Consider the following 57,671-nt stretch of genomic DNA (forward strand, 5'->3'; position numbering starts at 1 on the left):
CCCGGCTTTAAGTACTAGAATTCCGCAAATTGCCGTGACGAGCCGGAAAAATTTTTTAACCAAACAAGAAGTCGGCAAGCTGCTGGATAGTCTACGTGAACAGAGCCTGCGCAACTATTTGGTCGGACTTTCTCTCGTCATGCTTGGGCTACGGGTCTCAGAGCTTACACAAATTCGCTGGGGGGATTTCCACACCGATCCATTAGAGACATTGATCTGGCTAACGATTTCTTATGCAAAGCGAGGAAAGATCCGTGAGGTGAAAATCCCTCAGAAGCTGTGGAAAATGTACACCGAGCATGCCCAGAGCTTAACGGAGTGCAATGATCCAGATCCAGATCTTCTGCTGTTTCCGATTTCATCCCGGCAGATTCAGCGTATTATTCGGGAGGCAGGGGAACGATGCCATTTGAGCAAGAAGCCTACTCCGCACTGGCTGCGACATACGAATGCGACCTTGGCACTGCTGCAGGGAGCATCACTTCAACAGGTTCAAGAGAGCCTTGGACACTCGCATATTAATACAACTCAGCGATATTTACATACAGTAGAACAATTAAAAAAGCGGCACCCGATTTTGTCCAGGATTGCTTACAGGAGTTCATTTAAGTAGGAGAACTTTAATTACTGCAAAAGTACAGTCTTTTACCATCTATTATCGCCTGGATTAGAGAATTACTGCAAAAATACAGTTTTTTCTTACTAAAATGCTCACTTTGAGGGGAAAATAATTAAATTCCTGTATATTTGCAGGAATTTAATTAGAATTTGAGGGTTTTAACTCGAAAAGATGCATATTTGCAGTTTTTTAAATTATTCGTATGTAGTGCTACTGTCATGATCCCCAAAGAGATGATATTGCCCTGTCTAGTAGGTTATAAGAAGTGAATAACATGACATTTTCACAGGGTTCATCCGAGTATTTTCCAATTCTATCAAAAAATAAAGTTAAAATTTAATAAAATGAATCTTTTTTCCTACTAATGTGACTTTATTGCCGTGCAAACGTTGTTCTTTTGTCCTATAATGTTAAATAGTTACAATACAAACCTAACCAAGACTCGTTCTTTTTGTATACGTGATGTCGCATAATTAATATTGTACGACATTATTCCCATGGTGATCATTTTATATTCATATTGGGCTGAATTCGGTATATTTCTACTCTGATAGGATGGTAGTTTGTTGAGATTTGAAGAGGGGGAAGGGCTATAGGATAAGTGGTATCAATGTAGTATAACGGAGTTTCAGGCAGAATAAGTTAGGAGGATACACGTGGTCGTTTCAGCTGATCTTATAGAACAACTATATATAGATAAGCATTTAGATATGGCATCCTGGATCAAGTTATTATTGTACAAACATCCTGAGATTTATCATCACTCTGTAAGAGTGGCTATGCTGGCCGAGAAAATAGCAAAGCCGCTGAGATTGAGCAATGAAGATAAGGGGCAACTGGTTCGCGGTTGCTTTCTGCATGATATAGGGAAATCAATGATTCCCCGCGATATAGTTCTTCAGAAGGATTCGTTGTCAGAGAGCCAGCTTGAAATTATCAAGCTATACCCTATCATTGGAGCCGAGATGGTCGAGAGAAATCCAGGGTTTGGGCCGGAAATCATACAAATCGTCAAGTATAACCAAGAGAGATGGGATGGAAGTGGATATCCGGAGGGGCTTTATGGAGAAGAGATTCCGTATGCAGCTAGGATCTGCGCGGTGATCGATGCCTTTGACATGATGATGACAAGCCGTAAGGATATCAGGAAATACAAAGTCAGAGAGGCGAAGCTCGAGCTGTTGAAGTATCGCGGTACCAAGTTTGATCCTGATATCGTGAACGTCTTGACCAAATTGCCTGATCAGGTTTTAAATATTTTTTCGCTAAACTAGGTATTTAACTAAATTATTTGGACTAGAAATGGAGGATATACCACTGATGCAAGCAAGTCTGCAAATTTTCGAATACCCAGATGTAAGTGGCAAGGAACTGGACGAAGCCATAATGACAGGCAAGAGAGTTATTTCTATGCAAGTAGCACTATCTTTGGAGTGTGAGCAGCCTTTACTGCGTATTTGTATGATCGATGCTAAGCTCAGAGCCATTCATCAGGTGTTCGACAGCAATCCGAAGGTACCGATGTGGCTAGGCAAGGAAGAGAGTAGTGAAGTCTACCAGACATCCTGGCTTATTGCTGTAGATACGGAGCCGGAGTATGTTCAGCAATGGATCGCTCTGATGCAGGATGTCGATCAAGTTGAGATCAAAGAGTATATGTATCGATAAAAAACCAGCCGGTAGTGACGACAGTAGTCATTTCACAGCGGCTGGTTTTTTGTTGTGCATTTGTTCGTGCATTTGAGCGGTGATCTCGCGTTTAAGCTCCAGGAAACGGGGATCTTCAATTAATTGCTCCGAGCGAGGGCGGGCAAAAGGTACTTCGATCTTATGTAGCACCGATGCTGGTCTACTGGAAAATAAATAGATCGTATCCGACAGCATGAGCGCTTCCTCAATGCTATGTGTAATCATAAGCACGGTGCGCTGATTTTCTTCCCAAATATCAAGCAGCCAGCGCTGCATATCGCTTCGGGTCAGGGCATCAAGCGCGCTGAACGGTTCGTCCAGGCAGAGCACCTCCTGTGGAGCAAGTAGTCCACGTAAGAAGGAAGCACGCTGCTGCATGCCACCGGACAGCTTGTGCGGGTAAGCTTGTTCAAATTCGCCTAATCCGGCTTTGGCTAGCCAGGCCCTTGCTTCTTCGCGCGCCGCCTTCATTGGCATACCGGCGATTTCTCTAGCGAGAATAACATTGTCGAGCGTGCTGCGCCACGGAAAGAGGCCGGTTTCTGCGGAACATAACTAATATGACCCCGTTCGCCAGTAATATCTGCGCCATGCAGCAGCACTTTGCCCTCGTCTGGCTTGACTAGACCGCCGATAACGTGGAACAGCGTACTTTTACCGCAGCCGGAGGGGCCGATAATGGACACAAATTTCCCGGTCGGCACAGTCAAAGAGATCTGGTTCAGCACGGGAAGACTCTGCCTACGTTCGTGGAAGGCGAGAGAAGCCGTCTGGATTTCAAGGGCGGTCGAGGTAGGCATATTCTGGTTCATCTCTGTATTCATGTCGTAAGCCCCTTTCTATTTATCATCACCGGATGGATGGTAACGAATGAGCCATTTCTCGAGTAATGAAATAAGCAGGAACATCGCTAGGCTGATCGTAACGATGATTGCAATAGCGACGAATATTTTATCGGTGCGGAAGGATGACTTCTGGAGCATCATATAATATCCGATTCCTTTGTCGGCGCCGATCCATTCTGCAATGATCGCTCCCATGACGCTATAGGTGGCAGCAATCTTCGCCCCGGACATAATAGAAGGCAATGCATGTGGTACTTCCAGCTTGGTGAAGATATTCCACTTCGAAGCTCCAGCCATTCGCATGTAGTCCAGCATAACGCGGTCTGTACGGCTTAATCCGTCCATGGCCGCTACTGCGATAGGAAAGAAGCAGACCAATGTAATGACGATGATCTTGGGAAGAATCCCGAAGCCGAACCAGATCATCAGCAGTGGTGCCAAGGCGATGATTGGGACATTTTGGCTGAGAATAATCAGCGGGTAGAGGGCTTTTCTGAGAAAAGGGATATAATGCAGTACAAAAGCAACTAGAAGCCCAACAAACGTACCGATTGCGAAGCCTAGCAGCATAAGCTTGAGCGTAGCCTGTGTATGATCCCACAATCCGGCAGCACCGGCCGTCGCTTCATGAGCAATATCGACAGGGCTTGGCAGCATCCATTTTTCGATATGAAATAGAGACGTAGCTATCTGCCAGATAATGAGGAACAAGATGACCGCCACAAGGGGCGGCCATACACTGCTCCAGATGCGACGGAGCCTCATGGACGATACTTCTCTGTCAGCTTGTCCATGCTGGCGCCTTCCGGATTGTAGTAGATTTTTATCTGAGAGATCACATTTTTGCTACCGAATTCGATGACAGCTTCGTTCATTTCTTTGATTATGTCCAGCAGGTGGCTAAGTTCTCCCTCCATCGTCGTCTCCAGCGGGCTCACCTGATACTTCACACCGGAAGCTTGGATGACTTCAATTGCACGGTCGACGTAAGGAATCGAATCTTCCCCGTTTGGTGTCTTCGGAATAATCTGAATACTTACTAATGCATTAGCCATGTATGAACATCCTCTCTGATCACAGAATTATTGAGGTTGTTCAAAAAGTCCGTTTACTGAAAACAGGCCTTTTTGAACACGCACTTATAGAAATTGTGGCTTACATTTTTACGCCAATTCGTTATTGGTTTTCTGGCAGGAAATCATTCGTATAAGCGGCATCTGTATCAAGCGGCTTCTCGATTAGTTTCTTCTCATACATCCAGTCGGAATAATTTTGCCATACGGATTGTTTTTGTTCACCCCAACGGGCAGCATCGTCTTGGTATTTCGGGCTAAGCCATTTCTGGCTGGCGATAACGAGATCTTTATCGAGATCCGGAACCGCCTTCAGCAGAATGTCGGCAGCTTCTTCCGGATGCTGGATTGCATACTGATAGCCTTTGGAGGTAGCACGAAGGAAAGCCTTGATCAGTTCGGGATCGTCCTTGATCTGTTTCTCGTTGGTCGCAATGACCGGTGTGTAATAGTCCAGCTTATCCGAATAGTCCTTCACATAGAGCATATCAAGTGGTTCTCCACGCAGCTCAGCCTCGATGCCGGTCCAGGCGTAGAAGATCCAGGCGAAATCGATATCTCTCTTTACGGCAGTGAAGAAGTCGGCTTCACCCATATTGATAATTTTCACTTTGCTAACATCTCCGCCATCAATGTCCATGATCGACTTCATGACGGCCTCTTCGACCGGGGAGCCCCAGCCGCCGTAGGTCTTGCCTTCAAAGTCTTTAGGAGATTTGATGTTCCGATCCACAGGTGCGGCGAAGCCAGATGTATTATGCTGGATAACTGCAGCGATTGAGACGAGTGGCACACCTTGGGTACGGCCTTGTGTCACACTTTCTTGATAACTGATTCCAAAAGGTACTTCACCAGATGCAACCATCGCGTCCGCGCCACCAGAGCCCGGCAGCAGGATGTCTAGCTTCAGTCCTTCCTCTTCGTAGAAGCCTTTCGCCTGTGCAACGTAGAGGCCGGTATGGTTCGTATTCGGACTCCAGTCCAGTACGAATTTGACATCGCGGAGCTCTTTGGTCTGTCCGCCATTTGCCGCATTTCCGTTAGCGGCCGGTGTGTTGGCATTGTTCGCTTTGCCGCAGCCTGCGATGATGACAAGCAAGCAGGATAGGGCAAGCAGAACCCATTTTGATCGATGCAATGGTATTCCCTCCTTCAAAATGTCTAATCCGCTTTTACACTTCTAGTATTCCTGATATTTCCGAATGGAGCCGAAAATGAATAGGTTTAAATGTTCAGGATGCAAAAAAAGCGCCCGGATGGGACGCATAGGTGCATTAAAATATGAGCATAGCTTCATACCTGCATTTCTTCCTACGCTGGCATTACCCAGATCAGGTTAAAGGGTCAGTATCTTCTTGGGATACAATCTCAGCCAGCCAATTCCAGCCCCCTGAACTATTGAATTACGGATTACACTTGCCATTATAGTTCCCAGTTGCAGATATGTCCAGTTAGAAAATACAATACAGGCGTTTCGTGAAGCTACATAAGTTGAACTAATGATTGAACGGATGAAGGCAGCCGGGTGAAATGTTCTTACGATCGCTGTTGTTCGCGGATTTCTTGATTTTATAAATTCAAGCACAGTAGAAATCCGCTCACAAAGGCGAACGCTTCGCTTCTTCAGAATCATTTCACCCTCTTGCCTATTCCCTGCTCCTTTCTTTAGTTCAACTTATATAGGCAGATGGAGCTAAAACCAAGGGGAAGAAAGTAATTCTGCTCTGTTCACGACCCCTTGTTCTAGCTGCCAATCTTGTTTAAGATAGGGTTAATCGCTTTATGCTTCCGGATTTACCGGGTTCATATCAGTCTCGTTCGTAATGGCGCGATATTTCTTCAACATAAAGAGTCGCCAGCGTAAGATCATTCCGAATGCGAGAATGAAGAATAGTGAGCCCGTCTGAAGAATGGAAATATATTGCTCAATCACCTCATGCAGAGCCAGTCGGATGACAAGTAGGCCGATCAGAATGAAGGCGAATCCGCTGGATCTTTTGGCAAAAACTTGTCCGTCCCTCATCTCAAAATGAGTGGTGCGCATGAGTGGATAGGAGAACAGGAACCAGCCAGCGGCAAAAGCGATGATTCCGTAAAGGAAGGAAATCCGCATCTGCGGCTCCACGAACATGGCGAAGCCAGTTGCCATACCGAGCGGTGGAATAATTATTTTCTTAATCGTCACCGGGCGATTACTGGCCTTAAGTCTGACGATGATGACAGATACGGCCATCAGGATCATAACAGCTGTCGCAATGATCCGCATATAAAAAGGGCTAATGGCGTTCATAATGACACCCCTTCTTTAGTTAGTATGGTTGGTCGGTTGTGTTGTGAATTGCAACTTTTTGAACCATCTGTTAGGCGAGATAATTATAACATAAATCCCCACCATGATAATAATCACATATGGATGTATGCATCAGCCGTACCGCAACTATAGAAGCGGGAACGGTCGACTTATATAGAAACAAATTATAATCGAGAGGATGAAGTATATGACGCAATTTGGTCTGAAGGATGAAATTCCATTCTATGTAGGTACATACGCAAAAGCAGAGGAACCGGGGATATACTTATGTGGCTTGAATGACCAGACAGGGGCAATGCGTATCATTCGTCATTTTTCAGGAATATTGAATCCATCCTTTGTTATCGTGAATGCTGAAGCTTCAAGGTTGTATGCGGTGAGTGAACAGGCTGAAGGGCGTCTCGTTAGCTACAAGATCGACTCCAACAACGGTGGACTTACAGAATTGGATTCCGTGCCAACCGAAGGGGCAGATCCTTGTCATCTTGCTTCGTTGCCAATCGGTGATGTGCTCGTATCCAATTATTCCAGTGGTGTAGTGAATCGATTTGCTCTGGGCGAACAAGGAGAAGCAAATCGTATGGTAGCGAAGGTACAACAAGTCGGCACAGGTCCGGTAGCGGATCGCCAGGAGAAAGCTCATGCTCACAGTGCCGTAACAGACCTAGAGGGGAGATACGCATATGCATCGGATTTAGGTGCAGATCGAATCTTTATCTATAATATGCAAGATGGCGGTTTCGTTCAGCATGCTGAGGTAGCGCTACCTCCGGGAGCAGGACCAAGACATTTCGTTCTCCACCCGAATGATCAACATGCTTATGGGATTAACGAGCTGGATAATACGATTACAATCTATAGCTATAACAAGACGGAAGGTAGATTGGAGATCGTCGATCATGTCGTTACGATTCCTGAAGACTTTACAGGTGAGAGTTATCCTGCGGATATCCATCTGTCTGAGGATGGCTGTTATTTATACGGCTCCAATCGCGGTCATGACAGTATTGTACGCTTTGAAATCGACGTTGTGACAGGCAAGCTTGCTAATCCAGACTGGACATTGACTGGAGGAAGCTGGCCGCGTAACTTCGCCGTCCTTAGCGATTATGTGCTGGCTGCAAATCAATTCAGTGGGAATATTGTGGCGTTCAAACGCGATGCTGATAGCGGCAAGCTGACGGCGACCGGACAGGAACTGGCCATAAGCCAGGCGGCCTGTATCGAACCGGTATTAGACTAATAGAGGTTCCGCTTTTGATCACGGAGTGAATCAGGAAGCTTAATCGACATCGAATCTTGAATTCAGCCGGGCCTAAGCAAATGCTTACGAAGTCATGTTTCCTACGGAAACATCTTAGGTGCTCACGTACCCAAAACGTACGCTCCGCTCCTCAGGCCCTAGCTTCTTTCAACCTTCTCGGTGCTGAAAACCGGACCTTTTGATCACGAACTTTTTAATATGTTCTTATATATTGGCAGGTCGGAGAGCGTGAAGCTCATCCGATCTGCCGTTTTTTTTGATGGATATATAAAATCCTGAATTTATGGTTTTCCTGGAAAAAAACGTTTGACAAGAAAACCCAGCACATATAAAATAACACCATAACATACTAAACAGGTAGGAATAATTAAAGATGTTCTCACCGTACGGACGGAGGAACGCTCTACTTGCCTAGGCAGACACGGGTAGCGGCTCGGTTTGACCGATGGGAGCAGGGTGTTTCTCCGTCTTTCATTTAGATATAGTCGGGGTACTCATTCTTGACGTCCTCGTTAGAGGCTTTCTTGTACGGAGGGAAGTGTTTCTGCTAGCTTAGTACGGCAAGATATTATGGGAGAAGATGGGGAGTGATACGATGAGCAAAGTGGTTAAGCAGAGTATTCTGGTCAGTTTGGTTCTGGCTATGTCGGTGGCACTGGTCGCCTGCGGAGGGAACAAAGAGAATGACAAAGCGAGTGCGGCTGCCGGTGCAGATGCAGGCAAGGGGAAGAGCATCCAATTACTGAACGTATCCTACGACCCTACTCGCGAATTATATGAAAGTTATAATAAGGCCTTTGCAGCCTATTGGGAGAAAGAAAAAGGGCAGAAAGTAACGATACAGCAATCACATGGGGGATCCGGAAAGCAAGCTCGGGCTGTCATCGACGGGTTAGAGGCAGACGTAGTAACCCTAGCGCTTGGATACGATATAGACTCTATTCAGGAAAGCGGACTAATTCAAGAAGGCTGGCAGCAAAAATATGATCATAACAGTTCGCCGTATACTTCGACGATCGTCTTCCTGGTACGGAAGGGGAATCCGAAAGGGATCGAGGATTGGAACGATTTGATCAAGGATGGGGTAGAGGTCATTACGCCGAATCCGCAGACGTCCGGAGGGGCGCGCTGGAATTATCTAGCGGCTTGGGGATATGCGCTTCACCACAATAATAACGATGAGGCCAAGGCACAGGAATTTGTAAAAGAATTATACCAGCATGTTCCGGTGCTTGATAGCGGTGCGCGCGGTGCAACTACGACATTTACTGAACGGGGACTTGGCGACGTATTGCTTGCTTGGGAGAATGAAGCCTGGTTAGCCGTTAAAGAGCTTGGTCCTGATAAATTCGATATCGTCTATCCGTCGGAGAGTATTCTGGCCGAACCGCCTGTTGCCGTCGTCGATAAAATCGTCGATAAGAAGGGGACACGTGAAGTTGCCGAAGCCTACTTGAAATATTTATATTCAGAGGAAGGCCAGACCATAGCAGCAGAGAACTACTATCGTCCGACCTTGGACAGCGTGAAGGAGAAATTCAAGGATCAATTCCCGGACATCAAGCTGTATACGATTGATGAGGTGTTTGGGGGCTGGGCCAAGGCGCAGCCGAAGCATTTTAATGATGGCGGAATTTTTAGTCAGATTTACGTGCCTAAATAAACGACCGCGACCAGCGGAGTAGCAAACTTGCAGAGAGCGGCGGATCACCCAATGGATATTCGTGAAATCACCGACGATGAATGGTGCTCTCTTCAACTGGGATGAAGGTGAGTGAAGTGATCCGCCCGTGTAAGTAGAGAAAGGATGAACTTCATGCCAAGCAAGGCAAATACCAAGCGCGGAGTGCTGCCCGGATTCGGACTTACGATGGGATACAGCATTTTATACCTTAGCTTGATCGTATTAATTCCGTTATCCGCTCTTTTGTTAAATTCTACGGGACTAACCTGGGAGAAGTTCTGGTCGATTGCGACTGATCCGCGAGTTTTGGCCTCTTACCGAGTAAGCTTCCTGACCGCAGCGGCGGCCGGATTGGTTGATTCAGTATTGGGTTTGCTGCTTGCATGGGTTCTCGTTAGATATGATTTTCCGGGTAAGAAAATATTCGATGCGATGATCGATCTTCCATTCGCGTTGCCAACAGCGGTTGCTGGTGTGTCGCTGACTGCACTTTATTCCTCCAAAGGTTGGCTTGGCTCATTGTTTGAGCCGCTTGGTATTAAGACGGCGTTCTCGCCGCTGGGCATTACACTCGCCCTGATGTTTATCGGCATTCCATTCGTTGTGCGGACCGTACAACCCGTGCTGCAGGATTTAGATGCGGAGGTCGAAGAGGCAGCGGCTACACTGGGTTCGAGCAGTTTTCGTACCTTCCGATCCGTTATCTTGCCGGAACTACTTCCGCCGCTCCTGACAGGCTTCGCACTCGCCTTTTCCCGTGGTATCGGGGAATACGGCTCGGTCGTCTTCATTTCCGGAAATATGCCGATGAAGACCGAAATCGCTCCACTACTGATTATGTCAAAGCTGGAGCAATTCGACTATGCCGGAGCGACAGCGGTAGCGCTAATGCTGCTCTTGATCTCCTTTGCACTTCTGTTGCTGATTAATTCATTACAGGGTCGGATGCGCAAGACTGCAAGGTGAGTACGGTTAGGTTCAGCGGGTAATTATTGTAATCATAAAAGCCAAGGGAGGGGCGTCGTGTGGCAGGTTCTGTACCTTTAGCGGCAGCGAGAACAAATCCAGTAAGGAAACGCAGTACGAAGGAATCGAGTGTTGTCAAATGGACCTTAATCAGTCTCGCCGTACTTGTCATTATGTGGCTGATCGGTCTACCGCTTATTGTCGTTCTAACGGAGGCCCTGAAGAAGGGCTGGAATGTCTACATGCAGGCTATATCTGATCCTGATGCATTATCGGCATTGAGATTGACACTGCTTGTCGCAGCAATTACGGTGCCGCTGAATACGATATTTGGTGTGGCAGCCGCATGGGCGATTACGAAATTCAAATTCCGGGGAAGGCAGCTTCTAATCACACTGATCGACTTGCCCTTTGCGGTATCTCCGGTAATCGGCGGCTTGATCTACGTACTGGTCTATGGCGTACATGGCTGGCTGGGGCCTTGGCTGCAGGAATATGATTTGAAAATTATCTTTGCACTACCAGGTATTATTCTGGCGACACTGTTCGTTACATTTCCATTCGTCGCCCGCGAATTGATTCCGCTCATGGAGGATCAGGGGCAACTGGAGGAGGAAGCAGCGGTTACACTAGGCGCTAAAGGCTTCCGTATATTTTGGAAGGTGACTCTTCCGAATATTAAATGGGGACTGTTGTACGGAATAATACTTTGTAATGCGCGGGCGATGGGGGAATTCGGCGCCGTATCCGTCGTATCAGGTCATATTCGCGGAGCGACCAACACACTTCCGTTGCATATTGAGATTTTGTATAACGAGTATCAATTCTCGGCTTCATTTGCAGTCGCTTCCTTACTACTGATACTGGCGCTGATCACCTTGCTACTTAAGAGCTGGTTCACCCGTAAGAGCAGTCACTAGCTGGGATCAAAATATATAGGTAGGGGGCTTCTTCGAATGAGCAAACCGCTAAAGGTAGATAATGTGTGGCTAGAGCGGATCGCGGGGATGTTAAATGAGATGGAATTCGGGTCGCTGAACATCATTGTTCATGAGGGACAGATTGTCCAGTTGGAGCGCACAGAGCGGAGACGTTACGATGTCGGGGCAGGGGCGGCCAAAGCGCCTGGATCGTCCCGGAATGCAGTTAAACCACTACGTAAGTCGGAATCGCGATAGACATATTGAAAGTTATTGGAATTGGAAAAGACCGTTATAGGGCAGGATGTCCTCTAACGGTCTTTGTCATTGTTTATGAAATTGTCCGCATTCTCGACCAGAGATGATACGGTGTTATCTTGAGTCGTTGGCAAGGCATTTATCGTAGGATCAGACGGAAGGTTGGTCTGATAATGTCCGACAAAGGGACGTGCTTTGCGCGGTTTGTTCCTTGTGAATAAGAATCCGCCGAGGAATAATAGAACCTGCGCTGCTGCTACATAAGGGGCTATGACCGGATTGATGAAGTGAAGCAAATACATAGCGGCAATGAAGATTCCCCATAGTCGTAGCAATATTGAGCCTTCTCCCGGCCGGAACCCGCCCATCAGTGCAGGATACAGGAGCAGCAGGGAGAAAAGAGCGGAGCCGAAGCGCGAATAGAAATAGACTGTGTCCAAGGTGTGAAAGCCCAGGAAGCTGATATCGGCACCGGACCACCTCCACAGTAATTGATACACTAACATGAATAAGGCTGCGGCGAACAGAAAAGGAAAGACAGGTTGAATACCAAACCAGAAACGGATACCCCAACCCGGTTGTTCCAGCCAGTTTAGCAACTTATCCCGTTCTTCGAGGAAACGTTCGCTCTCTCGTTCTAATGTTCTAAGTAGCAGCGGCAATCTCGCATGATCATGATCATCTGTATAAGCTCCGATCTGTCCAAGCAGATCAGAGGTTGCATAAGGGGCCGCACGGCAAGCAAGCAGGCGGTCGATCAGATCACTCTCCTGCTCTGTCGTCATCGTTCCAAATGCGTTATCACTCAACAGCGGCGCAGAGGCGGCTGAATATAATTTGAGACTCTTCTCTAGATGCTCCAGCCGGGAGCGTAGGCCCGCTCGCGTCCTCCAACTGGTTACCCCATAAAGGGCCAGAAATGTAACCAGAACTAGGACGGCGGTCAAGGATAGCGCGGCGTGCTGCTGCAGCCAGTTTATCCATTCCGACAGTGACACTGAAATCACCCTTTCGATATTCCTCTCTTCACTATTGCACATGAATTTATCGTTTTCAAGTTCTATGTAAACCAATCTTTGGTATGTTGTTCATTATTTCGTCTAGCTGCGTCTTGTTACTAGGGTTATAAGGAACGGTAGTAAATCAACTCTATGAAAGGCCATTAAGAGCTTAGTAAAGTACGTGGAACCTTAGAATAACAGATCGAACTTGGAACGCGCAAATGCTCAGAGAATCAGGACCAGGGCAATAACGATCTGTAGTTTCGTTAGAGCTAAGATGGGAGATGGAGTAGAGATTTGAATCTGGAAGTGTATATTATGAAGATAAGAGTATAGGCAGAATGTTCGAAGGGGGTCATAGCATGGAATTTGTAACGGCTGAGCAGATGCGTGAGATTGACCGGTATACAATCGAGGAGATCGGTATTCCAGCTGTCGTGCTGATGGAGAATGCGGGGAGAGCGATTGCTGAGGAAGTGATCAAGCTGGTGATACGGCGAAAAGATACGCTGGCAGGCGAGCGCTGGCTTGTGCTTATAGGGAAAGGGAATAATGGCGGCGATGGCCTGGTATGCGCCAGGCATTTGGCGGATGCGGGGATTCTGGTGACGCTGGTGTATGCTGTGGGACCGGACCATCTTAGTGGGGAGGCAGCGGTCCAGCAACGAATCGCCACGGCGCTGGGGTTACCGCGAATCGTATATGCGAATGAAGCGGGTTGTATCCCGGATTTGCGTAGCTATACGGGAATTGTGGATGCGCTCCTTGGCACTGGAGCCAAGGGAGCGCCGCGCGGGGTGTACGCTTCGCTTATTGCGGAAGCGAACGCCAGCGGTCTGCCGATCGTGACGGCAGACATTCCGAGCGGCATGGATGCCGATACCGGCGCGGTATACGACCCCTGCATCCAGGCTGAGCTGACGGTATGCCTGGCCTTCTTGAAGGCCGGGCTGACGCAGTATCCGGGAGCGAAGGCGGCAGGGGAAGTGGTCGTGCGCTATATCGGCATTCCACCGCGGCTCCCGGTAGGGATGGAGGGAGCCGGGGTTGTTCTGACCGAGGAGGCGCTGGAGAGCGAGCTCGGTCTTGACGCAGGGCGGCGCCGTGAACCGGACGGGCATAAAGGCACGTACGGGCATGTGCTGCTGGCGGCAGGCAACCTGCCGATGAGCGGCGCCGGCCTGCTGGCCGCCAAGGCGGCGCTGCGCGCCGGGTGCGGCCTCGCGACGTGGGCGCTGCCAGCGTCGCTGCTGCCGCATATGCTCGGGGCTGTGCCCGAGCTGATGCTGGCGCCGGTCGCCGATGGCGGAACCGGCGTATGGGCAATGTCGCAGCAGACGAAGTGCTGCGGCTGCTCGCGGCGCGCGATGTGCTCGCTGTCGGCCCGGGGCTGGGCCGCTTCCCGGGCGAGGCGGCGTTCCTGCGCGCCTTGTGGGAGGGCGCTCCGCGTCCCCTTGTCGCGGACGCGGATGCCCTTAACATCCTGGCCGCGGCCGGAGGCCTGACGACCTGGAAGCGCCGGGATGCAGCGACGATCCTGACGCCGCATCCCGGCGAGATGGCCCGTCTGGCCAGTCTCACGACGGCCGAGGTCCAGCGGGACCGCATCGGCCTCGCGCGCCGCTTTGCCACCGAGCACGGCGTAACGCTCGTGCTCAAAGGGGCTCGCTCGGTCATTGCGGCCCCGGACGGCCGGGTCTACGTGAACTTCACCGGCCATCCCGGCATGGCAACTGGGGGCTCCGGTGATGTACTCACCGGAATTATCGCTGCCATGCTCGCCCAAGGGCTGGACGCCGTACAGGCAGCAGCGTTCGGCGTCTACTTGCACGGCCTAGCCGGTGAGCAGGCTGCGGCCGCGCGAAAAGGCAACCCGGCCTCACTGCTCGCCGGGGATATTATCGAAGCGTTGTAAGCTTCAGTCAGGTAGCCGCTTGTCGTCGAAGTCTATGTTTAAAAATGAGGATTTGATGTAGGATTCCATTTTTGGCTTGGTTGTAAATTGACTTTCGATTTTATTATTGATAGCATCGAAGTGAATTACAGCGGTTTAGTCGGAATTGATCATTTATAGATAATAGAGGTAGTTCAACACACAGTAATAAGGAGAGGATCCAGCATGGCTAAGGTAACCATAATTAACGGAACTCCTACACCGGGTTCCCGTCTGACAGCAATCATTGCATTAGCAGAGGAACTGCTGGTGAAGGAAGGCTTCGAAGTGAAGCATGTGAATGTCGGCGAGCTTCCACCGGGTGATCTGATTCATACCAAATTTGAGAGTGAGCATATTGTGAAGGCAAACGGGCTTGTAGCCGAGGCGGACGCGATTATCGTGGCTAGTCCGGTTTATAAGGCCTCCTATACAGGGGTGCTTAAGACGTTCCTGGATTTGATTCCGGAGAGGGGCTTGACCGGCAAAGTGATCTTGCCTATGTTCATGGGTGGAACGATTGCTCATCTGCTTGCGATCGATTACTCACTCAAACCAGTCTTGTCGGTGCTTGGAGCACGTCATATTCTTGCTGGCGTATACGCCGCGGATGCGAATGTGTCCCGTACAGAGCAAGGCGGCTTCACGATTAGCGACGAACTTATCTCAAGGCTGGAGGACAACATCAAGGAACTGGCGATGGAGACAAGGCGGCGAATCAAATATCAAGATTAATATTTAACAAAATAAGCTCTGAGTCATTCCGTAAGGATTGACTCAGAGCTTTATTTATGACTTTCGCTATTATTGGATCGTGTCAACCTCGATAACAGGAATTATGATTTGAATGATACCAGAAAGCCTTAAGAGCAGTTCATTCATCGATCCGTCAGCCAGTTCTTTCAGTACTTCCGCGATTTTTTCGATTAATTGCTCGTCAACATTAAGTGAAGCGTTCTGTTCGAAGCGTCCCGTTACTGTTACATTTGCTCCGGAGGTGAGAGAGAAATCACCTCTTAGAAGTATTAAGCTATTGCCGTCAGTGACCAGCGTCTCTCCTGAAACGGAGTAAATCACGGTACTGGTGAAGCGGACAAGCGTGTCAGGATACTGACTAACCATGTCGGCGGAGATATCTAGAATTTCCTGTTTAATACCTGCGAACTGGTAATGATCATCTGCACGAACGAAAATCGCTGTTTGTCCTTCACCCTGGCCAACCAGATTAATTGCATAAATGGTTTTGTCTGGCTGTATTGTTAGGCTATCAGCTTCGATCGAGTACAGCAGAGCAATACTGTCCTCACGCACCTCAAAAGCATCATAACGTGCTTTTCTCGCCTCTGACGCTGCCTCAATTACAATCACGGGGTTATTGCCCGTGCTAAGGATCGGATCGATAGTTAAAGTACGAATCTGATCCTGTGAAGCCAGGTCCTGATTTGTTAATATCTGAATACTTTCCTCCGCATTCATTCGGCCAAAATACAGCTGATTGTTCTGGTCGGTTGCCACCACATATGCCTTAGAACCAAATTGATCCCGTCCATCTACAACATGAGTATAGCTGCTTCCATCCGCTAGAGCAGGAAGAAGTCTTACGGGTTCGGCCATGGTCCAGGCCAGCTCTGTGGCGCTGATTTCCGCCTTCGTATCCTGATAATAGCCAATGGCTGTGTACAGGTCGATGGCTTCTTGGTAATTACCGTTTGCTACACTTTTCTTGGCGTTACGCATTAACTCATCCATTTTCCCCTTAGCATAGGTGAGGAGTCTGGATTCTGGATGGGCGGAGCTTGCGAATGATGTATACTGCCGCGAATGGATGGCGAACGCAGTATAGTCGCTGTTGTCCCAGTCCCTTTTTAAGAGCGCCTCCATTAAGCTATCCACTTTGGACATCATCCATGGGGCATCAAGTGTAATGGCTTTATATTCTGCAAGCATGGAAGAAGCATTATCGAGCATAGGTTCGATGAGACCTTGAGCCGCCATCCGTGTTAGCTTTGTTTCGTCATATTTTTGGAAGGTAGCATTTAACTCCTTAAGCCATTCCTGCTCTGTACCAAAAAGATGGGCAGGGATCCTCATTAGATTCCTTTTAAAGGATTCATCAGTATAGTTCGAGCTGGTCAGATTTTGTTCCAATTGCTCCAGAAACAACGTTCTGAAATTTTTGAAATAGCTAGTGAAGTTCTGTGAAATGCTGAAATTATTAGACATCTGACGGTAATAGTCGCTGTAAGGCTCCTCCGGTGCTAAATACTGACTTCGTACCTGCTGAAGCTTTGCATATGCATCCATAAGTAGATCGAAATCCTGTTCGCGATTTGCCCTAGAAGCTTGGTCGACAATGCTTTCTAAGTCTCTTTTCATGGCAGTGATAGGAGCAAGCTCCTCCAATCGGGAGGAAATGAGCTCTTCTTTATAACGAATTGTCCGATTGTTTTGAGCCTTCTGATACCAATCCACGGCTTCTACGTAGAGCTTCTCATGGAATAAGCGTTCGGCAGTCTGAACAGCGTTAAGCTTTTGGGATATTCCAATCCCTTTGTGGACTAACAGAGGAATCGTCATTATGCATAAAAAAATGAGTAGATGATGCAGGGTTATCCATTTTTTAAACGTCATATTATAGTAGACCTCGGCTTAATTTGTTGAAAGTCAGCGTCCCACTGATACTTTTCCTCGTAGATTCGGGCCGTCTCGGCCGAGAGATTTCCCCAGTTGAGATTGGGGGACTCAGAGAGCATACGGTATAGTCGGAGAAAACGATCCTTAGGAAGCTTGCGGGCATACCTGGCTATGAAGTCCGAATAGGCTAGAACGTAGCGTTTCAACCTAACGGCAGCTCCAGCAACTCCTGCCAGTATTTCTTCTCCTCGCTCCAAAGCGAGAAATTGCTGTTCGTACTTTATAACATATTGGAATGTTCTATCTTTAATGAGCTCTCTCTTGATTTTAGTGAGCTCGCCAATATACTCGGCAAGATCAGAATCGAAGTCTTTTAACAGAAGGGGCGTAAGTTCCAGTTCCATATCCTTTCTTAGTACGAAGGACTGTAAAAGTATAAGTTGCAGCTTACGGATATGATCGTCGTGAATGATGGTCGCGATTTCCCGCATCATTTCGTAGGAGCGGCCTTCTTCTCCATGGGCGACGGCGGTCTCAAGATTCCGCACTAATCCTGAGGCGATTTTGTCACGATCAACCTCGAATAGCTTACTCATTTCTATTGAAATACGGCTTTCGAGAACGGTACGTTGAACGAAAAAAAGCAGCCCGAACATCATAACTCCTGCTGCGGCAGAAATGGCCATAAGCTGAAAGGTTTCGCTGAAGAGAATTGCTAATAGCGTAAGAAATGATACTAGCAACAAATCATTATACTGAGCTCGCTTGGCGGAATGACGCGCTTTTTCCAGAACCGAGCGTAGACCTGATTTGCCGCAGACGGTGCAATTATCCTCATGCAGTGCGGTATAATTCTGGCAATATTTACAGCACCTTAACTTTTCGAAGGCATACTTCGTTTTTAATGGAGGGTGTAAAATAACGTTTTTTTTCTTCTTCATAGCTCTCTCTCTTCATAGTTGATTAATTTTAGCAGTTTTCTGTCGAGCTCAGCGGGAGCAATGATTTGCTTTCTACGAGAATAATATATGCTGGACTTAATAATGACAAAGAGGAACAGAAGAATGAGGCATCCGTATGTAACCATATATGACTTCCTTTCGTAATTAATGTTGAGGGCGATGATTCTATCTTTGGAATGTCAAAAAAATAGATGCATATTTTGACATAAATTGGTTGCTTAGTCTTGTTTTATCTTAACGTTTTCTTAAGCATTATCTATTATCATAGTATAGTATATATTTGGAACTACTTCTAATTTCACATGTCATATTTTGATCACGAAGCAGATTCGTTTTTTTCTATTTCAAATTAAAGGAGCAATATTATGCAACATTGTTATAGACAACCTATACGAATATTGACGGTTATGATGGTCTTATGGTTACTAATATCCAACGTCGGCGTCAATATTTATGAAGCCTCGGCAGCCGCGAAGGGAGCCCAGGCTCAGCAGACTTCATTAATCGATGCCGTGCTCGTTGTCGATGCAAGCAACTCGATGAAGACGAGTGACACGAATAAAGTCGGAAATGAAGCGATGAAGATGTTCATCGACATGTTATCCGCTCAGGGTGACAAGGTAGGGATTGTGGCGTATACGGACAAAGTGCAGCGTGAGAAGGCGCTGCTCAAAATTCAGTCTCCTGCTGATAAGCAGGATTTAAAGGATTTCATCGATGGGCTGGATCGAGGCCCCTACACAGATATTGCAGTAGGAGTTCGCGAGGCCGTTAAGGTGCTGCAAAACGGGTCCGACCCGGGGCATGAGCCGATGATCGTTCTGTTAGCAGACGGCAACAATGATTTCGACAAGAGCTCGGGACGGACGCAAAGCGAGTCTGATAAAGAGCTTAGCGCGGCCGTTGCTGAAGCTAAGGCAGCAGGTATTCCAATATATACGATCGGGCTGAATGCAGATGGCAAGCTGAATAAGGCGCCACTTGAAGATCTGGCCAAGCAGACAGGTGCTAAGTCGTTCTCAACCAGCTCGGCGAATGATCTTCCACAAATACTTAGTGAAATATTTGCTAGCCATCTGAAGCTCAAAATCGTACCTGTTCAAAGCATGACGGGTACCGGAAGCTTCCAGGAAGTAGTTGTTAACGTTCCGAATGCGAGCGTGCTTGAAGCTAATATCTCGATTATGTCCTCTAATCCTGTTACAGCGGAGTTGGTTAACCCATCCGGTGATAAAGTGGCTGTACCTTCGGATGACGTTATTTTGTCCAAGTCGAAAAGCTATTCTCTGATTAAGCTGCTAACACCAGCCGAGGGGGATTGGAAGCTGAGAGTTAAAGGGGCAGCCAAGGACAAGATCGATATTAATCTTGTATTTAACTACGATCTCGAGCTCGAGATGGACCCCATCGCATCGAAGAGCTATAAACGCGGTGATGATGTGAAAATCGGAGCGTATCTTACAAGTAATGGGCAGAAGCTGCCAAATGATGAGTTATATACGAATATGAACGCTGTTCTCATCGTTAAGGATATCGACAGCGGCAAGACCGAAGAAATCAAGCTTAACAATACGGGGGACAAATTCGAAGGAACATTTAGCTTTACCGAAGCCCATGAGTACGAACTGAAGGTTCGCGCAGAGGAAAAAAGCTTCTATAGGGAATCCGATCCTGTGACACTGAGTGCCAAAGGTAAAGCAGGGGCAGCAACAACACCAGCTCAGCCTAACCCGACGACAGTAGAAGAAGAGAAACCATTCCCTTGGCTAATCGTTGTTATATCAGTAGTAGGTCTGGCTGTGGTTGCAGCGGGTGCTTATTTTGTTGCATCGGCAGTTAAGAAAGCGAATCGCGGATTCGTAGGCCAGATTGTCATCGAGATTCGCGATGAAAATACGAACGAGAAATCTTTCCCACAGTATAAGAAGCTTACCTCGTTCAAAGGCAAGTTCAATCTCCATCAACTGCTGCAGCTGGCACCAGAGCTGAAGGAAACGGAGAAAATTGTGTTTACCCCGACAAAGGGAGATCGCATTACATTGCGTAATGCCTCAGCCGCACCTATCGAGAAATCAGGTCGGGCTGTCGATGCCTCTGCAGGACTTGAACTTAAGAGCGGGGACCGAGTGACATTGCCGCTTCAACATATCGATAAGACGATTTTCATAGAGTACCTGGTGTGAGTTGAACTAAAGTACGGAAGTTAGGCAAGAGTGTGAAATGATTCTGAAGAAACGGTAGTGTTCGCCTTTGTGACCGGATTTCTACTTTATATGAATCTACTTAATCATAGAAATCTGGGCACAACAGCGATCGTAAGAACATTTCACACGGCTGCCCTGAACCATACAAACCATAGTTCAACTTGTGCAACCAAATAAGGAGGAAATTTAAATGAAGCCGATCGTTAGAGAGCATATTCAGCAATTAGATGTATCGCTTGGCGGAGGTATCGTCAGCGATAAAATTCGAGTAGATACAATTGATAATCCGATCCTGATCATTGGTCTTGGCGGGACGGGGATCGATGCTTTACTTCGCCTGAAATATCAAATTAACCGCAGATTCAGACTGCCGGAAGATCCATTGTCCAAGAAAAAGCGCGATAAGCCGGACAATGTGGAGTTTCTCGCTTTTGAGACTAACGAGCAGGATCGTAGCAAAAGGTATAAAGGAATCGGTCTTGATCCAATCAATGAATTCGTACTGTTGTCCAACCCAGAAATTGGCGGTTTGCTACAGAACCGCAGTATTCTAGAGCCGTACATTACAGACTGGCTGTCACCCGAGCTGAGTATTACCGATGGGATGAACGGTGCGGCAGGTGTGCGTCAGGCGGGACGGCTGCTTCTTTTCACGAAGATTAATCAAGTCGTGCAGGCCATCGATAAGAAAATCAAGACCTTATCAGTAGGTACGAACAAGAAGCTGATGGTATTTCTACTTACTGGCTTGTCCGGCGGTACAGGCAGCGGCTGCTTCCTGGATATCGCCTATATTGTACGCGGAATTATTGAACGTGATCACGGTTCGGCAGGTATTGATCGCGTGAATACTCTCGGTTATTTGTTCACCCCGGATATCAATCTGTCCAATAAGAGTCTAAGCGAGCATACGCGCGAGTACATTAAGAAAAATGGTTATGCTGCGTTGAAAGAGCTTGATTACTGGATGAACGTAGATAGTCGTGGTGAGAGGTTCAATCAGCAATACGGCAACATTTTGACAGTCAACTCGCCGTTGCCTCCTTTTAATCTATGTCATTTGATATCGGCAACCAATACAGAGGGCAAGCTGCTGGAGAACGCTTATGATTACTGCATGAACGTCACTGCGGAGAACATTACGAACTTCATGGCGAGTGAAGAGAAGCAATCTGGCGAAGAATTTGCTATTCACGATTATATAAGTAATATTCGTACGAATATCGCACAAATGAACAAGGCTTACCCGGCTAACTATGAATACAACATTATTGGGGCCTCTTCGGCTGTGCTGCCGATCGAGGAAATGACGACCTACTTGGCCTATCGTTTGTTTGACAAGATGGACAAAATGTTCCAACAATCGCCGACGCAGGAGGAAGTAGAGAAATTTGCCCGTAAGATGGGCGTTGATCTCGATAGTATAGTTAAAGCGTTTGAATCTCGAGTACCTGACCCGCTTCCGGGTTATGAGAACAGTGAGCGGTTGAGCTATGCCAATGTTGTGAAGTCTCAAGTCGTGAATATGGACACGGAGCTGGAGCAGACCTTCCTCGCTCGGGCGAGAGAGGAATATATCAAAGCGAAGAAGCAGCTTCCAGGGGAGTTCCTCGAGAAGTTCAGCGATCAGATTCGTCGTCTGTTTTTGCATCCGGAGCAAGGGCCGTTTTATGTATCGCGGCTGCTTTACACGGAGAAAGGCTTCTGTTTGCTGAAAATGCTGCTCTCCTATATCGAGGCTTTGCGTGAGAATTTAGTGCGTATTCCTCGCGATATCGAGGCTGCGCAGGATCAAGCGGATGATAAGCTAGGCGATGCCAAGAGTGCATTTGTGTCCAAGGAGAAGAAGAAGAACGCTTATATTGAAGCGAAAATAAATGAATACTGGCTCCACGCAGATGTTGAGCGTACAGAGCAAATGATTGAGTTCTATGAGGATCTGTACGATTTGCTGAATCGGGAGAATAACCGCATTTATAGTGTATTCACAGAAATATTAAATGCACTTAGCTCGATCTTCTCCAAGAATGGGGACATTCTGACGAGCGGTGACGAGCAGGTGGACCATAAGGGGAATAAAACCTACTACTGGAACATCGTGAGCGTACCCGATATTTCCAAGGTTGTCAGTGGCATTATGGATCAGAAGGATGTCGATGACCTGATCCGTGATTTCGCTACGGAATTGCTGGATCACTCCGATCAATGGGTGAAGGAGCAGGAAATTGATATTGTTAGCTCCATTTCTACTTTCCTCTCCGATAAGTTCGGTGATCTTATTACGAAGTCTATGGAGGATTTCCTTGTCATTAAATATGGCCAGGATGAGCCGATCGAGAAGTTTGTTGAGCGTCAAATTGCCAGCAAGCTGGACGAGGAAGCTGTTCCGGTATTCCATTTGTCGAATAGTACAGGTAATCTGCATTTCCCTTCTTGGGGATTCGTATCTGTTCCAGTGCAGGCGCCAAGCATCCTGAAAGGGATTCGCAACTATCAGAACAATGCGGTCGGGAAGTCTCATTTCACGGTCAAAGAGAGCGAAGTCAAGAACCGTATATTCTGGTTGAATACGCGTAACGGGGTGCCATTGTTTGTATACACGCCGCTCAAAGTATATGAGGAGAGCTATGAACGGACGATTTTGGATAAGGAAGGAATCGGTCGTCACCTCGTACAAACAGAGAAGAATAACTGGACTTACCTGCCTTCACCAATCCCTGAGAGATCATGGGGCGAGACTTATTCCAATTCACGGGTACAGAGCTATAATGCTCGTGTGCGCGAGGAGTTTGCCAAATCGCTTCAGTTAAAGGTAATTGTGGAGAAGGATGCGGATCAAAATACGAGCAGCCGTTATTCTGTAAGGTTAACGAAGCCGTTTTCTTTGCAAGATAAGCTGGCAGCGTATGATATGCGTCTAGAAGCTCCAAAGCCAAATCTAGGCGAGGTGAAACGCTGTGCTGTTGAGCTGAAGCAACTGCTTGCTGAGGGACTTCAACAAGAAGGCGTTAAAGATATATTCGGAAGCATTAATGAAGAGATGGCCAAAGAGAATTTGATTCGCTCACCAAAACTGATTACTCGCGTGCGGCAGGAGATCGCGAAGTATGAAGAAATTGCGGCGATGGCTGCGAAGCTGGATGCGGTACTGGCACAGCATCAGGATGAGGAGAAATGGCTTGATCAGTTTATTGAGGCGATGTATTCGAAGACGATTACGAAGAAGGGCGCGTTATATGTCTACGACCGTGATCCGGAAGAAGAGGCTTGGGAGCCATTTGCTAACCTGATGAAGAGCCAAAATTATGTGGAATACGAAGTGTTTACTCATTTCAGAGGCTTGGATGAGAAGAGTCATAGTGTATTGATGCGCAAGGCGTCACGTCGCGCTTCGGAGTTAACGGCTTCGGAGAATATCGAGCCGTTACTGCAGACGATGGATGAGCTCGCTGATCGATTCCGTGAGGGGCGGGACTCGCTGGAATACGAGAAGGTTGAACTCGCGAACGGTGATGATATGTATCAGTTCTACAAACAGATAACAACCAAGCTGAACGATATTCGCAGAAGGTTGAAATAATGGTTAGACAGAAGCTGGAGCGATTCGCCGCAGAATATGACCGGGCCGAAGAACGCCTTACTGGCAGAGGCGATGACCAGAGCAGTATTCATTATCCCGCAGTGTTTTTGTTTATCGGTGACAAGAGCCGTGAGGCCATTGAACCGATCATGCAGATGAATGAGAAGAGATGGGAGAATAGCGAGGGACTGATCTACCTCCACGCAGGCTCCGTAGAGGAGTCTGCAACTGCTCGGGTACTGGAGTACCATATTCCAGTTACGGCACATGAGGGCTCGAGTTCACCTACCTCCCGTCGTGATATGTATCGGCAGTTCTATGAAGACGAGCATGGATTGCCGGAGCTTAACCGAATTCTGAGAAAAGCTAGTGGGGCTCTGGCGGAGTATGGAAGACTATATCCATCCTTCGACCGAGTTCGCCTATCTATCATTACGCGGGTCGATGACCCGCTTAATGTGTTTGTTCCGGAAATATCACTTCTGGCAGAGGCGATATTCCGTCAATCCTTCAAGGCAGTACAGATGGATTTGTATGCATTGATTAGCGAACGGGAAGGGGCCGAAGCTTTTGGATACAGTAGCTCGCTCGGCGTTGCGTTTCTACGTGAGCTGAATCTGATGCAGCAATCGGATTATACATTCAGTGCCCCCTCCATGTGACAGAGGATGGACTTTCGATCCCGGTTACACATCCGCCTTCTCCGTTATTTGATCTTGTCTACATTATGTCAGATCGGGATGAGCGAGGATTCGCTTCGTTAGGTGGCTTGCAAACCTGCTATGAGGCGATTTCTCATATTAGTCTACTCAAGAACAGGCAGCAGAAGGAGCCGATGTTCCATGCGAACAATGCGGTATATAACAATACTTCATTCAAAAATAACATTATGACGGAGTCCGGACGGCAAGGCTTTGTATCTGCTGGATTGTCTAAAGTAAAACGTCCGAATCAGTCGATCGCGCTTGCTGTACTACATCATTTCTACAAAGGTTTATTAGTTCGGATGAAGCAGGAGCCCGAACTATCTACTACAGAAAAGCTGGCCTTTTTTGGAGTGGATGGAATGGGTCTGGATCGGGCTGCCGGAGAAATGATCCCTACAGAGGAACGTCTAGGTGAAATGCATGGCCTAATGACGAATGACATCAGCTATAATGCGGTTCGCAAGCTGTCGCTGAAGGAAGCGGAGGAAGCTTTGTTTGGCGGCGGCGGAGAGAGCTTCTTCCGCGGTAATTTCCAGGATGAAGCAGCGCGTCTCCTGAAGGAGTTCCGGGCTGGCGAGTGGATCGATAGGGCGATCCAGCGTTCGCTAAGCGATTATCCTGATGTTGAGATATACTGTCTGGCGGCCTGGACAGCGGATGAGGGGCTAAATGGCTCCATGGGAGTTATGGCTCAGCTTCGTAACGCTCGCAGGGAAGGGGAAATGCGACTGGCATCGGCGAGGGCCGAGCTGGATCAGTTCCGTCAGGGGCGCGTTGAAGAGCAGTCGTTCCCGCGTGTTCCGCTGATGGATCGGCATAATCTACGCAGCTTGATCCGCTACCTATTCGACCAGGTCTATTCCCGGAGAAGAGAGATATTGCTGCTGGAGACGAGACTGAAGCTGATTATGAAGTTTGAAGAAGCCATTCAGCAATTGAATGGCCGGTACCTTGCGGTGATCGGTCAGCTTGAGACGCTGGAGCAATTGCTGCGTGATACAGCACTGAGCAGTATTCAGACGGCAGATGATTATATTGGACAGAACATCATGGAGTACTATGAGCGCACTACTGCTGACATTATGGAGCAGTGGGAAAGTAAACGGGGACAGCATGCGTTTTTCACAGAGAGCACAATGGGAGATTCGAGGTGTCTGCTGGAGAAAGGCATAGAGGGGTTGGCGGATAAGCTCATCGAGGTTTGCCGCAAGACCATTTTAACGTCACCGATGTTCTCACGAACGTTCGAGGAAGAACTGCTACAGCGAGCCAATGTGACTGTCGAATACGGTAACAAAACCGTACTTACCAAGGAAGAACTGTTTAAGAAGCTCTACCGTATTCTTGAGGATAATGCCGCGATACAGCTTCGGCTGTACGATTACACCCAAGAGCATCGGTATGAGGAAAAGTATGTGTTCGGCGATTACACGAGCGAGTTCGTACAGCATATTTTCCGAGCGGATGAAACGTCAAGAATCTATAAGCTTGGTTGCGTTCATGAGAGACGCAGCAGCGGAGTAGAGAAGCTGAACCTCATGGGTGGATTCCATCCAGAGGATCTGATGTATTACGTAAATGGGAAAGTCTATTATGAAACTTATCTAAAGAACGGGTATGAGTTTCATGGGATTGAGAAGTCAATGCTGCCTTGATCGGTCTTATCTATAGTTCAACTTTTATAGCACTTAATTTAGAAAGGAAGTGCACGAATGCAGCGTAAAATAAACTGGCTTCTGGTACTATCCAGCCTTATTGGCGGAGCAGTTGGAGCTGTAATCGGAGAACTGCTGCTGAACCAGTTGGAAGGCAGGCTGCCCTGGATCGTCATCATTGGACTTTACTTCGGCATACTTGCCCTGTCTGTAGGTTTATTCTGTTTAATCGCGGAAATGGTCTCACCCCGTCTTAACGGGTCGTCATGGAGACAACGTTATGTCGGTACTTCATGGAAGCTGCTTGTACCGGCGACACTAGTAATGCTCTTGCTTGCAGGAACCGCCTTGGAATTTTTATATGAGTTAAATGTAGGTAGAGCGAAATCGGTAGACGATATCGTCTTAATTATTGATAATTCTGGAAGCATGCTGGAGACCGATCCCGATGATCGCCGTTATGAAGCGGCCAAATCGTTGATCGGGCAAATGGACAGCAGCAAGCAGGTCGCAGTTATTGTGTTCAATAACGAGTCTGAGCTCATTCAGCCTTTTGTCCAGGTCCGTGATCAGGATGTGAAGAATCAAGTCTATGCAGCGATTGATGCGCTCGAGCCGACCGATGCAGGGACAGATATTGGTGATGCGTTGTTATCATCGATGAAGCAGATCAAAGGGCAGCCAAGCTCTAGAGGGGCCATGGCGATCCTATTATCGGACGGGGTAAGCGAAGTTGATACAGCAAGAGTTCTGGCTGATTACCGGGATAGAGGCGTATCCGTTAATACCATTGGTCTTGGACTTAGCGGTAATATTGAGGGTGTAGAGCTGCTCAAGGAAATTGCCACCAACACAGGCGGAAGGTACTATGATGTGGCGGATGCGTCTAATCTTTCTTTTGTATTCCAGACTATATACGACAACAATTTGAATGAACGTACTCTGGTTACTGAACGTACTGGACCGATGAAAGACAGCACCTATTATATGATTCTAAGAATTATATTTGTACTAGGGTTAGGCGCTCTGCTGGGCTTGTCGCTCGGAATGATGTTCGATAATCGTCATTTGGCTAAAAGTTTTACGATCGGCGGTTCTGTATCCGGGCTGCTTGCAGGGCTACTGTTGGAGTTCGGTTTAAGTGGGGGTACATTAGCTGATGCGTTGATCCGGCTATTAGCTTGCCTTGTTCTTGCTTCGGTAATGACGATGTTCACGCTTGCCGTCCCAATGCCGGCGGATGGTGCCCGAACGGTTATGCGCCGCAGAGGGGCAACACTTCAGGACGGCAAGACGGGATTCCAGGAACCCGTCAGAGATCGACGCAATAGAGGATTCTAGAAGAGGTTGTTCAAAAAGTCCGCTTTTGATAAGAAAACCGATCGAAGTCATTCAAGGATGAGCGACCGCGATACAAAGTTAGGTTTTCTTGCGATATAGAATTTCATCAGCTCCGCTGATAATGAATAAATTCTATATCTAACACGAAGCAAATCAGGAAGTAATTCGACATCGAATCTTGAATTCAGTCGGGCTTTCCGGTGCTCACGTACCCAAAACGTACGCTCCGCTCCTCAGGCCCTAGCTTCATTCAACCTTCTCGGTGCTGAAAACCGACCTTTTTGAACACGCATTAAAAGTGTAAGGGGGCATAGCAATGCGGTTTATTGAAGCAGAGGAAGGCTTGCCGCTCATAACACAGCTTAGTTACAAGATCGATGAGGATCGCTGCAAGCTATTGTGGCAATGGCCTGATGGAATACAAGCGGTCTATATCTACAAAGGGTCTTTAGATAGGGAGCAGCAGGGGGAGGGTGGCTACGGCTATCCTTCCTCTGTTGCAGGGCTTAAGCTGTATACTCGTGAAGAATATAAAGCGGCGGGAGGTTATGTTGACCGGATAGATACGATTGGCTTGGCAGCTTATACAGTCTATGCCTGTCTGATGGATGATGGGGATAAACGCTTGGTCCACCAGCCTGATGGGCAGAACACCGTCCATTTCAGTACGGGCCGGGCCAAGGTCCGCTATTCTATCTCTCATAAGAGCAATTTGCTGCGTAAATATAAGACGGTACAAATATCGGTGCTAGCAGAGGTAGAGATTCCGAAAGAAGCGCTTTGTTATGTGAAGAAGCAGGGTAATTATCCAGTAAGTATAGATGACGGGACCGTATATCCTTTTCTGAGAGATTTCCCTTCAGGTAGGAGCACGCTGCCCGCAATCGAGGTTGGAAAGAACGATTACGTCAGGCTTTTCTTTACGGATGGCCCTAAGTATGGAAGGTTGTACGAGCTGATTCCGGAGTAAACATACTGTGAAATGAGGAGGAATGGGAGATGGGTCTGTTCGATTTATTTAAAAAGAAACCCCAGGCCGAAGAGCGGCCTTTATTTTATGATATTGTATGCCCCTATTGCTTCAGTAAATTCGACCCGGGCGAAGTGGTGTTTAGAGCGACGCATTATCGTGAGGACGATGAGGATTATGCTCTTGGCGAGGACGAGGCTCTTAATAAATATAGGGAAAGATTTGGTCTCGATACCGTCTATGATATGGAAGCAATTTTGCGTCCCCAGGACGTTCCAGAGGAGCATCTTATTTATTCGGATCATGTACTGATTGGATTGAACGACCGCTATGGGGAAGTGACGCGGCACAGATTGTGTCCGCATTGTCATAATGAGTTGCCGGTAACTGCAGGTAAAGTGCCTAGCAATATCATTTCGATCATTGGGGCTTCTCAGGTGGGGAAATCCGTCTACATGACGTCATTGATCCATACCTTGCAGAATACGACGGCAGATCATTTTGATGCGGCTTGTATGCCACTTAATGCTGAAATCAGTCGTAAATTCCGGACCTTATACGAAGAGCCTCTGTTTGAGCGTGGCGATTTGCTAGCATCGACCCAGAAAGAGAAAATGCAGGAGCCGTTTATTTTCCAATTTGTATTCAAGGATGAATCGAAACCGCCGCTAACGCTTGTTTTCTTTGATGTTGCCGGTGAAGGTATGGTGGATCAGGATTATCTTGGATTACAGGGTCAACATATCAAGAATTCTTCAGGTCTGTTGTTCATGGTCGATCCACTTCAAATTCGTTCGATCCGGGAGAAAATCCGCATCAATGTTGGGGATAAGCCGGGAGAATGGGTATCGCAATATGATGAACCACGTGATGTGGTGTTGACGATGTTTGGCGATTTCATCGCCTATGAAGATAAAGGGAAGACGGATATTCCGACAGCGGTAGTATTGACGAAGAGCGATATGCTTCACTCCTTGAAGGATGAAGAAGGGGAGTATATCAAATCAAACAGCAATATTTTTAATAATGCGGTACATCGCAAGTATTTTAATATAACTGAATTCGAGAATATCGATGGTGAAATTCGCCGTTTTATCGAAAAGGTAGATCGGCCGTTTAAAGGTACGATGGACGTCTATTTCAAGGATACAGGGTATTTTGCAGTATCTGCGCTCGGTAGCAATCCTATTGATCAGAAGCTGCAGAATGTTGTGCAGCCGATTCGCGTGGATGAACCATTCATTTGGCTGCTCTATAAATTGAATTATATTGAGGGGAGAGAGTGACCGTGAGGCAAGCTTCCCCATATTGATTCAGCAGCAATTGTATACCAGAGAGCGGAGCGGTATATTTCGCGGGGCAGAAGGGTTTGATACTGTCGCGGTATCCGACGGATTGGATGCTGTATTCATTAAGAAGCAGCTTCATCCGTTCTGTGGATATGATGCTCCAGCAGAGCTGGCCTCCCGGGAGAGAAGGAGGTAAGCAGTTATCCGCCGGCGATTCATCTATTCCATACCGAGGGTGGAGAGACGGTGCTGGGGCGGAGTATTTATCAGCCCGTGGATTTACCGGTCTGCGCAGTGCATTTCTGACGCATAACTACGTGATTCCATCCGCGCGGCAAGATGAGATCGTGACCCATTACAGTAATTATCTTAATGCCGATTATGCGGAGAAATATTACACGGAAATCGGTCGGCAGCTCCCGGAGCTGGATGACATACCGCAGAAATCGCAGAACCAGCAACATGTGCAGAACAGCCCATCCGGTCTGACGGCCGAGAAGTTGTTACGGGATCTGAAACTGGACGAGAAGAGTTTTAAACAGCTGCTTTTTGCCGTCATGACCTCCGTTGGAGAAGGCAGAAAAAAAGTGTATGTCGCACTTGATGTTCCGGCAGAGCAGATATCGCTATATTCTGTAGCGTTGCTTAAAGTACTATTCGCCTGTCTGCCGTTCGAACTGCGCCGTCGCTTCGGATTTATCACCTATGCCAAGGAGCCACAGAGTCGAAAGTTTATTCATCTTCAATTTGTGGAGCGCGGCAGTCTGCGTCCTAATGATCGAGGAATCGAGAAAGAATATGTATTTGATCTCGCTTCTGGGCGCTTACCACAGGATGAGGTAGACGAAGGAAAACAGCCATATCTCGATTTTGTCTGGAATGCGATTGGTGAGCTTGATGTCTGGAGGACTTCCATCGCTTTGCCGATGAGATGCTTGCAGGTATGGACCCTCAGCGCAGGACCTTATTATCTAGCTATCATGAACTGTGCGTGTTCTATCAGATTGAAGCGGAACGATGGGATTTGTATGAAAAACATAAGATAACCGTGCTGCGGGGCTTGCTTAGTTATTTGGAACCCCTCGGTGCCCTGGATTCTAGAATTCGGCTAAATGATATATTTCTAGCTGCTTTTGACCGGGAATTTGATAGCATCAAGCAAGGAAGTATTGTAGAACTGGCGATAGTGGAATGCTTCAGAGATTATTATCGGCTGGAAAGCCGAAGTTATGGCCCAAAGCTTGTTAATTATTTAATTCATGCAGTTAATAATTCATTGACTGAAGGCAGAACCGAGCTCGCCTATTCATTGTACGCTTTGATAGAGAGTCAGTCGGAGCTGAGTAAAGCCTTTTTTGGTACGGTCTTGAAGCTTGGCGAGCTGTCTAACCTGTTGTTCGATCCCTACATTCAGAACAAGCTTGCGGAGACGCAAGGTTCAAAGGAAGTTCTGAACATAGTGCATAGCTGGGTGATCGCTCATCCAGGCTTGTTACAGAGTGCTTCCTTCAAGGAAATAGCTGTTGCAGGTCTAACGGACAAGCTGCGCAAGGAACAGCGATTACTATCTTCTGTCCATATGACAGTAGATAGTATCCGTAAATGGGCAAGAATGCCCCTTCCTGAAAGCGGAATGACTGTGGCGGATTCGGAGCTGGTCGAGCTTCTCACGCTTTCTGCCAAGCGTCTGCTGCTTGATGAACTGGTACTGGACAAGCTGACTCAGGATCAGGTGACAACCGCAGTGTTTTTAGGTGAATCGGATGCCTTTGCCGGCCTGCAGCTTGAAGGTAAGCAGCGCAGTCATGCGGAAATGCTGCGAGCGTTATACGAGTGGTTTGTGGAGCGTGAGCCAACGGAGGATGTTTTCCGCTTATTGTCTTCAGAGGAACTGGCTCGGGTACAGAAGCTGGGCGTACATGGCTTCAGTCCAGTATCGAAATAGATCAGTTTGGAAAGATCGTGCTGGCATTTTGCCAAGACTCGGCAGTCGGGATTATTGATTACAATCAAGTCATAGATTATATACAGCGGAATGCCAAAGACAAGGAGAGAATTTACGAATTTATGCTCTGGTCGCAAGGCAATCCTTACTTTGTTCATACTCGGGGGCTTGCTCCCGGCTATTGTGTGGCAATCCTAGCATACTTTCAACAGCATGATAAGGATGCGTTTAAGAGCAGAGACTATCGGACCCGTTACTTCGATAAAGCGGGAGCACCGCTTGCGAAAGTATTCGCCGATGCACGTCTCACGCTGTCCTCACCGCTCAAGCGATTTCTTGTTCAGAACGGGAAAAAGGTGAGAACGACCACTCTTATTGTGACTTTAGGTCTGGTCGTGGTTGTTGGCGTTCTATTCATCTTGCAGCAGCAAGGAGTGCTTGGTAAAAAGGCGCCCGTTGAGGTAACTCCGCCACCTGTACAGGATTCTGGAGTGCTTGTATATGCCGAGAATGTCAAAGGTAGCGACGGAACCGAGACAACTTCACTTGTATTTCTGTTCAAGGAAGAGCAGCAGTGCAAGATCTTTGATCCTTCGAGTCTGATGATTGAGTCGCAGGGTCAGGCAGCTCAGCAGTTTACGAATTTGAAATACAACTCGAATTGTGCGGTTGCGAATGCTGGAACGGCAGATCCGGGGGCGACAGATCAAGGAAGTGAAGTTGATGGAACAAAGGATACAGAAGGAATAGATAAGGCAAAAGGTAATAATTCGGGCGCTAGTACAGGCGAAAATGGAGCAGCTAGTGGGAAGGAAGCAGAAGGGGACCAGGGTGCTGCACAATCCGATTCCGAAAATAAGAAAGCTGGTGGAGCCGATAAGGCCAATGCTACCAACTCGACTAACTCGACAGATGGAACTAATGGGACTAACGGAAATAGTGGGAAGAATGGAACTAATGATGCAACTGATTCTACGAACACAACTAATGGAACCAACCCGGCTGATGCGAGCAATTCCAATGTAACAGATCCAGCGGACTCTTCTGACCCTAGTAGTAATAATGGTGCCTCCAAGCCTGGTGAGACTGCTGGTACGGAGGGTGATCATACGAAAGATTCCGCGTATTCATTCCGGATAGTAGTTTCATTAGGCATGAAGCTGGATATACCGACAGGGAGCGTAATTAAGCTAGGGGAGCAACAGTATACGGTTATTACTCGCGAAGAGGCAGAATCCGGCGGGAATTTAGTCAACCCTTAGGGGCGGCGCCCTAGCTGTGCTGATTTTTGGCGCTGACGACCTCTAACGAAACTACAGATCGTTATTTCCTCCAAAATAGCAGTAAATAAAATCTAACGAAACACCATATCGTTATTCGGGAGAAATTGAGTATTTATGCCTCAAAATGGCTTAAATAGCGTTACCCAGTTTCGTTACATTTTTTAATGCCCCCTTTTGGTTTAAATAGCGATACCACGTTTCGTTAGAGATTGTTTGGTTAGCTTCTGTGCAGCATTAGTCTTGTTCAATCGGGAAAATAAGCGTCCTCCCTCTGGTTTGGGATTGTGTTCCATCCTTGAGCAATGATACACTGATTTTAACTTACAAATAGGGGGATATTGGAGTGCAGAAATTGGTGTTTTTTGTAGGGGTAGCTGGAACCGGCAAGACGACAGTTGCTAGAAAATTGGCGAAGCGAATTCAGGCTGCTTTTCTGGATCGCGATACGGTCGGCGGACGTTTTGTAGAGAAAATGCTCGAGATGAACGGTCTGGACGTGAACGACCGCGACTCTGAATTCTATAAGAAGCATCTCCGCGACTTGGAATATGATACAACCAAAGATATTTGTATCGAAAATCTCGCCGCTGGACAGAACGTATTTATGATCTCTCCTTTTACAGCAGAGTTGAAAAATAAAGCATGGATCGAAGAGGTCCTCAGCACTGCTGGATTGAGCAAGCAAGAGGTAGACGTCAAAGTCATCGCCGTTACCTTGGGTGATATGGAGACGCAAAGAAAACGCATCGAGCAACGGCAAACTGAACGCGACAACTGGAAGCTTGAGCATTGGGATGACTTCAAGCAGCGTGTGCAATTTGTTCCTGAAGTAAACTGGGACATCCCTGCTTCATCGGTCCTCGTCTTCGATAACAGCGGTGACCTGACCGATGAGAAGATCGAGAGTGTATATCAATTTGTGATGAATTAAGAGAAGATATATATGGATATAGAAGGAAGAAGGGCATAGTTAGCCCTTCTTCTTTACGTCTTCGGATAGCTAAAAGATAGACCAAGCTGAGCAAGGTACCTATTCAAGTACTAAACTGTGTTATTTCCTCTTCTCCAACTCCAATCGCTCCTGTAGCTCCTTCTGCATCGCGTTTAGCGCATCATCCACCGTAACATCTTTCTTAACAATAGAGATGAGTGCTTGGTTCATAGAATCGTACACTTGACCTTGAAATTCTGAGGTGACCTTGATTTTGTTGAGGATGCCCCAGCCGGAGTCACCGCTAGCATATGGCTTCAGAATAGTGAATGGTTCAGCCGGTAGACCACTGATCTCGGTGATTCCTTCATTTCGGATGGGCAGACTGACACTAAAGCCAGATGTGAAGGTTTTGGCCATTTCAGGGCTGCACATATGTGATAGCAGCTCCCAAGCGATTCGCTTATTGGGGAATCTGCATTGATGGCATACATATTATCGAAGCTCATAAATGGGGATACTTCCGGGTTAGCAGGGTTGATCGGCATCGTAACCAGGCCGACCTTGAAACTGGAGTCACCTTGTATCATTTTGGTAGAAGTTGCATGAACGATGGTCATAGCGGATTGTCCCCTTGCGAACATCGTGTCATTTAAGTCAATTTGCTCAACAGTTCCGTCTGCCATATAAAAACCATTTGCTTTGATTGTATCGGTCACTAAGCGATATGCTTCCTTCCAGCCATCGGAATTAAGCAGCAGTTCTTCCCTATCGTTGTCAATAATACGCAGCTCTTTCGTCTGTGCTACATTCAGCAGAATATCCATCGGATTTGAGAAGAGGGTCGATATTCCGTACAGCGGATTTTGCTCAGTACTAAGCTGTCCGAACCGGGAAGCGATTAGAAACAGTTCCTCCCATGTCATTTGATTGCGAGGCGGTTCTATAGCATACTCTTTGAATAGATCCTCGTTATAGTAAATCGCACTGACATCGTAAGTAGGGGATAATACGTAAATATGACCATCACCTAATTGTCTGAAAAAATCCATGGTTAGAGCGGGAATGCCTGTGGTATCGAATTGCTCCTGCTTCATCACCGCATCTAATTGCAGCAGCTTTCCCTTGTCCACCAGAGGAGCAATCTGCTCAGCATCAAGCAGGATTAGATCAGGCTTCTCTTTCTCAATGAAGTCGATCAGCTTATCACCCGGATTTTCTTCTGGTGAGTGATCTCTTAGTACATCCTTGCCGACCACTTCTATTTCTACTTCTGGAAAACTCACAGTAAAGAGATCTCCAAATTTCTGCTGGAAGGTTTGCTCATGATAGGCCATGACTTTGATTGTTCACTTTCCATCCTTTGGCATACCAGGCAGAATCTTACCGCTGCATCCAGCGAGTAATACGATCATGCACAATACTGTAATGCATTTCTGTAAATACCTTGTCCGCACCTATGACACCTCCGGTTTTCACTTGAATGGCAGGCATGCCTTGTCTGTGATGAACTATGGTACAGCCGCATTTGTATTATGCACCCAATTCCCTGCTATAGATAAATTTTACTTTTTACTCCTCCTTGTCTCAACAATTATTTCCTACGATTTTCAACGATTTGTGATACTTAGCAATAGTTCTACAATATACAAAGGGAATCCAAGTGTCAGTCCAGCTGAATTATAGGTTATACCCTTCGCTACTTTAAAGGGCTTACACTTCATTTTTTTCTGTTCTATAATAAAAAAACATGGTTCAAGCGTTTTGTAGGAAGAAATATTGGGTGAAAGAAGAAGAAAGCGAGGGATAATCGACATGAGCATTTATGAAAAAGGGGCCTTTCTACGCAGTATGACACTGCTGAGGGAAGAGGTGCCGTCTTTTCAGCGATATCCTTTTAACTTGTCTGCCGTAGCTGCTATGGAGCGGCTTGATTTTCATCCGAAGGTGACCTATATCGTTGGTGAGAACGGCATGGGCAAATCGACACTGCTGGAAGCGGTCGCGGTAGCGCTTGGCTTCAATGCGGAAGGAGGGACGCTCAATTTCAATTTCTCGACGGCGGAGACGCATTCGGAGCTGTTCCAATATCTAAGGCCTGTTCGTGGCCCCCAAAAAGCTCGAGACGGCTTCTTCTTCCGTGCGGAGAGCTATTATAATCTAGCGACAGAAATTGAAGCCCTAGATCGACAAATCACTACTGCACCCCCAATTATTGATTCCTATGGAGGAAAATCGCTGCATATGATGTCGCACGGTGAATCGTTTTTTGCTACATTTATGAACCGGCTGAGCGGAAGAGGACTCTATATTATGGACGAGCCCGAGGCGGCACTATCTCCTTATCGGCAGATGGCGATGCTGTCACGGATGCATGAACTGGTGAAGAATCACTCGCAGTTTATCATTTCTACGCATTCTCCCATTCTGATGGCCTATCCGGATAGCATTATTTATCAATTGACGCCAGATGGGATACGGACAGTTACACTTGAAGAGACAGACCACTATTTCATCATGAAGGAGTTCCTAAATAACAAGGAACGGATGCTGAGTGAATTGTTCGAGCCGAACTGAGAGCCTAGTCCTAACCTAACCCGTTAGTTCTCAACCGCTTTGCATCTTCCATAACCTGTTGTACAAACCGCTCGATCGCCATCGAAGGTGAATGATCCATAGTTTGAATGGTGGAGAAATCACGGGTCAGTTTTATTCCTTTTAGGGGGATATTGTGTAGGGTACCTGACTCAAGCTCCTTACGGACAACCCAGCGGGACAGAATTGCTACGCCAAGACCGGCAGTGACTGCCTCTTTGACGCCTTGGCTGCTATTGAATACATATGTACGTTTAATTTCAAGCTTATGCTCTTGAAGAAAACAGTCACTAAATGCCCTTGTACCGGAGCCACTCTCACGTAAAATCCAGTTCAAATGCTGGAGCTTGCTGATATCGGCCTGTTGCATGGCACTAAGCGGATGATCGGGTGCGGCAACGAGCAGCAATTCATCCTTCATATAAGGCGTGATCACCAGATCCTCTCCGGTTACATCCCCCTCGACTAATCCCAGATTAAGCTCTTGCTTGCGAACCTTTTGAACGATCTCCCATGTGTTTCCGATCGTCACCTGCAGCTCAACCTGGGGGTATTGCGCGACGAATTCCGCGAGTAGTCGCGGGAGAAGATATTCACCGATCGTGAAGCTAGCTCCGACATGGATCGAACCGGTTACGGTGTCTTGTAGTAGATGAATATCGCGTCTTGCTTCATCGTATAGGGCCAGAATTCTCTTGGCTTTCTCATATAAAATAAAACCAGCCTCAGTCAGCTTCACCTGCTTGGGGAACGATGCATTAACTTGGCACCTAGTTCATTCTCTAGATTGCGGATATGTAGGCTAACGCCAGGTTGGGATAGATTCAGCAACTCGGCAGCGCGTGAGAAGTTTTTCTGCTCAGATACAGTCACGAATACTTTAAGGTTCTCTACAATCATGGATCTGTCTCTCCTTTGTTTGCTCTTCTCATTGTACCCCGCTCACGAAACGGTCAACAACCATTTTCCTTCTCAATCATAAGTATTTCTCATGATCAAGATAACAGATCTTTATTTCAGCTTTACCGCGAGCCGCCTTATAGTTGTAATCGTAATAGACATTTACAGAGATTATTTACAACGGTGGGGGAAGTGGGAAGGTGAAACATAATTACATTCATTTATGGAGGCAAAATAAAAAATTCGGCTTCACCGAAGGAATTATCATTACGCTAATCATAGCCATTCTCGCTAAATTTATAGCGGGATTCCCATTCTTAAGCATCATGGGTCAGCTTGTGATTGCCATATTGATAGGTATAGCATGGCGGGCTATATTCGGAGTGCCGTCTGAAGCGGCGCCGGGGATTAACTTCTCAAGCAAGAAGTTGCTGCGTTTCGGAATTATTCTGCTCGGCATGCGGCTGAATCTGCTCGATATAATTCATGCCGGACCGAAGGTGCTGGCGATTGCCGTGATCAATATTATATTTGCTATATTTGTGGTGTATGGACTGACCAAATTATTTAAGGTCGATCAGCGGCTCGGTATTCTGACCGCCTGTGGTACAGCGATTTGCGGAGCGGCTGCTGTAGTGGCCATCGCCCCGCAGATCAAAGCGAATGATGATGAAACTGCGGTTGGCGCAGCTACGATCGCTATTCTAGGTACGTTGTTTACTTTAGCTTATACGCTGTTATATCCAGTGTTGGGACTGACGGCAGCCGGATATGGTATTTTCTCAGGTGCTACGTTGCATGAAATCGCTCATGTTATCGCTGCGGCAGCGCCGGGCGGCAAAGAAGCGGTTGATCTTGCCGTCATCGTCAAACTGACGCGTGTAGCTCTGCTTGTACCAGTGGCGATTATTATTGGGATTTGGGCGGGTAGAGCCGAGCGCAAAAACAACCCAAATGCCATCAAAACAAGCTGGCGCGATATTCCGATTCCGTGGTTTATCCTTGGCTTCCTGTTGATGAGCGGTGTCAATACGCTGGGTATTATTCCTGCCGTAGTAACGAACCAACTGATCGTCGCAGCTTACTTGCTGATTGCGATGGCGATGGCAGCGCTTGGCTTGAACGTCGATATTGCTACCTTCCGCAGAATGGGGCTTAAATCTTTTGCCGCCGGATTTATTGGCTCGATTCTACTGTCGGGCCTCGGTTTCGGCCTGGTGCACTGGTTCGGGTTGGCGTAAGGGGGATGTTGGCCGAGTTTCAGGCTGAATTCGATAGAGACCCAGTTGAAACTCAGTCGGACTCAGTCAAAACTCAGCCAGAATTCAGTCTGAACTCAGTGAACCAACCAGTCGGAATCCAGTCGAAACAATGTTGACGCCCTTCTCTGAGCTCTAATGAAACTATGGAACGTTATTTCCACGAAAACAGTGGTGAATTAAATCTAACGAAACTCCAGATCGCTATTGGGGAGAAAAGTAGGCATTTTGCCGCTGTTTCGCTTCAATAGCGATACCTAGTTTCGTTACAATTTTCAGCAGCTCTATTTGACCTAAATAACGATACCCAGTTTCGTTAGAGATTAAGCTATATGATATAGGTTTCCTGATCTGATGGCCTGCAAACTTGCAGGCTTTTTTGCTTATTTGATACGAAGGCGAATTAATGACGAGCCTGGGGGAAGTCTTTGGGCAGCTTGACCATTTGGGATATGAAAACCTGTATAATATGTAAATGAGAGTTTTATATTATCGGTGAGCGCTAGTAGAGGAGACTTGAGGTTTGAGAGATAGACATACAGGTTAGGAGAGGATTTAGCCGATGAGTGAAGCAAACAATTGGAAGCACGGGCCCGCTATTCAAGCATCTGCTTCCGATTTGAAAGTGTGAGATTGTGAGGGACGGCAAATACGCCTTCCTGCCTTTGGAGCTAGAATAGAGGCCTTAACAACACCAATTATCGTCCTTCAATAATAAGTCTCAGACTATCATTAAATAGATCATCCGCCGTACGGCCTGAATTAAAATATTCCTCTATGCCTGCAATGAGGGTTGGATGGCCCTTTTGGAATTGTTCCATTGCAAAATCATTGGTCATATCAGCATCCAGGGGAGTTTGTTCCTCGATCACATGTCCTAATGTGAAGCGGGTTGCTGTCAATACAATCAGACGGGACTCGCGTAAACTAACTCCAGCGGTAAGCAATGTTCTTATTGCTGCCTCCGTCACATGGGCCATTGTAAGCGAGAAATGGGCACCTGCAACAACTCGTGCTCCGTCAGTATATGCAAGCAAGGCTTGCCGCATATGGTTGAAAATATGCAGTAGCCATTCCTGCCAAGGCTGCTCAATATCACGGGGACGCAGGTCGCGAGACACGGGCTCAAGTATTCGCTCTGCCATTTCATTGCCCAGAGCTGCTTTATTCTTAACATGCCAATACAGGGTTGGAGCTTTGACACCTAGCCTATTTGCTAAGGATCGCAAACTAACGCCGTCGATTCCAGCCTCATTCAGCAATTTTAATGCTTCCTCTATAATTTCATTTTTGTTAAGTGCCATCATTATCTCCTTAAATATGATCTTCTTGACAGTCTAACATATATAGACTATATTTCAAATATAAATCTATACATGTTAGAGAAGGTGGTGGATCTGTTGAATTCTATAAAACACTGGCACCGAAAAGTGGTTCGAAGCATTGCTCTTGCATTTGGGCTTCCAGAGGACTTGAGTCATCATCATCGGGCGCATGTTCGACATCGACATGCCAACCAAGCTATACATCATCCCCGTAATCAACGTGTCGCGAATTGGCATGTACGACATAATCAAAACGTGGCAGAGTGGCATACACGACATACCGCTGAAGTGATGTCGGCAACGGATTGGCTTGGCAAGTGGGAACGATTCGTCTATAAGCAGATTCGTCGCTTTGCCCGGTAACAAATCAGCTTCGATGATAGACTGTCCAACAGGGCAGTCTTTTTTCTCTCAGATGTTTTTGCTTTTGCACTTAATTGGTACCTAACTGGAATACTTGGACTACTTGCCACACTCCGTATTATTACTAATCCAACCAAGCCAGATAACGGTGGATATAACTTGGAGTACGAGATCTAATAAATGGGCTTTATCATAGGTGGAGATGTCCAATCTGATTATAAAGAAATGAATAGGATGGTGTGTACTCTAAATACAAGGAGGTAAGAAATATGGGTGAAGTACTAGGCGGTGTAGGTCTTAGCTGTGGCGGTGGATTATGGGGTTCAACTGGAGCTATTTTAGTCCTGTTTATACTTCTTGTAATCATTTCAAGAGCCTTTGTATTCTAATTGATTACTAGCCTTGCAAGCTAAACGCTAGTAAGGCTTTTTAATGTTATCCATATCACTATTCATAGTATGAACCGTCGTCTCTAACAACGAGTTTACGGATGCATAAGAAGGAAATGGAATGTCAGGATCACGAGAGCAAAAGGAAACCCCCTTGATATACAAGGGGGGGACGCGCCACGGCGGGATTCGAACCCGCGACGCATAGTTTAGGAAACTATCGCTCTATCCTGCTGAGCTACGGGCGCATATGAAGTTGCGTCTTAATCAATGTCATTAAAAATCGACATAAAGTCATTATAAATTAATTATCGCAAAAAGTGAATCCGAAATTATCCCTTATGAACATCATAGACAAAAAAGGCACTGAAGAGTCGGAATCTCCGACCCTTCGGTGCTTTTTATTTTAGAAAATCATCGAATCTTACAGATCATCAAATCCGTTGTCGTCGCCGACTTTGCCGTAGTTGCGGGATTTGGCTTCGAAGAAGTCGGTCTTCGTAGCATTGAGCGCTTCGTCGGAGAACGGCTTGATCCAAGGCATACAGTTGACGTCAACGCCATCGTACGCTTTGTCCAGTCCCATCAATTTAAGGCGTTTGTTAGCGGTGTATTTGATGTAATCGGACAATTCGTTCAGGTCGATGCCTTGCACCTTCTTGAGCGTATAATGCGCCCAGTTCGTCTCCAACTCAACCGCACGGTTGATTGTACGATAGACGTAGTCCATATTTTCCGGAGTATTCAGTTCCGGGAAGTCGATGAGTAGCTGCTTGAACACTTCGGCGAAGAAGTAGCAGTGCTGGTTCTCATCGCGTTGGATATAGGAGATCATCTGACTGGTCCCCATCATCTTTTGATCGCGAGCGAGGTTGTAGAAGAAGGCAAATGTACTATAGAAGAATATGCCTTCCAGAATTAAGTCAGCCACAAGAGCCTCAAAGAAAGTCTGAGGAGTCTGCTCGTTGCGGAAGTTCTGATAGATCTCGGAGATGAACGTGTTTCGCTCAAGCAGTACCGGATCATGCTTCCAATATTCAAAGATCTCTTTCTGCTCCTGATCGGATACGAGAGAGGATAATACATAAGAATAGGATTGGTTATGCACGACTTCCTGCTGAGCGATAACCGCAGCGATCGCTTCCAGCGAGGAATCGGTCAAATAGCGCTTCACGTCGCCGACAAACATCGTCTGCATCGAGTCGAGCACGGCTAAGAGGCCGATGTTGATCTTAAAGGTACGCTGTTCCTCGGGATCAAGCAGTTGGTATTGCTGGGCATCCTTGCTCATTGGGATTTCGTCAGCGATCCAGTAGTTGAGTAGCAGCACCTTGTACAGCTTGTACATATGCGGCATGCGGATATCGTCCCAGTTCACAATACCGGAGCATTCGCCGTTAATGATACGGGTTGATTTATTGGGAGCCTTAGTATTAAAGATCTCCTGTAATTGCAGTGTCATTTGGATACATCTCCTAGTATTAATAATCTAACTAAATCTTTCAGCGTCAAAATAGGATTATGATGCGCAGGATTCGCACTCTTCAATCGTCAACGCACGGCTTCGTACATAATAAGTTGTCTTGATACCAGCTTTCCAGGCATGAAGATGCAGATCCAGGAACTCAGTTGCTTTGATGTCCGGGCGTACATACAGGTTGAAACTCTGTGCTTGGTCGATATGGCGTTGACGGGCGCTGGCCATGTTGATGGACCAGTGCTGATCGATCATAAACGCTGTCTTGTAGTACCAGATTGTCTTCTCTGACAGGTCTGGAGCCGGGTTGGCAACTTTATAAGTCGTCTTCTCTTCATAGGAGAGAAGCTCATAGAGCGGATCGATGCTGGCGGTAGAGCCGGCGATGATCGAAGTCGATCCGTTTGGTGCGATAGCAAACATCCAGGCGTTGCGCACGCCGTTCTCATGGACTTGTCCCATCAGCTCGTTCCATTGCTCTGTAGTTACATATTTGCCTTCACGCGAACCGTCGATATAACCACGGGAAGTAAAGTAATGTCCGGTATCCCAGTCCGAACCAGCGAACTTCGGATAGCGGCCTTTTTCAATTGCTAGTTCCATACTTGATCTAATCAACAGGTAGTTGATTTTTTCGTATAGAGCGTCGTTATATTGTACGGCTTCTTCAGATTCCCAACGGATGCCCTCTAGTGCGAGCAGATGATGCAGCCCGAAGGTTCCGAGCCCGATTGCGCGGTATTGGCTGTTGGTATATTGCGCCTGAAGCACCTCAATATTGTTGATATCAATTACGTTGTCTAGCATGCGTGCCTGAATCGGTACAAGACGATCGAGCACTCCAGCTGGTACAGCACGTGCCAGGTGAATAGAATTCAGGTTACATACGACGAAATCGCCAGGAATTTTTGAAATAACGATCCGGGTCTGTCCATCTTTCGTCACGAGTTCCTCCTGCTCAACTACTGTCGGCGATTGGTTCTGCATAATCTCCGTACAGAGGTTGGAGGAATAGACCATGCCATGATTACGGTTCGGATTCGCACGGTTGACAGTATCGCGATAGAACATGTAAGGCGTTCCTGTCTCAAGCTGCGATTTCATAATCCGCTTCATGATGTCAATGGCCGGCATCGTAATGCGGGATAACGTAGGGTGATCCACTGCTTCTTGATACTTCTCGCGAAACTGGCCCTTGCCAACTTCCTCGTCATAGAAATCCTCTAGGCCAAGCGGCCGTCCGTTCGCGTCCTTCCAACCCATCGTCTTCTTCACTTCATGTGGGCAGAACAGGTTCCACTCGCCGCGTGCTTCGACGGCTTCCATGAACAGGTCAGGTAGGCTTACGCCATGGAAAATATCATGTGCACGCATCCGCTCATCCCCGTTGTTGAGCTTCAAGTCGAGGAAGGAGAGGATATCTTTATGGAATACGTCAAGGTAGACGGCGATCGCTCCTTTGCGCGTGCCGAGCTGGTCTACACTGACCGCAGTATTGTTAAGCTGACGAATCCAAGGGATAACGCCGGAGCTAGTGTTCTTGTGGCCGCGGATGTCTGAACCGCGGGCCCGCACTTTACCAAGATAGACGCCGATTCCGCCGCCCATCTTGCTGAGGCGAGCAATATCAGTATTGGAGTCGAAGATGCCTTCGAGCGAGTCGTCAACCGTATCGATGAAGCAGCTCGACAGTTGCCCTGCTACCTTCTTACCGGCGTTGGACATTGTTGGTGTTGCCGCGGTCATGTAAATATTACTCATCGCCCAGTAGGCTTCTTTAACGAGCTCCATCCGTCTCTCGGCCGGTTCTTTATGCATCAGGTACATGGCGATCACCATGTAGCGCTCTTGTGGTAGTTCCATGGTCCGGCCTTCAAAGTCAGTGGCCAGATAACGTTCGGACAGTGTAAGTAGCCCGATATAGTCGAACAGTAAATCACAAGAGGGATTGATTGTCTCTCCGAGTTCTTCGATTTGTTCCTTCGTGTAACATTCCAGCAATTCTTCGCGGAGAATGCCACTCTTACATAGATCGGTGATCAAGTGATAGAACGAACCGTAAGGTTCTTCCGGATAAGATTTGTAGCGGCGGTTCACAGCAGCCTTCTTATACAGCGTAGTAAGCAGGGCGCGGGCAGCGGCGAATTTCCATTCCGGTTCTTCCTTGGTCACGAGCTCAAGCGCAGACATCGTGAATGCATTGCTAATTTCTTCTCCGGTAACGACATCTCGTCTTAATTTGGAATGCACACCGCGTAGCAGACGCTCCTTATCGATCTTGTTCAGGCCTTCCAGAATACGGTCGGCATAGATGCCAAGGCGATCGCTGTCGAACGCTAGCTGGCGGTTATTGGGTTTGGTTACGAATGATGGCATGGAATATCCTCGCTTTCGTGATATAGGATCAAGCAGCAGCCGGAGCTGTGCGAAGCTACAAAAATTGTTATTTAAAATTGCAAATATGCGCGAAAAAAGGGGCGCAGGTCAAGTGTGTTGCGCCGGTAAGTACAAATTTCGCTAATATTCACTGTGAGAAACATCACAGATTATTAATTATACAAGAAACCTAGTAGGCTAGAAAGAGTACAAGGGTTCCCAATCTATTACTTTTTGGGCTGCTAGACTCTCAGAAATCCTTATGATTCGCTGGTTAGAGCTGCCTCGATAGAGTAGAGAGGGGTCTCTTAAATTTTTTATAAATCTTCCATCGACAAGAACTTCGCAGCGTTCGAGTAAGCCAAATTCCGGTGTTCCCGGCATGGCCAGTAATTCTTCAAATGTATACCCCGTGTATATCCAGATTGGAACTGGTCCGGCCTCCTGACGAAGGCGATCAATGAAGTCATTGACCTCTTCGGCGGAGAAGAAGGGATCGCCGCCAAGAAGGGAGACTCCACTTAATAAAGGGTTGTTCTTAATATCTGAGATGATCTCTGCCTGCCGATCTTCTGTAAAGGGCTCTCCGTATTTGAAATTCCACGTTGCCGGGCTAAAACAACCCGGGCAGCGATGGCGGCACCCACTTATGAAGATGGAGGCGCGCAGGCCTTCACCTTCATTTATGGATTCCGGGTAATAACCGCAAATATTCATATCCCGTGTTTTACCCGGTCGCGGACTTCCGCTTGTTTGGCAGAGTTGAAGCGTGTCTGGTAGTCCCCGGTCAAATAGCCTGTAACCCGGCGCAGGCGGCGGATATGCACATCGTTCTCATGTTGGCCACAAGAAGGGCAGGTAGCTCCGATAATCCCTTCATAGCCACAGGATGTGCAGCGGTCTATCGGATGGTTGAGGCTGAAATAGCTGACTTGCTTAGACAGTGCATACTTCACAATATTAATGAAAGCGGCTGGATTGTTGCGGGCATTTCCGTCCAATTCGATATAAGAAATGGCACCTGCATTACAGAGCTCGTGGAACGGTGCTTCCAGCTCGATCTTTTTCGCTGCACTTAAAGAATAGTACACCGGAATATGGAATGAATTCGTATAGTATTCTCGGTCTACGATTTCCGATACCTTGCCGTATACAGCGCGGTCGCGCTTTGTGAATTTGCCGGACAGCCCCTCGGCAGGCGTTGCGAATAGAGTAAAATTCAAATTGTGGCGCTCGCTCTGCTCATCGCAATACTTACGCATATAAGAGATCAATTCAAAAGCCTTACGATATACTTCTTCATCTTCGCCATGGTGCTTGCCGTACAAGGCCTTCATGCATTCCGCCAGCCCGATGAACCCGATGGATAAGCTGCCGTGCTTGAGTAGATCGCCGACCTGGTCATCAGGAGCCAGCTGTTCGCCGCCTTCCCAGACGCCTTCGCGCATCATGAAATCGGAAGCTTTGGCCTTCTGGTGAGACTGGATCTCGAAGCGGTGCAGCAAGCCGTCGGTCGCAATGTCCATATAATGCTTCAGCTCGCGGTAGAAGCCACGTTCGTCGGCCTCTTTGCGTCGTCCCAGCGCGATGCCGTGCTCCAGTCCGAGCTTGACTAGATTGATCGTGTTAAAAGACAGATTGCCTTTGCCGGACAAATGGTTGCGTCCGAAGCGATCGCTTAATACGCGAGTGCGGCAGCCCATTGTTGCAAATTCCGTATCCGGATCGGACGGATCATAATATTGTAGGTTCAGAGGCGCATCAAGGTTAGCGAAGTTCGGATACAGCCTTTTGGCGGAGCATTCCGCAGCCATCAAGAACAGATGATAGTTGGGATCGTTCTTCTCTTGGTTGACGCCTTGCTTGCATTTGAAGATTTGAATCGGGAAGATCGGTGTCTCGCCACTGCCCAGACCGCGCATCGTCGCTTTGAGCAGGGATTGAATGACCAATTGTCCCTCTGGAGAGGTGCAAGTGCCATAGTTGATGCTGGTGAACGGGATTTGCCCGCCAGCCCGGCTCGACATCGTATTTAAGTTATGGATCAGGCTCTCAGCACCTTGTAAGGTTTCTGATTCCGTCTCTTTGGTTGCATATTTGTAAGCTCTCGGATATTGTTCCTGAAGGTCGCTTCGACTCATTGAAATCTCGCCCAAGTCCGCCGCTTCGTCTCCTTCTTCAAAGTACTCAAGTCCTTTGCGGAAGTATTTCATGAACGACTTGCTTACATAAGGGGCCAGATCGTGATCCAGCTTATTGGCGGAGACACCGCCGTACTGGGAATTTTGCTGGGATTGGAAAATGATTGCCACCAGCGCCATGGCCGTCATGATCGAATTAGGCGGACGGACGCTGCCATTACCAGTGTTGAAGCCCCCGGCAAGCAGTTTATCAAATGGAATGAAGATGCAGTTCGTCGTGCCAATAGCATATTGATCCAGGTCATGTACATAAACGATATTATCCTGGATAGCTTGTACCAGATGGTTAGGCATCACAAAGTGGTTCGCATACCATTTAGCGTACTCACTGCCGAATTTGCTCATTTTGCCGGAGAAGCTCTCGCCGTTCAGGTTCGCATTCTCGCGTAGTATTTCTAGGTTGGAGCTGGCGACGATCTCTTCTCCTAGATGGATCACCTCATCCAACATTTGCTCCTGATCCGTATAAACTCGATTTAATAACGCCATAACAAAGTACTCCCCTCTAATTACCAGACATTCTTGACATATAAAAAGCATCTCCAACCTGCCTCAAGGTCGAAAATGCCCGATTGCGCTCAATCAAACACAGTACTCCTGTGTTCCGATAGTATGGTAGCTGAAAAAGTATGTAGCAGCTGCAAGCGGACACCTGCCTGATTCCTCGCAGGTCATTAGCGGTGTCATTGAAACAGGCAGGTCTCCTGGCTTCCGGGTCATTCAGCGGCGCCTTCCCACAGGCTTGTTACCTGCAGTGGCATGATGCCGACGAATTGCTTAAAGTGGCAGTTCAAAATGTGTTGAAAAACTGACCTTTTTGAACGCGCACTATAGAGGTTGATAGCCTCCATAAGCTTCCGGTCACAGTGGCGGGACCGCAGCGGATTTGCACCGCGCTTCCCTTTTAAGATCCGGTAGTCTAAAATACTCCGAACCACCTGTTCATACTATATTTGGTTGTCTGGAATTGATGATAGCCCAATATATTGTGTTTGTAAACAGGTCATAAGAAGGATTGACGAGTGAAAATCAGATGAAAAACAGTAGAAAGCAGACCTGATGCGGCGAGTCGGGGACGAAAAAAAATGTGAACTTTTATGGACCACACAGATGGTTAATTTGATACTCTTGGAGAGAAGGAAGGAGACCCGAATTAGCGCCTAGTAAACTGTCTACCGTCTCTAACGAAACGTGAAATCGCTATTTGATTGAAAAAGGGCTAATGGGATTTCTAACGAAACAGGGTATCGCTATTTAGCCCATTTAGAGGATTTCAGCATGAATTAAGCCCAAATAACGATATGTAGTTTCGTTAGATTTAAATTCCCCCTCTTCTGCGGCAATAGCGTTCTGTAGTTTCGTTAGAAATAACTGAGGAACTCCAGCGATTCTGAGTTTGAACTTCGCCTGATGTTGTGGTTACAATATAAGTAACAATCGCAAGGATAGGGAGGAATTACGATGGCAATAGCAGAAGTAACGGTTATTCCGGTAGGAACAGGCAGCACCAGTCTCAGTTCATATGTTGCTGAATTGCAGCGCGTGTTGGAGAAGCAGACAGACATTAAATATACTCTGACATCTATGAGTACAATTATTGAGGGACAGCTTGAAGATATATTTGCTGCGATTCGGGCAATTCATGAAGCACCATTCCAATCCGGAGCCATGCGTGTATCGACCTCGATTAAAATCGATGATCGCCGTGACAAAGAGAGCTCTTCCGAGCAGAAACTGCGTTCCGTTCGCGAGAAGCTTTAGACGGATTACCAAACTTGGTGGTTGCATTTTTGTGAAAAAGCGTTATAATATTTTTTGTTTCGATTTATAAATGAATATATGCTGATGTAGCTCAGTAGGTAGAGCAACGCACTCGTAATGCGTAGGTCGGTGGTTCGAATCCTCTCATCAGCATCCTTATTTATTCAAGCACAGCGTGACTTCCGAGGTTTTCGGGGGCCGCGCTTTTTTGCTTAATAAGCAGATCTTCTACCCTTAAACAAGGTTAAGAAAGGCTATATACTATAGGGGATACTGTAAGAATAAAAGAGAATAGCAGATGTGAAATACATACAATTACAGAATAGGTACACTAAGAACTTAATTGTAGAAGGGAGAGAGCTGAGCCGTCTCGTCCGGCACAACAATTATGGTTAAATTTCTGAAAATCAATGGCATTAGTGCCATCTATGGGCTTCTCTTCGCGATCCTGGCTGATCTTATGTTGAACATTTATCGGCTTGCCAGGCTGATAGAGATTGAAGTAGGGAAGATGGGGACGATTATTAATTGGTCAGCATTGTTGATCCTGGCAGTCGCCTCCTTCTCCATGTACTGGCTGACTAAGCTTCAATTGGGTTGTGGTGGGGTGCTATTATTGACGTCAATCCTCTGGTTGCCATATGCGGTAGGTTTTATGTATGTTTTTGCTACTTTGTTACCGATCACGGATCGGCGAGGTTCCTTCACCAGCAGCGGGACTTATGCTAATTGGAGCATTCATTCTGTATCCCTTCTACATATTGTTGATTAACGCGATGGCTTTCACGCTAGGTGGAGGCAAGCAAGGCGAATCCTTTTGAGGCAAAAAGAAATCCCGGCAGTATAGAAGAACCGCCGGGATAGTGTATAATCATATAGTGGCTTTTAGTGAGCTCTTTGGTTTAGTTTGCGTACGTGTAGTCATCATTTGTCTTGTTCAACAGCTTTTTGAATCCAGGTGTAGCATACAGCTTCTTGTCTTTCGTAATGAACAGAACCTCAATGTTAGGAATAGTCTCGGCAAACTTCAATCCTTTTTCTACACCCATGAGGACCAGTGCAGTGTCTACCGTATCAGCTAAAGTTGAACTGTCGGTAATGAGTGTAACACTGCTGATGTTGTTATCAACCGGATAGCCCGTCTTAGGATCAAGGATATGCGGGTACATTTTGCCATTCTCGACGAAATAACGCTCGTATATTCCTGCGGTAACGACAGTCTTATCATTCACGGGAACAGTGCCGATTGGTTTACCTCGCTCCTGATCAGGATCCTGAATGCCGATATTCCAATCCTTGCCGCCGGGCTTCTGGCCCATGGCATAAACGTTGCCACCCAAATCGATAATCGCACTATTAAAGCCCTGATCCTTCAAATAATCGTATACAAGGTCAGCGGCGTAGCCTTTACCATAGGAACCGAGATCGATTTCCAAGCCTTTTTCTGTTAGGTACAGCTCATGCTTGGCTTCGTTCAGTTCAAGCTTCCGGTAGTCACACAGCTTCTGCATGGCGACAATATCCTCGGGTTTAGGAACATGGGCTCCTTCATGGCCGATATTCCATAGATCAACGAGCCTACCGATTGTCGGGTCGAGCAATCCTTCCGACTTCTTGGCATATTCGACAGCATAGGCAACAAGATCAAAAGTTTGCTTGGACACTTCTACTGGAGCGATCCCGGCGTTTCTATTAACTTTGTATATCTCACTGTTCTCGTTCGTTCTGCTGATCTGATTGTCGATCTTTTTAAGCAGTGCTCCGAGATCATCAAGATTTTTCTTGGTAGCTCGATTATCATAAATCTTGATATTAACTACTGTATCAAAGATAAAGTAGGTTTCCTTCATAGGTTCAACGGTTTGATTCTGCGATTCACTGCTGGAGCCCGGAGTTGATTTATTTCCTGAACTTCCACAGCCTGCAAGAAGTGACCCTACGATAGACATTGTTAACAGTAAAATAGCTGCTTTTTTCATATTCATCGGATTTACCTCTTTTCTGCCTGTCATTTAACGTCCTTGATTGTAGCAGAAATGAAACAGCACTAAAAGTACAAATTTTCACAATTGAAAAAAACTTCAAATTTAAATGATTATTTTGTGAATAGGCGTTGGATGAGACATTTATCACACTTATGTGATGAAAGTTACATGTATAATAAGTTCATCTAAGATTTATATTATTCAAAAATAAGGAAATAAGGAGTTGCACATGAAACGCGGAGACATCCTTTTAATTGGATTAGTCGTAGTTATTGCATTGGCATTTATTATTCCCCGCTGGTTCGATCGAGATGCAAGTGAAAAAAATCACAACGAACTTCGGACTGCTAAAATTACGGTCGATGGGAAATTATTTAAAGAGGTAACTCTTACTAAAGAAGAGCAAACCGTGGAAGTGAAAAATGAACACGGGCTTAATATTTTAAAAATTCACGATTATGGCATTGAAATGTTTGATGCGGATTGCCCTGATAAAGTATGTCTTTCTTTCGGATTTGTGGATCGAACGGGAGGTACGATTATCTGTCTGCCGCATAAGCTGATGGTCGAGATCGAAGGTCCGTCAGAGGAGGATGGTATCGATGCAACGGTTAAATGAGCAATCTAATATCGCGCTTAAAAGAACAGTTATCATAGCTATCTTCGCTGCGGTTGCTGTCGTGCTTAGCTTGGTTGAATCCTTGATTCCCCTTAATATGAGTGTTCCCGGCGCTAAGCTGGGACTTGCAAATATTATGGTGTTAACTTGCCTATATTTCCTACGAGCTCGGGATGCCATGATGATGGTACTGCTTAAGACATTACTAACGGCTTTTATCTTCGGCACATTCTCAAGCTTCCTATTTAGTATTATGGGGGCGTTATTCAGCTTTGTAGCGATGTGGTTCTTGCTGTTGGTCGGTCGAGACAAGCTTAGCTTCATCGGTATCAGCATCATTGGCGGGATCGCTCATAATATCGGGCAATTGACCGCGGCTTGTATATATTTCAACACGTCGAAAATATTCTACTATTTGCCGATGCTGCTGATTATGGGGGTACTTACAGGTATCGCGGTAGGCATTGCCGTTAAATATCTGATTCCTTCCTTATCGAAGCTGTCCTTGTTCGAAGGATTTTTAGCATAGCAGCAGTTTGTGGTCGGTCAGATACATAGACGCTGACTGCATGAGAAGGTTGAAAAGGAGAAGAGTGAAATGGGAGACACAGTACTGGCTTATGAAATACAGCAGGTGTCCTTTGCCTATCATCCGCAGCAGCAAATTCTCGATAATATCGATCTGCGTATTACAGCAGGAAGCTGGGTGACTCTCGTTGGAGCCAATGGCAGCGGTAAGTCGACGCTCGCGAAATTGCTCGGCGGGCTACTTGCCGCAAACACCGGCAAAATTTATGTAGAAGGCACTGAACTTAACCAGGATACGATTACCCGCATTAGGCCACGAATTGGCATGGTGTTTCAGAATCCGGACAATCAGTTTATCGGTGCGACCGTAGAGGAGGATATCGCCTTCGGTCTAGAGGGGCGTTGCTTGCCTAGAGAAGAGATGGTGGAACGGGTAAGACGTTATGCTGAGAAATTAGAAATCGGTCATCTGTTGTCTAAGCACCCCGCGGAGCTATCCGGAGGGCAGAAACAACGGGTGGCCGTTGCTGCGATATTGGCCATGGAGCCGGGCATCGTTATTTTTGATGAAGCCTCGTCAATGCTCGATGAGAAGGCACGTGGGGAACTACAGTCTATCATGCGAGAAATGAGTAGAAGCGGCGAATATACGATCATCTCGATTACACATGACGCTGAGGAGATTCTTGCCTCTGACCGAGCGATCGTCCTAAAGGATGGGGGAATCGCAGCAGATGTAAGCCCGATGGAGCTGTTCGCTAATAAAGAGTTGCTAACCTCTTGTCGACTGACTGCCCCGTTTCGGGTACGACTGCTTCAGGAATTAGGCAGGCGGGGCATTACTCTCGAGCCTGGCAATGACATTGAGGAGGTGAGCGAGCAGCTATGGCAATTCATTTCGAGCAAGTAAGCTTCGCTTATGATGACCGTAGTCTATGGAGGCATGGCGCATTGGAGAATGTAAATATCCAGATTGCGCCCGGTAGCTTCGTAGGCATCGCGGGAATTACTGGCTCTGGCAAATCTACACTACTTCAGCATCTTAATGGGATATTGAAGCCTACCACGGGAAAAGTGAAAGTGCTAGATTTCACAATCGAGCCAGGAGACAAAGGGCCGCTGCGTGAACTACGGCGGCGTGTAGGACTTGTATTCCAATTCCCAGAACAGCAATTATTCGAGGACACGGTCGAGAAGGATCTCTGCTTCGGACCGCTCAACTTCGGGGTTCCGCTGGAGGAAGCGAAGGAGCGAGCCAGCCGGGCGTTGGCTCTACTGGGGCTGGATGATTCGTTCCTGCCGCGTAACCCATTTCATCTTAGCGGCGGGCAGATGCGCAAGGTGGCAATCGCCTCGATTCTTACGATGGAGCCGGATATCATCGCTCTGGATGAGCCGACGGCCACACTGGATCCGCAGAGTCGGGCCGAGCTTGCACAGCTTCTCTCTCGGTTGCAGCGTGAAGAGGGTAAGACGGTCATCGTCGTCACACATCGTATTGAAGAGATGCTGCCTTACGCAGAAGCCTGGATCGTTATGAAGGACGGCCAAACTATATTCCAGGGACCTCCGTCAGAACTGGCTCGTGAAGAGCGGCGTCTAACGGAGGCGGGACTCGCTCTTCCAGAGTGTATTCGCATCTGGAGCCAGATCGCATCCAGATTCGGTCTGGAGCATGAAGAGCCGTGCTTCAGCGCTGAGGCGATCGCCGAGCGGATAGCCGGGTTATTTAAGGCTCATCCGTCGCGGGAGGAGGGGCTGACGATGCGGGATAAGCTGTTATTTGGACGCTGTATCGATACGGGGTCTTCGATCCACCAGCTTGACCCACGAGCCAAGATTACAGGGATGATCCTCTATCTAATCGCGATCATCGCTGTTAATTCCTGGTGGATGCTGTTGCTTACAGCGGTCTTCTCGCTCGCGTACATGCTAGCGACGCGGATTCCACTGAAGTATTTTGTAAAAGCCGCCAAGCCACTGTGGGTACTTATGGTCTTTATCTTTATAGTCCAGAGCGTAACGATAGAGGGTGGAGATGTCGTTCTGCGGATTGGTAACTGGGCACTCTATACCGAAGGCTTGAAGAGCGGATTTATCGCCGCTGCGAGAATGGCACTGCTTGTGTCCTTCACGGCAATTCTTACGTTTACGACGACGCCGGGCTTGCTTAATCAGGGGCTGGATGGGGTGTTGAAGCCGTTGCAGAAGATAGGCATCAAAACTCAGCGTCTGACGCTAATGATGAGCATCTCACTGCGGTTCATACCGACCATTCTCGATGAGACACAGAAAATACTTAAAGCACAAGCGGCACGCGGTGCAGATATTAAAGAACTGCCATGGAAGGAGAAGGGGAAGCTGCTCTTATCCCTGCTCGTACCCGGTGACGGTCAGCGCGTTCCGTCGGGCAGAAGAATTAGTACTGTCGATGGAATCAAGAGGCTATATCGTCGGCGCACCTCGCTCAGAATATCATCTGCTTACGTGGCGGGCTCAGGATACCTTGTTTGTTCTGAGCTATGTACTTTTGGTTGCGGTCGTTCTGACATATCGATTTATATAAGAGGTTATTCAAAACCGGACTTTGTGAACATGCACTATAAACATATTAGGGCTGGAGGGGAAACGTCATGGCACGTTATTTTAATGGAAAAGAAGTTGAGTTACTTGCGCCGGTAGGGACGTTCGAAATTTTCAAGGAAGTGATTCAAGCAAATTGTGATGCGGTATATTTCGGGGACCGAGCTTGAACATGCGCCTGATGCGTAAAGGGTATAATTTTACACGGGAAGAGATTGTAGAGGCCACCAAGATCGCGCACTCATTAGGTAAAAAAGTGTACATTACCGTCAACAATCTGTTAAATGAGAACGAGCTTGATGAGGCGCGCGATTATTTGCAGTTCCTAGATAATGCCTGCCCGGATGGACTCATTGTCCAGGACTTCGCGATTCTGGAATTAATCAAAGAGATGAATCTATCGCTAGAGGTCCATTCCTCGATTATGATGAATGTGCACAATATCGAGATGGTGAAGGCGCTGCAAGATTTGGGAGTAACGCGAGTGGTTGCTTCCAGAGAGATGGATTTGCAAAATACTCGTTATCTCAACGCAGTGACGGGAATCGAGATCGAATATTTCGTACATGGCGATATGTGTTCGGTACATGGGGCGAACTGCTATTTCAGTTCCATGGTATTCGGAATGAGCAGTAACCGCGGTAAATGCATGAAGCCATGCCGGTGGGATTACCGCATCAAGAAGGACGGATACATCTATCCAGCTGAATATCCTCTGGCCGTCAAGGATATGTATATGTATGAGAACATCCCTGAATTGATTCATGGTGGAATTACTTCCTTCAAAATTGAGGGCCGCATGAGAGATACTGAATTCGTACTGATGCTGGTCAATGCTTACGGCGATGCGATTGATCGTTATATAGCTGACCCGATTGGGTTCGAACGGACACGGGATTCGAAGCTTCTCTTCGAGAATCGAAAGCGTGATTTCTCTACCGCATATGCATTCGGCACCCCTGGACTATCGAATATTAACAGGCGATATGAAGGAACCGGCAAATTCTACAGCACAGGCAAAGTATTCAGCACTCCTACTGCTGAGAGGGAGCTAAGTGAGAAGAGAGTGGCGGATATTCGCAGCAAGCTTGCAGAGGTCCGTAAACCGTCTACGACAGTAGCGGAAGTATCCGTTCATGTGAACAACGTAGCTCAGGCGAAAGCGGCCCTTGCGGCAGGTGCGGATCATATCTACTTGTCAGGTGATGTGTTTGAACCAGATCATGCGTTTACCAGAGTAGAAATTAATGAATTGGCTAACATCAAGGGCAAGGCGAAAATATATCTCTGCTTGCCACGTATGATGAATGAACTGCAATTCGAAATGTATGAAGGGCTTATCACTGGCGAACGGCTGCAGATCGATGGCATTATGGTTACAAATCTCGGTGCTATTCATAAATTTGCGAACGCAGGGTATCCGTTGATTGGTGACTTCAACCTAAATGTCTATAATCGCATCTCTGCTGAGTTCTACCATCGTCTCGGAGTAGAGCGACTAACTGCTTCGATGGAGTTACCGTTGAACGATCTGGCTGCAATATTGGATCATACGGAGCTGCCGATCGAGGCCATCGTGCATGGTTCTCCGGCAATGATGTATATGGAGCATGATCTGTATGAGAACACGGAGGTATACCAACCGATCGGTGAAGAAGAGAATCATTTCGTGGATAATAACATTCTTGTTATGAAGACAGATAAGGGTGAGAATCCGGTATATCGTGATGTATACGGTCGATGCCACTTGATGATGGCCAAAGAACTGAACCTCATGCCGGTTGTACGTGAACTGCTTGAAGCAGGGTTGTCTGTATTCCGAATCGAAGGTGCGACATACAAACCGGAGCAATTACAGAAGATTGTGAGTGCATATAAAGCCGCAATTGCTAATCCAGATACAGCAGTAGAACGCTTCGATGAGATGAATCCGGTATATGCTGGATATACACTGGGAGCGCTGCAGTTCGATGGCGGAGATATTGGCAAGAGTCGCGGACTGGAAGACACAGATTCGGAAGCGAAGAAGGAACCAGCGTCGGTTTAGAGCAACAACTTCAGAATATATGGGAAATTTTTCACAAATTTCATCGAATAATGCCAGATCAAAAGCACTTTTTGAACTACATCTTTTAGAAATCCGTGAGATTCAATCGGAAGGAGCATAATAATATGCATCAATATATCGGACCAGAAGGTATTCTGGACAAACGCGGACAGTATTTTTATCCTTGTACGGGCTATTTCTATCGCAATCCTCCGCAGATCGTTAAAGGAGAGATGCAATATCTATACGGACATGATGGCAAGCGATATACTGACTTTTTCGCAGGTGTCTCGGTCTGCGCTAGCGGACACTGCAATCCAGAGATTGCTGCACGTACCGCAGAGCAATTGAAGTCACTACAGCACACTTGTACGTTGTATCTGACCCAGCCGAATGTCGATCTCGCGGAGCGTCTGTCTGAAGTGCTTCCAGGGAAGCTGCGCAGAACCTTCTTCGTGAACAGCGGCTCGGAAGCTAATGAAGGTGCAATGCTGCTTGCACGTCTCTATACTGGGCGGAAGGGCTTCATTGCATTGGAGCAGGGCCTGCACGGTCGTACTTATTTGACGATGAGCGTAACTGGACTGAGCATGTGGCGGGCGGACCCGCAATTGGATGCAGAGGATGTAGCATTCATTCCTCGTCCGTATGAATATGGCGTTAGCCCCGATGAGGCGGCCCGTCGTTCCATCGACGCCTTGAAGGCCGTTCTGGCTGAGAAAGGGGATTCTATCGCTGCCATGCTCGTTGAACCAATCCAAGGGAATGGCGGAATTATCGTGCCACCAGACTGGTATTTCCCTGAAGTGAAGGCACTCTTGGAGCAATATGGCGTGCTCATGATCGATGATGAAATACAGACCGGGTTTGGACGTACCGGAGAGATGTTCGCTATGAGCCGCTGGGGAGTTGTACCGGACATTATAACAATGGCCAAAGCACTGGGTAGCGGTATTCCAATCGCCGCGTTTGCTTCTACGGATGAGATTGCCGCGAGCTTTACACGCCCATCTGCATCTACATTCGGAGGTAATCCAGTATCTTCTGTAACCGGTCTGGCCGTCCTCGATTATATCGAAGCAAATCATATGGCAGAGCATTCGACTAAGCTCGGTGAACAGCTTCTAGTAGGCCTGAAGCAGCTCGCTGAGCAGTATACGGAGATATCTGATGTGCGTGGAGCTGGTCTTATGATCGGG

At 47.2% G+C, this 57,671-nt stretch carries 45 protein-coding genes, 2 tRNA genes, 5 pseudogenes and 2 riboswitches (2 of these 54 cut by a window edge); of the genes and pseudogenes, 35 read left to right on the forward strand and 17 right to left on the reverse strand.

The features are described from left to right. From RE628_RS02810 to RE628_RS02820, 3 genes are all read left to right on the forward strand, one after another. Positions 1-613 carry the 3' portion of a tyrosine-type recombinase/integrase gene (locus RE628_RS02810; RefSeq protein ID WP_309157301.1) on the forward strand. Its footprint begins 356 nt before the window's first position, so only the last 613 of its 969 coding nucleotides appear in the window; its start codon lies beyond the left edge, outside the window; its stop codon occupies positions 611-613. 662 nt (positions 614-1,275) lie between these two features. Continuing rightward, positions 1,276-1,893: an HD-GYP domain-containing protein gene (locus RE628_RS02815; RefSeq protein ID WP_309157302.1), complete on the forward strand. Its 618-nt coding sequence runs from the start codon at positions 1,276-1,278 to the stop codon at positions 1,891-1,893. 46 nt (positions 1,894-1,939) lie between these two features. Then, on the forward strand, positions 1,940-2,287 hold the full coding sequence (locus RE628_RS02820) for a hypothetical protein (RefSeq protein ID WP_309157304.1): 348 nt from the start codon (positions 1,940-1,942) through the stop codon (positions 2,285-2,287). Positions 2,288-2,314: 27 nt separating this feature from the next. On the opposite strand, the pseudogene RE628_RS02825 reads toward RE628_RS02820, so the two are convergent. From RE628_RS02825 to RE628_RS02845, 5 genes and pseudogenes are all read right to left on the reverse strand, one after another. Further along, positions 2,315-3,132: pseudogene (locus RE628_RS02825) on the reverse strand (ABC transporter ATP-binding protein). A gap of 15 nt (positions 3,133-3,147) precedes the next feature. Next, the gene (locus RE628_RS02830) at positions 3,148-3,918 is read right to left on the reverse strand and encodes an ABC transporter permease (RefSeq protein WP_309157306.1); all 771 of its coding nucleotides are present in this window, start codon (positions 3,916-3,918) and stop codon (positions 3,148-3,150) included. Beyond that, positions 3,915-4,208, reverse strand: coding sequence for a thiamine-binding protein (locus RE628_RS02835; RefSeq protein WP_309157308.1), 294 nt, complete (start codon positions 4,206-4,208; stop codon positions 3,915-3,917). Before RE628_RS02835 ends, RE628_RS02830 begins: the two co-directional genes overlap by 4 nt. A 121-nt stretch (positions 4,209-4,329) precedes the next feature. Beyond that, positions 4,330-5,364, reverse strand: coding sequence for an ABC transporter substrate-binding protein (locus tag RE628_RS02840; protein ID WP_309157310.1), 1,035 nt, complete (start codon positions 5,362-5,364; stop codon positions 4,330-4,332). A 153-nt stretch (positions 5,365-5,517) separates the two neighbouring features. Continuing rightward, positions 5,518-5,628, reverse strand: a riboswitch (TPP riboswitch). 378 nt (positions 5,629-6,006) lie between these two features. Further along, positions 6,007-6,516, reverse strand: a complete 510-nt coding sequence (locus RE628_RS02845; RefSeq protein WP_309157313.1) for a CcdC family protein — start codon at positions 6,514-6,516, stop codon at positions 6,007-6,009. 208 nt (positions 6,517-6,724) lie between these two features. Here RE628_RS02845 and RE628_RS02850 point away from each other — a divergent pair, with 208 nt between their 5' ends. The 5 genes from RE628_RS02850 to RE628_RS02870 all read left to right on the forward strand — a co-directional run bounded on the left by RE628_RS02850 (position 6,725) and on the right by RE628_RS02870 (position 11,629). Next, positions 6,725-7,780 carry a lactonase family protein gene (locus tag RE628_RS02850; RefSeq protein ID WP_309157315.1) on the forward strand — a complete coding sequence of 352 codons (1,056 nt, stop codon included), beginning with the start codon at positions 6,725-6,727 and terminating at the stop codon, positions 7,778-7,780. Positions 7,781-8,396: 616 nt separating this feature from the next. After that, on the forward strand, positions 8,397-9,464 hold the full coding sequence (locus tag RE628_RS02855; RefSeq protein WP_309157317.1) for a sulfate ABC transporter substrate-binding protein: 1,068 nt from the start codon (positions 8,397-8,399) through the stop codon (positions 9,462-9,464). A gap of 153 nt (positions 9,465-9,617) precedes the next feature. Continuing rightward, the gene (gene cysT / locus RE628_RS02860) at positions 9,618-10,451 is read left to right on the forward strand and encodes a sulfate ABC transporter permease subunit CysT (protein WP_309157319.1); all 834 of its coding nucleotides are present in this window, start codon (positions 9,618-9,620) and stop codon (positions 10,449-10,451) included. A gap of 59 nt (positions 10,452-10,510) precedes the next feature. Then, positions 10,511-11,371, forward strand: a complete 861-nt coding sequence (gene cysW, locus RE628_RS02865) for a sulfate ABC transporter permease subunit CysW (RefSeq protein ID WP_309157321.1) — start codon at positions 10,511-10,513, stop codon at positions 11,369-11,371. 36 nt (positions 11,372-11,407) lie between these two features. Beyond that, on the forward strand, positions 11,408-11,629 hold the full coding sequence (locus tag RE628_RS02870; protein WP_309157323.1) for a YezD family protein: 222 nt from the start codon (positions 11,408-11,410) through the stop codon (positions 11,627-11,629). A gap of 53 nt (positions 11,630-11,682) precedes the next feature. On the opposite strand, the gene RE628_RS02875 is transcribed toward RE628_RS02870, so the two are convergent. Next, positions 11,683-12,627, reverse strand: a complete 945-nt coding sequence (locus tag RE628_RS02875) for a hypothetical protein (RefSeq protein WP_309157325.1) — start codon at positions 12,625-12,627, stop codon at positions 11,683-11,685. 365 nt (positions 12,628-12,992) lie between these two features. On the opposite strand from RE628_RS02875, the pseudogene RE628_RS02880 reads away from it, so the two are divergent. Both RE628_RS02880 and ssuE read left to right on the forward strand, forming a co-directional pair. Next, positions 12,993-14,545, forward strand: a pseudogene (locus tag RE628_RS02880) (NAD(P)H-hydrate dehydratase). Positions 14,546-14,749: 204 nt separating this feature from the next. Then, positions 14,750-15,298, forward strand: coding sequence for an NADPH-dependent FMN reductase (gene ssuE, locus RE628_RS02885; RefSeq protein ID WP_309157327.1), 549 nt, complete (start codon positions 14,750-14,752; stop codon positions 15,296-15,298). A 69-nt stretch (positions 15,299-15,367) separates the two neighbouring features. Here the strand turns inward: ssuE and RE628_RS02890 are convergent, their stop codons facing one another. Beyond that, entirely contained in the window at positions 15,368-17,140 is a 1,773-nt protein-coding gene (locus RE628_RS02890; RefSeq protein WP_309157328.1) for a hypothetical protein, read from the reverse strand. A 50-nt stretch (positions 17,141-17,190) separates the two neighbouring features. Further along, entirely contained in the window at positions 17,191-18,138 is a 948-nt protein-coding gene (locus RE628_RS02895; protein ID WP_309157329.1) for a hypothetical protein, read from the reverse strand. Between the two features lie 386 nt (positions 18,139-18,524). On the opposite strand from RE628_RS02895, the gene RE628_RS02900 reads away from it, so the two are divergent. From RE628_RS02900 to RE628_RS02955, 12 genes and pseudogenes are all read left to right on the forward strand, one after another. Continuing rightward, positions 18,525-20,342 carry a vWA domain-containing protein gene (locus RE628_RS02900; protein ID WP_309157330.1) on the forward strand — a complete coding sequence of 606 codons (1,818 nt, stop codon included), beginning with the start codon at positions 18,525-18,527 and terminating at the stop codon, positions 20,340-20,342. 211 nt (positions 20,343-20,553) lie between these two features. After that, positions 20,554-23,943: a tubulin-like doman-containing protein gene (locus RE628_RS02905; RefSeq protein WP_309157331.1), complete on the forward strand. Its 3,390-nt coding sequence runs from the start codon at positions 20,554-20,556 to the stop codon at positions 23,941-23,943. Further along, entirely contained in the window at positions 23,943-24,605 is a 663-nt protein-coding gene (locus RE628_RS02910; protein WP_309157332.1) for a hypothetical protein, read from the forward strand. Before RE628_RS02905 ends, RE628_RS02910 begins: the two co-directional genes overlap by 1 nt. After that, positions 24,602-26,305, forward strand: coding sequence for a transcription initiation factor TFIID (locus tag RE628_RS02915; RefSeq protein WP_309157333.1), 1,704 nt, complete (start codon positions 24,602-24,604; stop codon positions 26,303-26,305). Before RE628_RS02910 ends, RE628_RS02915 begins: the two co-directional genes overlap by 4 nt. Before the next feature lie 57 nt (positions 26,306-26,362). Continuing rightward, a complete protein-coding gene (locus RE628_RS02920) occupies positions 26,363-27,646 on the forward strand; it encodes a vWA domain-containing protein (RefSeq protein ID WP_309157334.1) in 1,284 nt (427 codons plus the stop codon). A gap of 316 nt (positions 27,647-27,962) precedes the next feature. Continuing rightward, entirely contained in the window at positions 27,963-28,616 is a 654-nt protein-coding gene (locus RE628_RS02925) for a beta-mannanase (protein WP_309157335.1), read from the forward strand. Positions 28,617-28,645: 29 nt separating this feature from the next. Then, on the forward strand, positions 28,646-29,902 hold the full coding sequence (locus RE628_RS02930) for a hypothetical protein (RefSeq protein WP_309157336.1): 1,257 nt from the start codon (positions 28,646-28,648) through the stop codon (positions 29,900-29,902). Positions 29,903-29,939: 37 nt separating this feature from the next. Continuing rightward, positions 29,940-30,279: pseudogene (locus RE628_RS29460) on the forward strand (glycosyltransferase); the annotation flags it as partial. Positions 30,280-30,462: 183 nt separating this feature from the next. Further along, positions 30,463-30,951: a GAP1-M domain-containing protein gene (locus RE628_RS29465; protein WP_375143091.1), complete on the forward strand. Its 489-nt coding sequence runs from the start codon at positions 30,463-30,465 to the stop codon at positions 30,949-30,951. Further along, positions 30,837-31,850 (forward strand): hypothetical protein, encoded by a 1,014-nt coding sequence (locus tag RE628_RS02945; RefSeq protein ID WP_309157339.1) that lies wholly within the window; start codon positions 30,837-30,839, stop codon positions 31,848-31,850. The genes RE628_RS29465 and RE628_RS02945 overlap by 115 nt, the downstream gene beginning before the upstream one ends. Before the next feature lie 17 nt (positions 31,851-31,867). Next, positions 31,868-33,112, forward strand: coding sequence for a hypothetical protein (locus RE628_RS02950; RefSeq protein WP_309157340.1), 1,245 nt, complete (start codon positions 31,868-31,870; stop codon positions 33,110-33,112). 364 nt (positions 33,113-33,476) lie between these two features. Next, a complete protein-coding gene (locus tag RE628_RS02955) occupies positions 33,477-34,064 on the forward strand; it encodes a P-loop nucleotide/nucleoside kinase family protein (RefSeq protein ID WP_309157341.1) in 588 nt (195 codons plus the stop codon). A 317-nt stretch (positions 34,065-34,381) separates the two neighbouring features. Here the strand turns inward: RE628_RS02955 and RE628_RS02960 are convergent, their stop codons facing one another. Then, positions 34,382-35,401: an ABC transporter substrate-binding protein gene (locus RE628_RS02960; protein ID WP_309157342.1), complete on the reverse strand. Its 1,020-nt coding sequence runs from the start codon at positions 35,399-35,401 to the stop codon at positions 34,382-34,384. Between the two features lie 478 nt (positions 35,402-35,879). Here RE628_RS02960 and RE628_RS02965 point away from each other — a divergent pair, with 478 nt between their 5' ends. Further along, positions 35,880-36,641 (forward strand): AAA family ATPase, encoded by a 762-nt coding sequence (locus RE628_RS02965; protein ID WP_309157343.1) that lies wholly within the window; start codon positions 35,880-35,882, stop codon positions 36,639-36,641. 10 nt (positions 36,642-36,651) lie between these two features. Here RE628_RS02965 and RE628_RS02970 read toward each other — a convergent pair. After that, positions 36,652-37,559 (reverse strand): annotated as a pseudogene (locus RE628_RS02970) (LysR substrate-binding domain-containing protein). Between the two features lie 215 nt (positions 37,560-37,774). Here RE628_RS02970 and RE628_RS02975 point away from each other — a divergent pair. Further along, positions 37,775-38,800 carry a YeiH family protein gene (locus RE628_RS02975; protein WP_375143092.1) on the forward strand — a complete coding sequence of 342 codons (1,026 nt, stop codon included), beginning with the start codon at positions 37,775-37,777 and terminating at the stop codon, positions 38,798-38,800. A 716-nt stretch (positions 38,801-39,516) separates the two neighbouring features. On the opposite strand, the gene RE628_RS02980 is transcribed toward RE628_RS02975, so the two are convergent. Then, entirely contained in the window at positions 39,517-40,125 is a 609-nt protein-coding gene (locus RE628_RS02980; RefSeq protein ID WP_309157345.1) for a TetR/AcrR family transcriptional regulator C-terminal domain-containing protein, read from the reverse strand. 93 nt (positions 40,126-40,218) lie between these two features. Between RE628_RS02980 and RE628_RS02985 the strand changes: the two genes are divergently transcribed. Beyond that, the gene (locus tag RE628_RS02985; protein WP_309157347.1) at positions 40,219-40,506 is read left to right on the forward strand and encodes a hypothetical protein; all 288 of its coding nucleotides are present in this window, start codon (positions 40,219-40,221) and stop codon (positions 40,504-40,506) included. A 269-nt stretch (positions 40,507-40,775) separates the two neighbouring features. After that, the gene (locus RE628_RS02990) at positions 40,776-40,895 is read left to right on the forward strand and encodes a sporulation protein YjcZ (RefSeq protein ID WP_309157349.1); all 120 of its coding nucleotides are present in this window, start codon (positions 40,776-40,778) and stop codon (positions 40,893-40,895) included. A gap of 173 nt (positions 40,896-41,068) precedes the next feature. Here RE628_RS02990 and RE628_RS02995 read toward each other — a convergent pair. The 5 genes from RE628_RS02995 to RE628_RS03015 all read right to left on the reverse strand — a co-directional run bounded on the left by RE628_RS02995 (position 41,069) and on the right by RE628_RS03015 (position 47,438). Further along, positions 41,069-41,143, reverse strand: a tRNA-Arg gene (locus RE628_RS02995). 176 nt (positions 41,144-41,319) lie between these two features. Then, a complete protein-coding gene (locus RE628_RS03000; RefSeq protein WP_309159346.1) occupies positions 41,320-42,351 on the reverse strand; it encodes a ribonucleotide-diphosphate reductase subunit beta in 1,032 nt (343 codons plus the stop codon). Positions 42,352-42,414: 63 nt separating this feature from the next. Continuing rightward, positions 42,415-44,748 (reverse strand): ribonucleoside-diphosphate reductase subunit alpha, encoded by a 2,334-nt coding sequence (locus tag RE628_RS03005; protein ID WP_309157350.1) that lies wholly within the window; start codon positions 44,746-44,748, stop codon positions 42,415-42,417. 198 nt (positions 44,749-44,946) lie between these two features. Beyond that, positions 44,947-45,465, reverse strand: coding sequence for an anaerobic ribonucleoside-triphosphate reductase activating protein (gene nrdG, locus RE628_RS03010; RefSeq protein WP_309157351.1), 519 nt, complete (start codon positions 45,463-45,465; stop codon positions 44,947-44,949). Next, positions 45,462-47,438, reverse strand: a complete 1,977-nt coding sequence (locus tag RE628_RS03015) for an anaerobic ribonucleoside triphosphate reductase (RefSeq protein ID WP_309157352.1) — start codon at positions 47,436-47,438, stop codon at positions 45,462-45,464. Before RE628_RS03015 ends, nrdG begins: the two co-directional genes overlap by 4 nt. Before the next feature lie 187 nt (positions 47,439-47,625). After that, positions 47,626-47,906, reverse strand: a riboswitch (cobalamin riboswitch). Positions 47,907-48,410: 504 nt separating this feature from the next. Here RE628_RS03015 and RE628_RS03020 point away from each other — a divergent pair. The 3 genes from RE628_RS03020 to RE628_RS03030 all read left to right on the forward strand — a co-directional run bounded on the left by RE628_RS03020 (position 48,411) and on the right by RE628_RS03030 (position 49,482). After that, a complete protein-coding gene (locus RE628_RS03020) occupies positions 48,411-48,710 on the forward strand; it encodes an MTH1187 family thiamine-binding protein (RefSeq protein WP_309157353.1) in 300 nt (99 codons plus the stop codon). 80 nt (positions 48,711-48,790) lie between these two features. Beyond that, positions 48,791-48,863 (forward strand) — tRNA-Thr (locus tag RE628_RS03025). A gap of 235 nt (positions 48,864-49,098) precedes the next feature. Continuing rightward, positions 49,099-49,482, forward strand: coding sequence for a hypothetical protein (locus RE628_RS03030; protein ID WP_309157354.1), 384 nt, complete (start codon positions 49,099-49,101; stop codon positions 49,480-49,482). A gap of 130 nt (positions 49,483-49,612) precedes the next feature. Here RE628_RS03030 and RE628_RS03035 read toward each other — a convergent pair whose 3' ends face one another. After that, entirely contained in the window at positions 49,613-50,695 is a 1,083-nt protein-coding gene (locus tag RE628_RS03035) for an FAD:protein FMN transferase (protein WP_309157355.1), read from the reverse strand. Positions 50,696-50,924: 229 nt separating this feature from the next. Between RE628_RS03035 and RE628_RS03040 the strand changes: the two genes are divergently transcribed. The 6 genes and pseudogenes from RE628_RS03040 to RE628_RS03065 all read left to right on the forward strand — a co-directional run. After that, the gene (locus RE628_RS03040; RefSeq protein ID WP_309157356.1) at positions 50,925-51,314 is read left to right on the forward strand and encodes a NusG domain II-containing protein; all 390 of its coding nucleotides are present in this window, start codon (positions 50,925-50,927) and stop codon (positions 51,312-51,314) included. Beyond that, complete coding sequence (locus RE628_RS03045; protein ID WP_309157357.1) at positions 51,298-51,843, forward strand: Gx transporter family protein; 546 nt, start codon at positions 51,298-51,300, stop codon at positions 51,841-51,843. The genes RE628_RS03040 and RE628_RS03045 overlap by 17 nt, the downstream gene beginning before the upstream one ends. 69 nt (positions 51,844-51,912) lie before the next feature. Further along, positions 51,913-52,752, forward strand: coding sequence for an energy-coupling factor transporter ATPase (locus tag RE628_RS03050; RefSeq protein ID WP_309157358.1), 840 nt, complete (start codon positions 51,913-51,915; stop codon positions 52,750-52,752). Further along, positions 52,728-54,524 (forward strand): ATP-binding cassette domain-containing protein, encoded by a 1,797-nt coding sequence (locus tag RE628_RS03055; RefSeq protein ID WP_309157359.1) that lies wholly within the window; start codon positions 52,728-52,730, stop codon positions 54,522-54,524. Before RE628_RS03050 ends, RE628_RS03055 begins: the two co-directional genes overlap by 25 nt. Next, positions 54,476-56,472: pseudogene (locus RE628_RS03060) on the forward strand (peptidase U32 family protein). Before RE628_RS03055 ends, RE628_RS03060 begins: the two are co-directional and overlap by 49 nt. Before the next feature lie 125 nt (positions 56,473-56,597). Beyond that, a protein-coding gene (locus RE628_RS03065; protein ID WP_309157360.1) for an aspartate aminotransferase family protein crosses the window boundary here: on the forward strand, positions 56,598-57,671 show its 5' portion. The gene runs 207 nt beyond the window's last position; only the first 1,074 of its 1,281 coding nucleotides appear in the window; the start codon lies at positions 56,598-56,600; the stop codon falls past the right edge of the window.

Origin of the sequence: Paenibacillus sp. D2_2 (assembly GCF_031199965.1) — a bacterium.
Classification (GTDB): domain Bacteria; phylum Bacillota; class Bacilli; order Paenibacillales; family Paenibacillaceae; genus Fontibacillus.

Coding starts and splice junctions, on each gene's coding strand:
- RE628_RS03050 (WP_309157358.1), top strand. CDS start 51,913: ATGGGAGACACAGTACTGGCTTATGAAATACAGCAGGTGTCCTTTGCC.
- RE628_RS02945 (WP_309157339.1), top strand. CDS start 30,837: ATGCTTGCAGGTATGGACCCTCAGCGCAGGACCTTATTATCTAGCTAT.
- RE628_RS03020 (WP_309157353.1), top strand. CDS start 48,411: ATGGCAATAGCAGAAGTAACGGTTATTCCGGTAGGAACAGGCAGCACC.
- RE628_RS03055 (WP_309157359.1), top strand. CDS start 52,728: ATGGCAATTCATTTCGAGCAAGTAAGCTTCGCTTATGATGACCGTAGT.
- RE628_RS02835 (WP_309157308.1), bottom strand. CDS start 4,208: ATGGCTAATGCATTAGTAAGTATTCAGATTATTCCGAAGACACCAAAC.
- RE628_RS02820 (WP_309157304.1), top strand. CDS start 1,940: ATGCAAGCAAGTCTGCAAATTTTCGAATACCCAGATGTAAGTGGCAAG.
- RE628_RS02845 (WP_309157313.1), bottom strand. CDS start 6,516: ATGAACGCCATTAGCCCTTTTTATATGCGGATCATTGCGACAGCTGTT.
- RE628_RS29465 (WP_375143091.1), top strand. CDS start 30,463: ATGACCTCCGTTGGAGAAGGCAGAAAAAAAGTGTATGTCGCACTTGAT.
- RE628_RS03040 (WP_309157356.1), top strand. CDS start 50,925: ATGAAACGCGGAGACATCCTTTTAATTGGATTAGTCGTAGTTATTGCA.
- RE628_RS02910 (WP_309157332.1), top strand. CDS start 23,943: ATGGTTAGACAGAAGCTGGAGCGATTCGCCGCAGAATATGACCGGGCC.
- RE628_RS02895 (WP_309157329.1), bottom strand. CDS start 18,138: ATGAAGAAGAAAAAAAACGTTATTTTACACCCTCCATTAAAAACGAAG.
- RE628_RS02965 (WP_309157343.1), top strand. CDS start 35,880: ATGAGCATTTATGAAAAAGGGGCCTTTCTACGCAGTATGACACTGCTG.
- RE628_RS03030 (WP_309157354.1), top strand. CDS start 49,099: ATGGTTAAATTTCTGAAAATCAATGGCATTAGTGCCATCTATGGGCTT.
- RE628_RS02925 (WP_309157335.1), top strand. CDS start 27,963: ATGCGGTTTATTGAAGCAGAGGAAGGCTTGCCGCTCATAACACAGCTT.
- RE628_RS03015 (WP_309157352.1), bottom strand. CDS start 47,438: ATGGCGTTATTAAATCGAGTTTATACGGATCAGGAGCAAATGTTGGAT.
- RE628_RS02920 (WP_309157334.1), top strand. CDS start 26,363: ATGCAGCGTAAAATAAACTGGCTTCTGGTACTATCCAGCCTTATTGGC.
- RE628_RS02900 (WP_309157330.1), top strand. CDS start 18,525: ATGCAACATTGTTATAGACAACCTATACGAATATTGACGGTTATGATG.
- cysT (WP_309157319.1), top strand. CDS start 9,618: ATGCCAAGCAAGGCAAATACCAAGCGCGGAGTGCTGCCCGGATTCGGA.
- RE628_RS02990 (WP_309157349.1), top strand. CDS start 40,776: ATGGGTGAAGTACTAGGCGGTGTAGGTCTTAGCTGTGGCGGTGGATTA.
- RE628_RS03045 (WP_309157357.1), top strand. CDS start 51,298: ATGCAACGGTTAAATGAGCAATCTAATATCGCGCTTAAAAGAACAGTT.
- ssuE (WP_309157327.1), top strand. CDS start 14,750: ATGGCTAAGGTAACCATAATTAACGGAACTCCTACACCGGGTTCCCGT.
- RE628_RS03035 (WP_309157355.1), bottom strand. CDS start 50,695: ATGAATATGAAAAAAGCAGCTATTTTACTGTTAACAATGTCTATCGTA.
- RE628_RS02980 (WP_309157345.1), bottom strand. CDS start 40,125: ATGATGGCACTTAACAAAAATGAAATTATAGAGGAAGCATTAAAATTG.
- RE628_RS02905 (WP_309157331.1), top strand. CDS start 20,554: ATGAAGCCGATCGTTAGAGAGCATATTCAGCAATTAGATGTATCGCTT.
- RE628_RS02870 (WP_309157323.1), top strand. CDS start 11,408: ATGAGCAAACCGCTAAAGGTAGATAATGTGTGGCTAGAGCGGATCGCG.
- RE628_RS03005 (WP_309157350.1), bottom strand. CDS start 44,748: ATGCCATCATTCGTAACCAAACCCAATAACCGCCAGCTAGCGTTCGAC.
- RE628_RS02960 (WP_309157342.1), bottom strand. CDS start 35,401: ATGGCCTATCATGAGCAAACCTTCCAGCAGAAATTTGGAGATCTCTTT.
- RE628_RS02830 (WP_309157306.1), bottom strand. CDS start 3,918: ATGAGGCTCCGTCGCATCTGGAGCAGTGTATGGCCGCCCCTTGTGGCG.
- RE628_RS02855 (WP_309157317.1), top strand. CDS start 8,397: ATGAGCAAAGTGGTTAAGCAGAGTATTCTGGTCAGTTTGGTTCTGGCT.
- RE628_RS02890 (WP_309157328.1), bottom strand. CDS start 17,140: ATGACGATTCCTCTGTTAGTCCACAAAGGGATTGGAATATCCCAAAAG.
- RE628_RS02930 (WP_309157336.1), top strand. CDS start 28,646: ATGGGTCTGTTCGATTTATTTAAAAAGAAACCCCAGGCCGAAGAGCGG.
- RE628_RS02850 (WP_309157315.1), top strand. CDS start 6,725: ATGACGCAATTTGGTCTGAAGGATGAAATTCCATTCTATGTAGGTACA.
- nrdG (WP_309157351.1), bottom strand. CDS start 45,465: ATGAATATTTGCGGTTATTACCCGGAATCCATAAATGAAGGTGAAGGC.